Below are 56,334 nucleotides of genomic sequence, written 5' to 3' on the forward strand. Positions count from 1 at the left end.
AGCGATCGAGACCTGCAAGAAAGAGGTTCCGATTTTACGGGAATTCGCCAATCATCACCGTGTCGCTTGTCATCTCGTTTAAATAATGGATTTGAAAAGCAGAAAGGAGCAATGACAATGCTGGATATGATCATAAGAAATGGACAGGTGTACGACGGGACAGGTAATCCGTGGACCCGTTCGGATATCGGAATCAAGGATGGCAAGATTGTGAAGCTGGGCAAGCTGTATGAGCAGGAAGTGATGGTAGAGATTGACGCAAAAGGACTGGCTGTATCTCCCGGTTTTATCGACACGCATGTTCACTCGGACTTATTGTGCACCAGGCCGGACATTCACAAAATAAAAGTACTCCAAGGCGTGACAATGGAGCTGCTCGGTCAAGACGGTATTTCCGTCGCGCCAGTCAATGACCAGACGAAGCCGTTATGGCAAAAGCAGCTCCGCGGATTGAATGGTGACATCGGAGATTGGCCGTGGAATTCGATTGATGAATATCTCGATTTTTTAAGCGAATCGTCTCTAGCAGGCAACGTTACGTATCTGGTTCCGCATGGTGCTGTCCGTACGCTGATGATGGGGTTTGAAGGGCGCAGGGCTACAAAAGAGGAAATGCAAAAGATGCGTGAGCTCGTAGAAGAAGGGATGCGCCAGGGGGCAGTCGGACTATCGTCAGGACTCATTTATCCTCCGAATCTATACTCGTGCAAAGAAGAGCTGATCGAAATATGTAAAGGAGCTGCCAAATACGATGGCTGCTTCGTTGTCCATATGCGCAATGAAAGCAACCATATCCTCGAAGCGATTGACGAGATGCTTGATGTTGCCCGCGGTTCAGGTGTTCGTCTCCACATTTCTCACTTCAAGGTAATTGGGCGAAGAAACCGCGCCAGCTTTCAAAAGGCATTGGATAAAATGGAACAGGCCCGGGCGGAGGGGATCGAGATCACATTTGACCAATATCCGTACACCGCTGGCTCGACGGTGCTGCACGCATTGCTGCCCCCTTGGATGCACGATGGGGGGACGGAAGAACTCCTTGCCAAATTAAAAGACGAGGATATCCGCAATCAGATCAAAGCTGATTTTGATCACAACCATGATTTTGAAAACTGGGTGGAGAGCTGTGGCTGGGGAAATATTGTCATCGCCTCCGTGACAACAGAGAAAAATCGCGCAGCAGAAGGAAAAAATCTGCTGGAGATAGCTGCTATGCGGGAAACATCGCCTGCTGATGCGGTCTTTGACCTGCTTTTGGAAGAAAACGCGGGGGTCACAATGGTCATTTCCTGGGGTGAAGAAGTGGATATCACCAATGCTCTGGGACATCCGTTGCAAATCGTCGGGTCAGACGGAATATTTGGAGGAAAACCGCATCCCAGATTATACGGAACCTTCCCGCGAATACTTGGACGCTTTGTCCGCGAACAACAGATTCTCACGATGTCTGAGGCGATTCGCCATATGACGGGAGCCCCTGCTCAATTGCTCCGCTTAAAGGACAGAGGGTACATCGCAGAAGGGTACTGGGCAGATATCGTGATTTTTGATCCAAACACAGTGGCAGACCTTGCAACATACGAAGAGCCGCTTCTTGAGCCGACAGGTATCCACTATGTGCTTGTAAATGGAGAAATAGCCGTAAACAACTCGCTTTTTACCGGCAGGACCGCAGGAAAAGTGATTCGTAGGGAAGAGATCAGCTTGAAAATTACCTGAATATTCAACGAACAAAAGGGGGATTTTCCATGGTCAGAAAGCCGGTCGGAATTCTTTTGACATTAGTACTGAGTGTTACACTCTCGCTCTGGGGTTGTTCTTCTTCACCAACGGCTAACAGCTCTAGCCAAACAAACGGGCAAGCTGAGGTAGTGCCCAAGGAAAAGAACGAGCTGCGTGTAGCCTTGTCCGTATCTCCACCTTCGATTGATTTGGTGAAAACATCGACAACCGTTGCCCTACAGGTAGGCTGGCATATTTTTGAGCCACTGGTTACGCTTGATAAAGATTATAAACCTACGCCAATGCTGGCGAAGTCTTTTGAAGTAAGTGAAGACGGGAAGGAAGTGACGTTTACGCTCAGGGAGGGCCTCACCTTTCATAATGGAAAAGCGTTAGGTGTCGAGGATGTGATTGCGTCTCTCAATCGGTGGAAGGAGCTTTCTCCCAACGGAAAAACAGCGCTTGTGGGTGCGACGATCTCGTCAAAGGAAAATGACAAGGTAGTCATCACGCTAGAAAAACCGTCCGGCACGTTGTTGACGTCCCTGGCCTTTCCCCAGCAGGGGGCGGTCATCATGCCAAAGGAAGTCATCGATGCAGCTACAGAAGAGGGTGTAAAAGAATACATCGGCACAGGACCGTTCAAATTTGTGGAATGGAAGCAAGATCAGTACATTCTTCTGGAGAAGTTTGCCGATTATAAAGCTTTGTCTGAGCCTGCCAATGGACTTGGTGGGAAAAAGGAAGCAAAGGTGGACCGCATTTACTTCCACACAGTTCCAGACGCGGCTACACGTGTTGCCGGCCTGCAATCAGGCGAATACGATTTTGCGGATGAGCTTCCTTTTGACAATTACGAGCAGCTGAAAGCCGACCCGAATTTGGTGACAGTCGTCGCGAAGCCGCAAAAGTATGTCGGTCTGATTTTCAACAAGAAGCAAGGCTTGTTTTCCAATGTAGTGGCACGGCAAGCGGTGAATGCAGCACTAGACCAGGAAGTCATCATGATCGGAATAACCGGAAACCCGGATTTCTTCCGTCTGGATCATAGTCTGATGTTTGCGGAGCAGCCGTGGCATTCGGATGCTGGAAAGGAAAAATACAATCAAAAGAACCCCGAATTGGCTAAGAAACTGTTAAATGATGCCGGCTACAAAGGAGAGCCAGTCACCATTATCACAACAAAGGATTACGACTATATTTATAAAAGCTCCCTGATGGTCAAAGACCAGCTGGAAAAAATCGGTGTCAAAGTCAACTTTGAAATATACGATTGGCCTACCATGGTCAGCAAACGTTCTGATGAAACGAAATGGAACATATTCTTTACCGGATTTCCTACGTACACCAACCCGGTCCAAACCTTGTACCTAGATTCTCGTAACAAATGGCCCGGCTGGTACAACAATTCCGAGATGGATGCCTTGCTAGATGAGCTTCGTCATACGATCGCCTTTGAAGACCAAAAAGCGATTTTTGACAAGATCCAGACGCTTTACTGGGAAGATCTCCCGAGTGTGAAGCTAGGAGATTTACATGGACTGGCTGCTCATCGGAATTACGTCAAAGGCTATCAATACTTCATGGATTCTCCATTCTGGAATGTGTCTGTCCAATAGATTGTACGAAATGGGTGAAGTGAAAAATGGCAGAAAACACGTTTGATCTCATCATCCGTAACGGGATGGTTTGCGACGGGACAGGAAATCCATGGACACGTCTCGATATTGGGATAAAAAACGGCGTAATTTCTAGCGTAGACCATTTGGTAACGGCGAGAGGAGATACGGAAATAGATGCTACTGGCCTCGTAGTAGCGCCTGGATTTATAGATGCGCATGTTCATTCCGATTTGTGGTGCACAAGGCCTGATATTCACAAAATCAGGGTATTGCAAGGAATTACTACGGAGCTGGCGGGGCAGGATGGAGTCTCTGTTGCCCCCGTTACGCCGGAAACGAAGCCTTTATGGAGAAAGCAATTGAATAGAGTCAACGGCGACATCGGAGAGTGGCCTTGGAGTAGTATTGATGAATATTTGCGTTTCCTGGAACATACCAAAATGACTGGAAATATCGCCTATCTCGTCCCACATGGAAATATCCGCTCCATGGTGATGGGCTTCGAGGGCAGAGAGGCTACCCCGAAAGAAATTGCCTCCATGCAGGAGCTGGTGGAACTGGGGATGCAGCAAGGAGCATTCGGAGTGTCATCGGGTATTCAATACCCACCCTGTGTCTACTCAAATAAAGAAGAACTGGTCGGAATCTGCAGGGGTGCCGCCAAATACGATGGCTGCTTCGTCGTGCATATCCGCAATGAAAGCAATTATTCCGTGGAGGCTTTGGATGAGGTTATCGACGCAGCTCGCATCTCGGGTGTTCGGCTGCATGTGTCTCATTTCAAAGTGTGCGGCGAAAGAAACCGGGAAAAGCTGGACATCGCCCTGGAGAAAATGGAGCGGGGACGTGCTGAGGGAATCGAGATCACGTTTGATCAATACCCGTACGCCGCTGCATCTACTTTTTTACATGCGATTTTGCCGCCGTGGATGCATGACGGTGGTGTCCCCAAAATGCTTGAGCGGTTGCGTGATGGTAGGATGCGGGAGCAGGCGAAGGAAGAGATTTTACACAGCGGAGAGTATGACAATCCGGTAAGAAACAATGGCTGGGGCAATCTCGTCATTGCGTCAGTCTCTTCTGAAGAGAACCGGGAGCTGGAAGGATTGAGCTTGCTTGAAGTGGCTGAGCGAAAAGGGACTGAGCCAGCGTATGCAGCATTTGACTTACTGCTCGAAGAAGAGGGCGAGGTCATGATCATTATTCACTGGGGGAATGAGGAGGATGTCGAGAGGGTCATGAGGCATCCACTGCAAATGGTCGGTTCCGATGGCGTGTTCGGTGGAAAGCCGCATCCACGTCTCTACGGATCATTCGCGCGTGTGCTGGGACATTATTCTCGAGAGAAAAAGGCCTTTCCGATCTGGGAAGCTGTCCGAAAAATGACGGGTGCACCTGCGCAGCTATTGCGTTTGCGAGATCGAGGTTTTCTGCGTGAGGGATACCGGGCGGATCTTGTTGTCTTTGACCCAGCCGCCGTGGCGGATCAGGCGACGTATGAGCATCCACTACAGCAGTCAATCGGAATACCGTACGTGCTCGTGAATGGGCAGATGGCTGTATCGAATGGGCAGTTTACCGGTGTGACTGGTGGAACAGTTATCCGTCAGGCGTAATGCCAAGGAAATAGGGGGAACGCAAAAGGCCGCTCGGGGTACATCTCCGAACGGCCTTTTCTTTGGAAGAAGGCGTGAAAGATCAAAAATCAATTTTGAAATGGAGGAAGCCAGCCTTGCGCAGCGCCTCGTAAATAATGACCAGAGCGGGACCAAGAATCAGGCCAAAGAATCCCATGATCTGAAAACCGAGAAACATACTGATCAATGCAGCAAGCGCGCTGATCCCCAAATGAGAGGCGAGAATTTTGGGCTCGATGATCCGCCGAACAACCGTAATCACGAGGAAAAGAATAATCAAGCCGATAGCCAAGTGAGAGCGGCCCGTAAAGAAATTGTAGATGGCCCAAGGAACTAAAAATGAGCCTGTTCCGAGAATTGGAAGGATATCTACGAGAACGATCAATAAGGCGATTACAGCAGCATATTTGACCTGCAAAATCAGCAGCCCGATAAATGACATCCCAAACGTCATGAAGCTGAGGATGATTTGGGCGCGTAAAAAGCCGACTGTCGCACGGTTCAGCTGAGACAGGACGACATCCACTTTTTCTCGTGCCGAGGTGGTAAACATGCGCATGAAGCCGGCACGAAGACGCGGCAGGTCAAGACTCATGAGAAATACTGCTACCAAGTAAATAATCGTTGAGATTAAAAAGCCAGGGACTACAGCAGCCACACCTAAAATGCCTTTGGCGAGACTGGATGCTCCATTGATCGCCCATGTTTTCAAGCCGGCAAAAACCGATTGCATTTGAACGATGGCTTCAGCTGGCAGTGAGGCGTAATACGTTTCCCAACTTATCAGATTCGATTCTACGAGCTCGAATAAATGCTGAGAAAGTGCCGGTAAGCGCTGCGCCAATTCAATGCCTTGAATCACGATTTGCGTACCGATCCAGTATAAGCCAAGGCCAAACGTGACCAGGAATATCAGGAAGCAAAGGATGACCGACGCCATTCTGTTCATTTTTAGCGCACGAATGAGGAGCAAGACGAGTGGCTCGAGCAAAATCGCGGTCAAGAGAGCGAGTAAAAATGGAATTGAGTAGGGCAGTAAATAGAGAGCGATTGCAAGTATAAATCCCAACAATAGAATTTTACGAATCGTCATCAAAAGGCTCCATTCTCTTAGCGGTCGTTCAATGAAATAATGATTCACTTATTTTAGCATCTTTTCCAGCTATAAAACAATCTGGCCGCATCAGACGGGACTTTTCACTAAAAGTCAAAAAAATGTGAGTAGGAGCAAAAATAGAAAAAAGGGAGTTATAAAAAATTTATGCTATGATTTTGATCTATATCATCAACAAACATTTAGTGATGATGAATATAGCGTTGCAAAACGACAATCTAATACTTATAGCGAGGTGTCAGAATGAAGCGGTTTGGATTAGCGATTCAGATTGTCATCGGTCTCATTCTGGGTATCCTGGTGGGTGCCATCTTCTTTGGAAACCCTGCCGTGGCAACCTATTTGCAGCCAATTGGTGATGTTTTTCTTCGGTTGATTAAAATGATTGTCGTGCCGATTGTCATTGCCACTCTCATTGTCGGGGTAGCAGGGGTAGGGGACGTCAAGAAGCTAGGAAAGATCGGTGGAAAGACGATTCTCTATTTTGAAATCGTTACCACAGTTGCCATTGCTGTTGGTTTATTGGCAGCCAACATGTTTCAACCGGGTGTGGGTGTCGATATGTCCCATCTGGCTAAAACCGATATTCATACGTATGTAGAGACTGCTGAAACGACGCAAAGTCACAGCATGATCGATACATTTGTGAATATTGTTCCCAAAAACATTTTTGATGCCATTGTCCGTGGAGACATGTTGGCCATTATCTTTTTCTCTGTTTTGTTTGGCTTGGGTGTGGCTGCTGCAGGTGAAAAAGGAAAGCCTGTTCTCGCCTTCTTCCAAGGTGTGGCAGACGCGATGTTCTGGGTAGTAAATGCAATCATGCGTTTTGCTCCGTTCGGGGTTTTTGCCTTGATCGGTGTTACCGTTTCCAAATTTGGACTATCTTCACTCGTTCCGTTGGCGAAATTAGTGATTCTGGTTCATTTTGCAATGCTGTTCTTTATTCTCGTCGTTCTGGGTGTAATTGCACGGATCAGCGGTATCAAAATCACGATGATCCTGCGCGTGCTCAAGGACGAGCTGCTCTTGGCGTACTCCACGTCCAGCTCTGAGACAGTACTGCCGAAGATCATGGAAAAGATGGAGAAGATGGGCTGTCCGAAGGCGATTACCTCTTTTGTTATTCCGACGGGGTATTCGTTTAACCTAGATGGTTCCACTTTGTATCAGGCGATTGCCGCTTTGTTCATTGCCCAAATGTACGGAATTCATATGCCGATCAGTGCACAAATTACGCTCATGCTCGTGCTTATGGTTACCTCCAAAGGAATTGCGGGCGTACCGGGCGTATCGTTTGTCGTATTGCTTGCAACCCTGGGCTCTGTAGGGATTCCGCTTGAGGGTCTCGCCTTTATTGCAGGGGTTGACCGTTTGCTCGATATGGCTCGTACAGTCGTAAACGTAGTTGGAAATGCGCTGGCTGCAGTTGTGATTTCTCGTTGGGAAGGTCAGTTTGATAAAAAGAAAGCTGGCGAATACCTTCATGAAGTGAAGACAAACTCAAATACAACTGCTGCTTAAAGTAGTCATATAACAAGAAGCCTATTGTCAGGAATCGCCTGGCAGTAGGCTTCTTTTTGTATATAGCGAATGGCCCGTAAGTTGCCACGAGTGTAGAGAATTGTTAGACTAAAGAATGACAGGAATATACTGGTAAATCAAACAGGGGAGAAGGTTATCCATCAATGAAAAGCTTTTCAGCTCTGATCATAGGTGTATCCATCCTTGCAGCAGTCATCGTCGCGTGCGGCGTTTTTTGGAACGTAAACACTAGCGCACTAAAGCCACAGCAACAAGCAAACGAAAACCGTTACGAATTCATCAGAGTAAACGATAACAACGTCGTCTTATTCGATAAGCAAACAGGCGAAATCTGGAGAAAGTTTATCCCGAGCAACGAAGGACCAACCAACTGGGAGAAAGAAGATTTGCCAGTAGAAATGAACAAGAGATAATCGCTTTTTAAATCTATATTTTAACACTTTTTAAAGAACTCCAATCTTTCATGATTGAAGTTCTTTTTTTATGCGCGTGAGAAACCAATTGCTGGTGAGAGGAAAACGGAGAAGAAACGAAGCTCTTTGGGACACCAACCGAGGCGCAATGGAAAAAGCGAAACATGCTCTTAAGCGTCCACCTTTGGGATGACCTCATGAACTCGCCACTTTGGACGCGGTTTCGCTTTTTCCATGGAGCCGTACAGTGAATCCTCCAAGCTAGTGTCCCAAGAAGCTGGAGTGTTTTCTCCGTTTTCCTCTCCTTCACTGTAGCTCGAACGAGTAAGGTGTTGACACCATTTGCTGGAAGCAGTAATATGATACCAATAACTTGATAATAACATTTTGATAATAACATAATAACAATAAGTTTTTGCGAGAGAGGTGCCACGTTCCATGAAACAATCATCGCCAGTAAACAAACAGGGTCAGACAGAGCAGCAATTTCTGCAAGCCTACGATGCCAGCCAATTCGACCGACCATCCGTTACTGTCGATATGCTCGTTTTTACCGTTTCCGATGAGGAGGAGAAAAACTACCGAAAGCTTTCACCGAAATCATTGAACATCTTGCTGGTCAAACGTGGCGATCACCCTTTTTTGGGACAGTGGGCACTGCCAGGAGGCTTTGTTTCACCAAGCGAAAGTCTGGAGGAGGCAGCCAGACGCGAGCTGCGCACAGAAACGAACATCGACAACATTTATTTGGAGCAGCTCTACACATGGGGAGAGGTGGACAGAGATCCTCGTACCCGTGTCATCAGCACCTCGTATATGGCGTTAGTGAATAGCGAAGTTCTGGAGGTGATCGCAGGGGATGACGCAGATGAAGCAGAGTGGTTCCAGCTGGAAGACAAATGGCTGCGTGAGACGAAAACAGCAACTCCTGACGGCTCGATCACAGAAAAATGGATAGAGCTGCGCCTCAGACATGAAGCTGAGGAGTTGTCAGCGACAATCAAAGTAACCAAAACCGTCACAGGCCGAAGCATCCGGGAAACCCGAGAAATTGTAGACGTGAATCAAATCGCTTTTGATCATGCCCAGATCATTCAATACGCACTTGAGCGTCTGCGCAACAAGATCGAATATACGGATATCGCTTTTGCCCTTATGCCGGAGCTGTTTACTTTGACAGAGCTTCAACAGGTGTACGAAGTCATTCTGGGCAAGGAGCTGCTGGCTGCCGCCTTTCGCAGGAAGGTCGCCGACAAAGTAATCGAAACGAATCAATATCGAAAAAACGCTGGGCATAGGCCGTCCAAATACTTTCGGTTTAATCCGGAGTGGATGGATCAGGCATAGTTCTTTTCACTAGGGGGAAACAATCATGAAGCAGGGACATAATCGCAGTCAACGAGTAAAAATCGCGGAAGAAACGCTGCGGATATTGGAGCAGGGATTTTACAAAAATGCACAAGGAACAAAGATCAGTCTGTCACAGGAGCTAGCGGATGCGATAGAGCATTCCTTTTTGTATCGACCTGATGATCTGGGGCAACAGGTAATAACGAAACAAGACAATGGAGCCAGACCAGTGATCGAGGTCACCTCTGAATCGAGCCTGGAAGCAGCGCAAAGGCTCGTCGTCACAGAAAAACGGTCAGACACGGTCTGTCTCAACTTTGCTTCGGCAAAAAATCCGGGCGGCGGCTTCCTCGGAGGAAGTCAGGCACAGGAAGAGAGCTTGGCGAGATCATCTGGGCTGTATCCGTGCATTGTCCAGATGCAGGAAATGTACAGCCATAATCGCCAGCTGAAAACATGCTTTTACTCCGACTACATGATCTATTCGCCGCGTGTGCCTGTCATCCGCGATCATGCTGATCAATTGCTGGACTCTCCTTATCTCCTTTCCTTTATTACCGCGCCAGCAGTGAATGCGGGAGTGGTTCGGGAGCGGGAACCGGAAAATGCAGCGATGATTCGTGATGTCATGAAAGAGAGAATACGCAAAATTTTAAGAGCCGCAGTCATTCACGAGAATCGCACGATCATTTTGGGAGCGTATGGATGCGGAGTATTTCGGAATCGCTCTGAAGATGTAGCTGGCTACTTTGCAGAAGTGCTGCTGGAAGAAAAGCTCGCGAACCATTTTGAGCGAATCGTATTTGCCATCTATGACCACTCTGCTCGTCAGGAAAATTTGCGGGCATTTAAGGAGAGATTCGCATGAGTGCCAAACGGTTGGGCTTATTCGCTGATTGGAGCTGGTTTGAGCGTCTGTGGCTGCTCTCATTTACACTGATTACGGTCTATCTGTTTTTTGCCCTGGATGATACCGTGATCGGCTTGTGTGCATCGCTTACGGGCATGCTCTGCGTGGTTCTCGTCGCCAAAGGCAAAACGATTAACTACTACCCGGGCATCGTCAACGTCGTGCTCTACGCGTTTATCGCTTATGGGCAAAAATATTACGGAGAAGTGATGCTGAATCTTCTTTACTTTTTGCCGATGCAGTTTATTGGACTGATCATGTGGCGCAAAAATCGGGTGTCCGAAACGCAACAAAACGATGTAAAAGTAGCGGTATTAACCAATCGTGCCCGTCTCGGCTGGAGTGCGCTCAGCATCGCAGCTACTGTCATCTACGGATTGGTGCTGAAGCAGATGGGTGGGGCTTTGCCCTTCGTCGACTCGTTGACCGCGATCCTCTCGATTCTCGCCATGATTTTTATGGTGAAGCGATTGGTTGAGCAGTGGGTCGTTTGGGTCATCATCGACATTTTTACGATCTATATGTGGCTGGTTGCATTCATGGCTGATGGCAACGATATTTCGATTCTCGTCATGTGGTGCGCCTATCTGGTGAATGCCGTCTACGGTTTGTGGAACTGGATCAAGAAATACCGGCTGCAAAAGGAGGGAGCGGTATGGGTACGGTAGGCTTTATTGGAGGCAAGTTTTTACCGCTGCATCAAGGGCATGTATACGCGATTACTCAGGCCGCATGTCGATGTGATGAGTTGTATGTTGTGCTATCCCATAGTCCTCTTCGGGATAAAAAGCTGTGCCAGGAGGCCGGAATCAAGGAGATGCCTTATGAGGTCAGGCTCAGATGGCTCTCGACGCTGGTCAAGGATATGGAGAACGTCCATGTCATCGAAATAGAAGATCAGGCAGAAAGCGATGAGGTGTATGACTGGGAGGCAGGGGCAGCAGATATAAAACGCAAGATTGCCAAGAAAATTGATTTCGTATTCAGCTCGGAAGACTCATACGAACCGATCTTTCGCCGCTTGTATCCAGAGGCCGAGCACATCATTTTGGACGCTGCTCGCTCTCATGTACCGATTTCCGCAACACAAATTAGAACAGAGGGTGTTTTTCGCCACTGGGAGCACATACCAGCTTGCGTGCGCCCCGATTTCGTCAAAAAGGTCGTGATTATTGGAACCGAAAGCTGCGGGAAGTCGACCTTGACGCGCTATCTCGCAAAAATCTATAACACTACCTTTGTAGAGGAATACGGACGGACGATGTGTGAAGAGATCGGCGGCTGTGAAACGATTATGACCAGAGAATACTTTCCGCACATTGCTTACGCTCATAAGGTGAAGGAATATGAGGCACAGAGGCAAGCAAACAAGCTGCTGTTTGTGGATACCGAGGCGATTGTTACCCAGTTTTACTCACAGCTGTATACCGGTCATTCTTTTGCAGTCTTGGATCAAATAGCGAGCGAGCAGGAGTACGATTTGTGGCTTTTTTTGGAGCCAGATGTGACTTGGATAGAGGATGGGCTGCGCGTCCACGGCGAAGAACAAGTACGCTGGGCGAATCATGAAAGGCTAAAGCAGATGGTCGAGAATCGAAGCATCCCCTATGTCATGATCTCTGGCAGCTATCAGGAACGTTTGACCAAAGCAATCCATGAAGTGGACAGATTGCAACGGACGGCTTCACAGCGAGCCTGAGAATTTGCTAGACTGAAGTCATCAAATGATTCTGACATAGGAAGGGAGCTGATCTTCATGCAGAAGACCGTACAGCCGGCATCGCCTTTGAGCCTGAAGGAATGGGCTGTTGCCGTCAAAGCCCTCGGAGAAGGAGTGCAGATCATCACGATCCGCAAGGGTGGGTTATACGAAGAAACACGAGAATTCCGCTTGGAAAATAACCAATTTTATTTGTACCCGACGTACGAGCATCAAAAGCGGGACATGGTCAAAGCAGAGTATCATCCCTTGCTAGACGCTACCTATGAGGGCTGGACGAGTGAACAGAAGACGGTAACGATCGAATACTTTGCCGAAGTAACGGACGATGCTGAGCTGATGGACGAAGACAAGCTGCGTGCGCTCTCACCGTATCACATCTGGACAGATAATTTCGCGGACGTTCGCCTGCACTGGAAGAAAAAGCAGCCCCTTCATATTTTGTTCGTACGCATGTACCGCCTGCAGCAGCCCGTACAAATCCCGATCGAAGCCGCTTATCAAGGCTGCAAATCGTGGCATGATCTGCTCGTGGAGATTCCGCGCCATGATTTTGTACCTGTATTGTCAGACGATGAATTTGCACAAAAGAAAGCTGCTATCTTGGAGATTTTGCAAAAGTAAAATGAGAATTCTATCTCGATTTGGAGGGGTCTGGCGATGAAAGCGATCTTGGTTACGGAGCTCGGCGGTCCTGAAACAATGAAATACGCAGAGGTCGAAATGCCCATTATGGGTCCGACACAGGTTCTTATTCGTGTAGAGATGACGAGTGTCAATTTTGCCGACATTAAGGCCAGATACGGAAATAAAGGAGCGGCAAAGCTGCCATTTATCCCAGGGCTGGATGCAACGGGAGTGGTTGAGCAGGTTGGATCACAGGTTCAGCATCTTGCAGTAGGCCAGCGGGTCATTGCTTTTCCGGCAAATGGATCGTATGCGGAATACATCGTTGCTGATGAAGCGCTAACCTTTGTTGTACCAGATCAATTAAGCACGGAAAAGGCAGCAGCCTGCCCAGTCGTTTCGTTTACATCTTATCAGCTGCTAGCCAAGGTCGCACGTATTGAAAAAGGGGAGACCGTGCTGATCCATGCAGCGGCTGGAGGGATCGGGACAACAGCGATTCAATTAGCCAAGCTGTTGGGTGCAGGGCAGGTCATCGGTACAGTCGGAAGCAAAGCTAAAGCCGAGCTGGCCTATTCTGCCGGTGCCGACCACGTCATTTGCAATGACAGTGAGGACTTTGTAGAAAAGGTACGCGAGCTGACAGACGGAGCGGGAGCAGATATCATTCTCGATTCCATTTCCGGGACCGTGAGTGAGCGAAGCCTGGAGTGTCTTGCCTGGTATGGTCGCCTCGTTCATTTTGGCAATGCCAGCGGTCAAATCGGTCAAATCAAGACCATCGATCTCCACGCCAGCTGCCGCTCAGTGCTCGGCTTCAGCTTTGGAACGACAAGAAAGCTGCGCCCGCATCTTCTCCAGAATACGGCAAAGACTGTACTGGCGTATTTGGCTGCGGGAAGCCTGGATATTAAAATCGGGAAACATTTTGCGCTGGAAGACGCCGCAAGTGCACACGAATGGGTAGAGAGCAGAGCCAGCACAGGCAAAGTACTGCTCGATGCGCGTTCCTAACAGACCCAGACCAACGACAACCTGCACGCGATCGGCTTTTACCAAAGACGCGGCTACCAATTCAGCGAGCTGTACGTAAACGCAGTGGACAAGGCCCGCAGGATCAAGCCGGAGATTCCACAGGTAGCGGATAATGGAATCCCCATCCGCGATGAAATATTGTTGGTGAAAAATCTGTAAGGAAGCTATGAATTAAAAGCGCTTCTCAATAAGGAAGAAGTGCCTTTTTGTTTGTTCTTTTGAACTCCAAGAAATTCATCATTTGAATACGCCCTAACAAATGCAAGCATCACAAAAAATGAAAAGCTGGCCGAGGAAAAAGGAGAAAAAGCGAAGCTCTTTGGAACCCTACCCAGGGGTAAGGGAAAAAGTGAAACACGCCTTTAAGCGTCCACCCCTGATTAGCAACCTGAATCAACCACTTTGGACGCGGTTTCGCTTTTTCCCTGAAGCCGCACAGTCACCCCCCTTAGCTGGGTTCCAAGAAGCTGGAGCTTTTTCTCCTTTTTCCTCCCCACCACGCCAGCTCCTCATATCCGACCGCCCCCAACACTTTCGTTTATTGACATTCCAAACTGTACGTTTTAAGATTACAGTATCGTTCCCGAAAGGACGTCTGTGACGTGAATAGTGAATTTACTATAGCTGTCCACAGCCTAGCCCTATTGGCGCACATCCCGGACCATATGGCTAGCAGTGAGCTAATCGCAAAAAATGTACGTACCAATCCAGCGAGAATTCGCAAGATCATGAGTATTTTGCGCAACCATGGCTTTGTGAGGACAAAAGAAGGAATTGGTGGCGGATATATACTCGCTTGTGATCCAGAAGAAGTGACGCTTGCACAGATTTATCGCTCTGTTTCCAATGGAACCCTAAAACCCCATTGGTGCTCTGGAGATCCGGAAGAATCTTGCATGGTTTCTTCTAATATGCATAGTGTTATGGACCAAATTTTTTGTGAAGCCGAAATTTATTTCACCAACTATCTGGACCGAATCACGATTGCATCTGTACTGGAGAAAATCAAGCAGGGTCCGTGTGCGCTTTAGAAGGAAAAGTAGCAGCCTGGTCTATTATTTAAACTGTAACTTTTTTAACAACAATTAAGGTGGTGCGACAGTATGAATCATGAAGAGCTTGTAGAAGTTGGCGACTGGGTCAAGGGAAAAACCAAAAATGGAGAATTGATACACGGCTTTGTAGAAAGCACGGATTCATTACGAGGTACCGTCCGAGTATATGTGGTGAACAGTGATAACGAGGTTGCCGTGGGTAAAAGTGTTGTGACCGTAAAGCAATGGATTGACATCCTGCCTGTATCTAGCTTTGATGACCAAGAACAGCTGAGTGACTTGATCGATTTAGCTCTTGTAACCAAGGATAAAGAGTGGTTTACTGAACTATCTGCAAAAAACGCAACGAAAAAGCAATCGAAACGTATTACTGAGGAAGACCGTGCCAGAAAATCGGGTATTCGAAATCGGTTAGGCAGATCAGCTATTTGGGAGCAATAACACATTTACAATAAAGGCAGGGGAATGTAAGATGGCTACGGTCGATCAAAGCGCGTGGTTTGAAAAAGGAATGACATTTGCACAGTATTTGGAGAGCATGAAGGTAAATCGCGATGAGCTGACACGCGTTTATGAACAGCTTGAATTTACCGAAGAGGATCGCGCGTTTTGGCAAGAGCTCGCTGCGAAAAGCAGCAAAGGGATTGTTCTTACAGCAGATTGGTGTGGAGATGCTGCTCTGAATGTACCTGTCTTGCAGCGCATTGCAGAAGAAGCGAATATCGAATGGCGCTATCTCATTCGTGACGAGAATTTGGAGCTGATGGATCAGTACTTGACCAACGGGACCTCCAGAGCGATTCCGATTTTTATTTTCCTCGATGAGAAAGGACACCAGACAGCAGTTTGGGGACCTCGGGCTCCGGAAGTCCAGGAAATGATTACTTCTTTGAGAACGACACTGCCAGCAGCAGATGCGCCTGATTTTGAAGAGAAGCAAAAGCAGCTGTATCGTTCGTTCAAGGAAACCATCACTTCCGATCCGACCATCTGGCGGGCTGTCATTGAAAGTGTGAAAGCAAAGCTAAAAGGATAAAGACAAAAGAAAAATCTATAAATGGATAGGAATGGATAAAATAATGAGTTCTTCAGGGAATAGTCAACGACCGATTCTCTTCTTGATGATTAACATGTTTATTGCAATGCTGGGAATCGGCCTCATTATTCCGATTCTGCCCGAGTTTTTAAAAGAGTTCGGCGCGGGCGGAAAAACAGCCGGATACCTGGTTGCCGCGTTTGGGTTAACCCAGTTTCTGTTTTCACCTATCGCAGGTGAATGGTCCGATAAATACGGTCGTAAAATCATGATCGTATCTGGTCTCGTGCTTTTTACGATTTCCAATTTGATTTTTGCATTGGCTGAGCATACATGGGTGCTCTACCTCTCGCGTCTGATCGGTGGGATTGGCGCAGCGGCGATGATTCCATCCATGCTTGCGTATGTAGCTGACATTACGTCCGAAGCAAACCGTGGAAAAGGTTTGGGACTTCTCGGTGCAGCCATGTCCCTCGGATTCGTCATTGGACCTGGGATCGGCGGTTTTCTCGCGGAGCTGGGATTACGGATGCCGTTTTACATTTCAGCAGCAGTTGGTGCTGTAGCAGCGATTGGTTCCATGTTATTCTTATCTGAGTCGCTTGCCAAAGAAAAACAACTGGCGGCACGAAACGATAAGTCAAAGAAAGAAAACATCTTCATTCAGCTCGGTACTTCCTTCCGCTCATCGTATTTCATCATGCTCGTGCTGATTTTCACCATGACCTTCGGATTAGCCAATTTCGAAGTCATCTTCCCGCTGTTTGTAGATGCCAAGTTTGGCTACACACCGCGTGATATTTCCATCATCATCACTGTCGGAGCACTTGCCGGAACGATTGTTCAGGCTGCGCTGATCGGCAAGCTCATTACTCGTTTTGGCGAGAAAAAGCTGATCAATTGGACTTTCTTCTTTTCCGCTGTATCCATGGTATTGATGCTGTTGTCAGGAAACTTCTGGTACATGCTCGTACTCACTGTTCTTTTCTTCACATTGACATCTATTATGCGCCCGGCGATCAATACGTTGATTTCGAAGCGTGCAGGGGATGAGCAAGGCTTTGTGGCAGGGATGAATAACGCGTATATGAGCTTGGGAAATATTTTTGGCCCAGCCGTTGCAGGTACTCTGTACGGTTTCCATTTGAACGCGCCTTATTTGTTCGGAGCGATCATTCTGGTGCTCAGCTTGTTCCTGTCCAGAATCGAAGGACGTCGCAAATTGAAGCAAGTCGCTGCATAACCATAACTAACTAGTATGGAACGAAAGAGTAGTACAAAGTGGATTTACAGCTTTGTGCTGCTCTTTTTTGTAACGACTGCTTCGAGCGCGAGATTATTTGAAAGAAAGATTCAAACGTAAAGGCGAGATTATGTATACAGATGAGGCGACGATAGATCGGAAGCAGCAAATATGGCAGTATGCCGTAGATGTTGGCAACGGGCTGTGGAGAGAGTCTGGCATAACGGAAACGAGCAGTGGCGTGAAATCATTAAGGATAGAGACAAGGGGCACCCCCCTGATGTCGCTATCCTTCTTTATTTGTCGGTCAGCTAGCTTTGATTTGTAGTCGAGCCATGATTATCTGGAACGAGACGAGGACCTGACAGTTGGTCATTAGACGAGGCATCGTCTTCTACCAGTCGCTTCAATGCATGCAGCTTATTTTCCCAGAAGCGCTCATAGTAGGATAACCAGCTTTGCAGCTCCCGAAGAGGCTCTGGTTGCATGCGGTATCTCGTTTCACGACCGATTTTTTGCTCCTTGACCAGTCCCGCTTCAGACAGGATGCGCAGATGCTTGGAAACGGCAGTCCGACTGATGGGAAAATGAGAACTAATTGCCGTTACAGCCATTTCCTGCTCGCTAAGAAGTTCCAGCAGCTTTCGGCGAGTCGGATCTGCAATCGCCTGAAAGACGTCATGCTTCGCAGGAGACGCGCTCATTTACGCTTCCACATACGCTTTCAGCTTAGGCAGAACACTTGAATCCCAGCCCTGGTTCATTCTGTCGCGCACCACTGTATGAGTTTCGCCAAACTCGGTAACTGTATCCAGGGACCATCCGGAATGAATCAGCGTAAACTCTGTTTGACCATCTAAGTCCTTCAAGCGAAAGGTAATTGTCCAATCCTTACCCCAACCAAAAACGAGGCGGTTCGGAGGATCAATCTCTTTGACCACGCACGGCGAATCACCATAAGGAGAACGGATCGTGAAGGCTTGTCCTGCGATCGGTTGAAAATCATTAGGCATGAACCAAGCGGAAATGCCATCAGCTGTAGCGACAGCATCCCATACTTTTTGCAAAGGAGCCTGAAATACAAGTGTTTGTACAATATCCGGGATGGAATTGTTAGCAGAGTTAGTCATGAATAAGCCTCCAAATGTAAGTAGTTTTCAATCAACATTTGCATTCGAAATAGGAAACCAAAAAGTTTCGCTTTTTTGAGTATATGAAACCAAATGGTTGCACGTCAAGAGTCAAATCGGTTTGAATCCACTTGCTCTAAAAACGAGAGGATGACCTGACGCATCGCTTCGTAATGCTCGAATACCATGATGTGCTCTGTATCGGGAATGATTACGGACCTGCTTGGAAATGGAAGGTCGCTTATTATCCTTTGAATAAACTGATTTTTCCATTCATAGAATTGATGCTTGGCAGCAGGCATAAACAAGACGGGGCATTGAATCTTGGCATAGAGCCGCTCTAGCTGAGCAGGTCCGTGGCAAATGCTTCGATTTCATAGCCAAAATCAGGTTGATCCGATTCTCCATGACCGCGCATATCGATCGCGTAAACTTCGTAGCGGGTTGTGAATGCCGGGACAACGCCATTCCAGACCCACGCATTGCCTGAGATAAAGTGTAGAAAAAGAATCGGCTCTCCTGTGGTGCTGTATTGATGAACCATGAGTTCGATGCCGTTTGTCTTTACTTTCCATTTTTTCATAGACGATCACGCCATCCTATAGAAAACTTTGTTCGGCCTAGCATGATTGACTAGGAGACGCCACTTGAATTATATAAAAAATAACCCGAGCGCAGTTACTCGGGTTTTGCTTTTCACTTCCAGAATACTATCTTTACTTGTCAGAATCGACATAGATCCCAAGCCCGTTCCACGCATCCTCCAAATCATGCAGCAAGCCCGTTGCCTTATCCGACTCCAGATGAGACATGGAGCGCAGAATTGCCGTAAGCAGAGAAAGAGGAGCGACGAAGGACTCCATATGCGAGGCGATCCCGGTAGGTGTATACAAGATTTCGTCCGCATAGCGGCATAACGGCGACGATGGATAATCCGTGATGACGACGATGCGGGCACCGCGTTTTTTGCCGACTTCCAGGCAATCGACACTAAAGCGCGTATATCTGGCAAAACCGATCCCCACGAGCACATCATCTGCACCAAGCCGATGGATACGATCAACCGTCCGCGGCTCGCCGCTAAATAATAACGTATCCTTGCTGAGCAAATTGAGATAGAAGTCAAAGAACATACCAAGTGACAGGGTGCTCCGAGAGCTGACGATACCGATGCGTTTGGCAGATAACAAAAGCTGTACGGTTCGCTCAAATGCATGCAAATCGATGCGCTCCATCATCAGATTCAGGTTATGGACATCTTCCTCAAAATGCTGCAAGACTGCTTGCTGTCCGACCGTCGTGGCATTGCGGGACAACTGGAACCGTTCGCCTGTTGTGAGGCGTGACCGCACCATTTCCTGCAGCTCGCGTGACATGCCTGGAAAGCCGGAATAGCCGATAAAAGTGGCAAAGCGAGTAACCGTCGATTCGCTCACATTCGCCTCTCGTGCCATTTTCGCTACGTTATAAAAGGCAGACGACTCGGGATCATGCAGGATGACGTCTGCGATCGCTTGCTGAGAAGGACTCATTTGCTGATACATATGAGAAATCTTTTGTAAAACGGTAGGAGTTGGATTCAAGCATGATCACCTATCTTTGTCCAGCATAAATTCTGGATTAAGTATACGATAGGTTTTCTTGGGTGACAATCGGTGCGCCATCAGATCAAGGGATCTTGTTTCAGCGCTGCAAAGCTCTTTTCAAAGGCATCCAATGTGGCAGTAATCTCCGTTTTGGTATGGGCTGCCGACAGCGAAAAGCGGTTTAACGGTTTGGAATACACGCCATTTTCCATCAACAAAAAGTCGAGTGCCAAGCGAAGCTGGTTTTGATTGGCACCGAGGTCGCGATAGTGGCGTACCTGTTGCTCTGTCGCAAGCACATTAAAGATCGTTCCTTCTCCTAACGTGGTAAATGGCAGCTCATATTGCTTCGCAAGGGCTTCAATACCTGCTCGCAAGTCGTTTGTGCTCTGTACGATCTGAGCAAAGGCTCCCGGCTGCTTCAAATAGCGAATGGTTGCCAAGCCAGCAGCGATGGACAACGGATTGCCATTGAACGTACCACTGTGGAATACGACTTCTGAGCGCTTGTCAGAACGCAGCGGTGAGGCCAGCTCCATGAAACGACGCTTCCCACCAACAATTCCGATCGGGAACCCGCCACCTACTACTTTCCCCAAAGCGGTCAAATCAGGCTCGATGCCGTAAAAAGCTTGCGCGCCACCCAGCTCGATTCGGAAGCCGGTTTTGACTTCATCAAAAATAAGGATGATCCCTAATTGGGTAGTCAGCTCCCGTAGATTTTTTATAAACGAATGGTCTGCCGCAATATAACCAGAGAGCATCGGCTCCATGATGACAGCAGAAATGACTTCTGCCTTTTCGGTCAGGATACGCTCGCAGGCATCCCAATCGTTGAACGGAAGGATAACACTGTGCTGGCGATAATAGTCTGGCGCACCAAATGAATCCGGTACGGCTTGCGGGGAAAAAGACTCCCCAGCTTGATCGGCAGCAGGATTTACACTTTGCAAAACATGGTCATGTGCGCCATGATAATGCCCTTCAAATTTGGCTACATGAGTTTTTCCGGTATAGGCTGCTGCCAGCCGCAGAGCAAACAAGGTTGCTTCCAAGCCGGAATTCGTAAAGCGGACCTGATCAAAAGCAGGATAGAGCGAAAGCAGCTCATCTGTCATGTCCAGCTCAAGGGGATGGGTAGCACCAAAGCTGCTCGTGCCTTGCTCTGACCAGGTTTTTTGCGCAGCAGCCAGGATTTCTGGATGGGCGTGACCCAGCATCAGAGCACCATAAGAAAGAAGATAGTCCACATATCGATGTCCATCCCTATCAATTAAGCTTGCGGAATCTGCTTTTTCAAAAATGATCGGGAACGGAGCGAAATAACGCAAATTTCCGTTCACGCCGCCAGAAATCGTATGCTTCGCGCGTTCAAAGAAAGCGGCAGAATTAGGTCTGTTTGCTTGGAATGTATGCTGTAGTGATGAAATTTTCATTTCATGACCCCTTTGTTTTTGAAAATATTATTGCATGATCGTTTTTAATTTGCAATAATATTTTCATGCCATAACTTTTTGAACAGGGGGAATTGTATGAAAACTAGATTTGCCTTTTATATTTTGGGCGCCACTGTACTGGGTGCAGCATTCGGTCACTTCTTTCCGGAAATCGGGAAAGATATCAAAATCTTGGGCGACGCTTTCATCCGATTGCTTAAAATGATTGTCATTCCCGTAATCGTAACGACCTTATTGGTAGGGATAGCCGGGATTGGCGACATCAAACGAATGGGCAGAATCGGAGTAAAAACCGTAATCTGGTTTGAATTGATCACGACACTCATCCTGTTCATCGGACTTGCGATCGCCAATATTGTAAAGCCTGGCAAGGGTGTAGACCTGACAAATCTTCCACAGGCAGACTTGTCCACAATCGCGTCCAATACATCGAAAGTGCTAGATGGCAAGACGCTTCTCCTCAACATTATTCCGACGAACATCATTGATGTAATGGCGAAAAACGATTTGCTGGCTGTGATCTTTTTCTGTATCATGTTCGGAATTGCCCTGGTGAAGCTCGGGAATGAGGCGAAGCCATTTGTTTCGTTGGTGGAGATCGCGTCCAAAGCTTCCTTCAAGTTGGTTAACATGGTAATGATGTGCGCGCCTGTTGGAGTTTTTGCCTTGATGGCTGCAACCATCGGTACGTATGGGATCGCATTGATTGTGCCACTGTTAAAACTAATTGGAACCGCTTACTTGGGATTGGCAGTAGTCGTCTTTGGACTTTTTTCACTCATTGCGCTTATGCTGCGTGTTCCTATAAAAGAAATTTATCGCATGGTTTGGGATTTGATGATCGTGGGTGCCTCTACAGGAAGTACAGAAACAGTAGTGCCCCAGCTGATGCAGCGTTTGGAGAAATACGGAGTTCCCAAATATATCACTTCGTTTGTCATTCCAGCTGGCATGCCACTCAACTCCGATGGTACGACGCTGTACTTGACGATTGCGGGACCGTTCATTGCACAGGCGTTTGGGATCGACATGAGCTGGCAGCAGCAATTGATGATGGTTCTATTCTTTATTGTCACGAGCAAAGGAGTAGCCGCTGTTCCTTCGTCTTCTATGGTTATTTTGCTGGCAACCGTTACAGCTGTAGGCTTGCCGCCTGAAGGTGTCGCACTCATCATCGGGATCGACCGCATCATCGATATGGCACGTACAGCGGTTAACGTTTTTGGACATGTCTTCTCCTGTATCGCTGTCGCCAAGTGGGAAGGCGTGTTCCGCAAAGAAACCGAGACCGCAGAGCCAAGCTCGGCTTCGGCATGATCGGGGTGTGCGTGTGAGTCCCTCAGGGGGCTCTTTTTTGTTATGAGGTTGTAGATATACGTGTAGAGCTTTGTAATTTACGCTGATGAGTCAATGGAAATGATATGATAAACTGGAAACTAACGATAGAGGAAAGGCTGATTGTGCATGAACCCAAAAACGACAAGAGGCGGACTTGTTACAGAAGTGATTCAGTACATCGCGGGAGCAATTATTTTGCTATTTGGATTTATTATGATCGTTGGGGCGATAGCTTCCGAAGAGACAAAATTGACCGTAACAAAAGATTTGGTACTCGTTCTTCTGCTCGGGGTTCTTCCAGTACTGTTAGGTGGTTGGCTATTGTTCAAGGCAAGAAAAAATTCCCGGCTTCGAAGATTAGACGCATTGGAAAATTTGGTACTTCAAATTGCTTCACGTTACGGTGGCAATTTGACAGCTACCGAGCTTGCGATGAATTCCAAGTTGTCGATCATGCAGGCGAATGAAGTCTTGGAGCGTTTTGCGAAGCAGAACGTAGCCTACCTTAAGATTTCGAACAATGGCACGTACGTGTATCAATTTGAGGGAATCGTCAGTCAACAGGACAAGGATCAGGCAGAATCGTTGAACTCCTTGATTTATAAAGAATAGCTACACGTGCAAATTCCGCTTAAACCTCAAGCTTTGGATGGCATAAAGAGAGCTGTGGTAGGGGAGAAACCGGTTTCCGATCTGCGCTCCGGTCTTCACCCTGCGAGGAAGAGGGACTGTCCGCTGCGCAGCAATTTACGGGGAAACGTCAAAGTGGTAGCCGCTTCGTAGCGTAGGCAGAGGTGACGTTTCTATTGCCCGTAAATCACTGCTCAGTTGAGTAGGGTTATGCGAGTCGCTGCGCCTGGAAACCTGTTTCTCCGGCAAGAGGTAGCGCTTTCTAGGTGCTTGTTTATAGCGCATCAGGGAAGAAGAGCGTTAAACTGGCACCTAATTATAGAGGTGGGGGAGAAACAGGTTTCCGATCTGCGCTCCGGTCTTCACCCTGCATGGAAGAGGGACTGTCCGCTGCGCAGCAATTTACGGGGAAACGTCAAAGTGGTAGCCGCTTCGTAGCGTAGGCAGAGGTGACGTTTCTATTGCCCGTAAATCACTGCTCCGCTGAGTAGGGTTACGAGAGTCGCTGCGCCTGGAAACCTGTTTCTCCGGCGAGCGTTAATGCTTTCTAGGTGCTTTATTTAATAGAGAAATCAAGGGAGTATGTGTCAAAGGACTATGCCTATCAAATGAAGCTACAGAGGTAAATCTGAGCCACACTCCAGAGCAATTGTAGAGATCCTCTTGATTTACTTCTAAAAAAAGCCAATAAGAGCACCAAAGCTGGCCGAGGAAAACGGAGAAAAAGCGAAGATCTTTGGAACACAGACCGAGGCGGAATGAAAAAAGAGAAACACGGTTTTAAGCGTCCACCTCTGAGAAGCATCCTGAATCGACCACTTTGGACGCGGTTTCGCTTTTTTCATGTAGCCGTTCAGTGAATCCCCCGAGCTAGTGTTCCAAGAATCTGGAGCATTTTCTCCGTTTTCCTCTCCTGCACTACAGCTCGACGCGGTTTCACTTTTTTCATGTAGCCGTCCAGTGAATCCTCCAAGCTAGTGTTCCAAGAGTCTGGAGCGTTTTCTCCGTTTTCCTCCCCTCCACTACAGCTCGCCCTCTTCTTTTTTTCTACAAATCGTTTATTCACAAGGAATATTCTGATAAACGGAGAAGTGGGTATGTGTACATATTGACGTCAGGTTAAATACTTCCAGGAAAAAGCGAGGGAACAAAATGAGCAAGAACAAACAGAACGTAGGTGTGATCGGCGCAGGCGTCATGGGAGAGCGTATGATGAATGCGATTCGCACGCATGAAAAATTTCGGGTAGCAGCAGTGAGCGATGTTTCTGCTGATCGTGCGCAGGAAGCAGCCAAGCTGTCCGGCGATGTGCCGTGGTACACCGATTATAAAGAACTGCTGGAAAAGGAAGAGCTGGACGTCATTTATTTAGCCGTTCCTCCAAAATTCCACCATTCCATTGCACTTGATGTCCTCGCACACAAAAAGCATTTGCTGTGCGAAAAGCCTTTAGCCAACTCGCTAGCAGAAGCAGAAGAAATGCTGGCAGCAGCTAAAGAAGCGGGAGTCGTTCATGCGATGAATTTCCCGCTCTACTACCAGTCTATCTTTCCGGAGCTGCGCAGACGTTTGGAAAAGCTGGGAACGATCCGTCGTATCGATATCCTGACACATTTCCATCAATGGCCGCGTCCATGGCAGCAAACACCTTGGTTGTCCGGTCGTGAGCAGGGCGGATTCATCCGCGAGGTTTTACCTCACTTCACTCATTTGACGTATGCGTTGTTCGGCGATTTGCAGGTCGTTCGCTCGGAGGTAGAGTATCCAGAGGACCCTACACTTTGCGAAACAGGGGTATCTGCTTATTTGCGTCTGGCGGACGGTACCCCGATTACGGTCAATGGTTTGGCAGGTATTGGGCATCAGGAGCATTTAGATTACCGCATTTATGGAACAGAAGGCACACTGAGTGTAGTAAACTGGGGAAGCCTGTTTGTTGGCGGAAATGGAGAAGCACCGACAGCCGTTGAGATTCAACCATTGGATCGTCTGTCGCTCTTGCTAGATGAGCTGGCGATTGCCTTGGCTGGTGGTGAAGGCCGCCTCGTAACGTTTGAGACGGGGGTATCGGTACAGCGAGTGCTAGAAGGGCTGCTGGGTCAGGACTAAGACGATTCAAGGTTGTCGAGAGTTTTCTCGGCAACCTTTTTTTGTTCAAGTGGTGTGGGAGTCTTTTAAATTTGTCGATTATTAGTAAAAAGCCGTGAGGGAAAGGGAAACGAATCGAATTGTCGAATAGCAAACGAATACGACGTAAATAAGTGAAGGGCAGAAATGGATGAATATCTCGTTGATAATCAAGAAATGGAAGAGGCCTCTACTCATCGTTCTGATGATCAGCCTGATACAGGTCACTGTTTTTTTGGTGTTCTACCTGCAACAAAACAAACACCTTCCCGAACAGTTCTTTCAGCTAGCACGTTCCCTAGCCACAGCATTTTCGCAGACCGATGTGACGGATCAGGAAAAAGTTATGAGCAAAAAATTTACCATGTTCCAAGGGGATCATGCTGCTTTAGATTTTAACGATCTGAAGGAAGCGATTCTGGCTGCTAAAAAATCACCACAGTCAACGAGCATCAGGCTGACGAAAGAGGATCGAACGATATGGTCCAATGACGACACGAAAAAGGAATCGGCAGCACATCCTATGGTGGATGCGCCTTATCTTAGTCAATTACCAGAATTGCCGCGTGGGTGTGAAGTGACGACCTTGGCTATGCTGCTTCAATATAACGGCTTTACTGTGGATAAGATGACGCTTGCCCATGAAATCGTGAAGGACCCTACACCTCTTACCTACGACAGAGACAATAACATGCGATGGGGCAACCCATATAAAGGCTTTGTTGGAGACATGTATGATGCGAAAAATCCGGGCTTTGGTGTGTTTCATAAGCCGATCGAGGAATTAGCACGAAAATATGCTGGTCAGCAGGTCATGAACCTGTCGGGCCTCGATTTTTCCGATATGACGAGCATCGTAGGGCAAGGGATTCCTGTCTGGGTAATCGTGACCTCAACGTTCACACAGGATACAAGCCGTTCGGTGAAATGGCAAACCGCAGATGGACCGATTCAGACGACACGTAATGAGCATTCCGTTTTGCTCACAGGGTATGATGGCACCTACGTTTATTTTCATGATCCTCTGAGACGTGCAGAAAAAAGTAGCCGAAGAGCCGTATCAACCTTTGAACAAGGCTGGAATCAAATGGGCAAGCAGGCGATTACCATCATTTTGCAAAATGAGAAAATTGTCGATAATTAATATTTTTGTTATGATGTTATCCAAGCATGAATCAATTGACAAGTATTGCTAAATAAAGAAAGGAATATTTTTTGCATGCTTAAAAAATTGAAGTGGATAACGATGTCGATTCTCTTGTTGTGCTTTGGGATTGTTGGTTACTACACGTATTCCTTCGCGCAGTTTGCCATGACGATTAGCAAACCAAAAGTAGATGTCACGAGCAATGCATCTCAGGAGCCTGTCGTACAAAAGCAAAAGCCTCCTGTATACGAATTGCCGGAGTGGGAAGGGACAGAGAGGGTTAATATTTTGCTGCTAGGCGGGGATGGCAGGGAAGTGGAAGACGCAGGGCGATCAGACTCCATGCTGCTCGTCTCCATTGAACCGGTGACAAAACAGGTTCATTTATTCTCCATCCTGCGGGATACGTACGTAAGCATTCCTGGCCATGGGAAAAACAAAATCAACGCAGCGCTCGCTTTCGGTGGTCCTGAACTATCGATGAAGGCGGTCAGTGATCTGGTCGGACTCCCGGTCCACTATTACTATTACATCGATCTCGACAGCTTTATCAAGCTGGTAGATGCGGTAGGCGGTGTAGATCTGGAAGTGGAAAAAGATATGAAATATTTGGACCCAACCGATAAGCCAGAATATCAGATCAACTTGAAAAAAGGAATGCAGCATCTGGACGGCCAAAAGGCGTTGCAGTACGTACGATTCCGCAAAGATGCCATGTCGGATTTCACTCGAACGGAACGCCAACGCAAATTCTTGGGTGCTGTAGCCGAGAAGCTGCAATCAACCTCTACGCTGATAACGCTGCCGAGCATGTTGAAGGAAATGGCACCGTACATCCAAACAAACATGAGTCCAGAGAAAATGCTGCAGCTGGCTGTTAGCTTGCATAAAGGCACGGGCTCCATCCAAACCGCGCAGCTTCCTCCGATGGAGCTTTTGCGGGAAGAAAAAATACATGGAGCATCGGTTCTCACTGTAAATACGTCACAGCTGCAACAATATGTGACAGGGCAATTACAGGAGAACGACACGAATCAAGAGGAACAAAAATCAGAGCAACAGTAGCTAACGGCTTGTCCCTTGGGCAAAAAGTGGGTTGTCGAGATAATCTCGGCAGCCTTTTTTGTTATCCAGTATAAGTGTAGCCACCGCACTGCGAAAAGGAATGGCAAGCCAGTTTTCTATTCACAAAAAATCCAAAACTTTCCTTTTTGTACTTGTGTTAACATGAAGGGGATAAGTCCAAATTCTCTGAATAGAGGGTGAAGATCATGGGACAAACAGGGTTTCTATCGGTAAACGATACGGATATTTATTATGAGATTGCAGGAGTAGGAGAACCGATCGTACTGGTGCACGGCGCCCCATTGGATAGCCGGATGTGGGAGCCGCAAATGGAAGTGCTATCGAAAAAATTTCAAGTCATTCGTTATGATATGCGAGGACTCGGAAAGTCGATTGACCCGGGCCAGCCCTTTACCTTGTATGAAGACCTCTATTCTTTGCTAAATGAACTGGGCATCAAAAAAGCGACGTTTGTTGGGGCATCCTTTGGCAGCTATGTGAGCGTAGAATTCTCGCTTGCCTATCCGGAAATGGTAGAGCGCTTGATCCTCGTATGCCCGGGTGGCTTCGAGGTACCTTCGGAGGACCGGCAGCAATGGTTCAAAAAGATAATGGAAGCAATGAGTCTCGGACAAGTAGATGAAGCTCTCGACCTAAACCTGCACCTCGTTTTAGATGGACCAGCAGAAGAAAAAGGGCGCGTGCAGCAAAGACGAGCATGGCTGCATGACATTTATCGCGATATCTTTAACCAACCGCCAAGAGAGTTTAATAAGCCAAATGCGCTTCAGCCTGATCCGCGAGGACGGCTTGGCGAAGTGAGTGTACCGACATGTGTAGTGCTCGGGCAATTAGACCATCCCGACTTTATCGAAACAGCCGAGAGACTTGCGAGTGAAATTCCAAATGCCAGGCTGGTGCCATTTGAAAGCGCCGCTCATTTGCCTAACGTCGATAGCCCGGAGAAATTAAACGAATTGATTGTAGAAATGTGTTCAAGCAAGCTCGCAAAATAATTAAGGAACAGCAAAAAACCAAGGCAAAAAGCTCGTAACCAGTTGGCTACGGGCTTTTTTTATCAGTTCGTGACTTTACTTTGCATCAAAAAGTCAACAAATGTGCGCATGATCCCGTGAAACGGAGTATCCTTTAAATAGATCAACTCAAAGTTCCGGTTAATTTGCGGCAGGTTGAGGACGGCAACCTCTTGCAGCTGACCCTCGTCCACGTCGTTGGAGATGGCAAAACGGGGTAAAAAGGCAATCCCCAGCTTTTGCTTGACCATCCGTTTGACGACCTCGATATTGTCTGCCTCCATCACGACGTTGTTTTGAAGCTGATAATGGCTGAAGGCGTTATTAATCAGCTTCCAGTCGAGAGAGCCGCGGTTAAACAAAATCAGCGGCTCGCGGGCAACCTCTTCGATCGAGACCTGGTGCCGGAAAGCAAATGGATGCTCTGGAAATATCGCCAGCACCATATCATCCGACATCAGTTGAATCCGATTGATTTGCGGATGGGTGACGGCTCTGGCAATTCCAAAGGAAACCTCATGATTGAGCACCATGTCGAGAACCTGATGGGAATGACCCGTAAGAATCGTCAGCTTGATTTTGGGATAGAGCATCTGAAATTGCTCAATCAGGGTTGGTAAAATGTAAAAGGCAGAGACGAATACCGCAGAGATCGTGAGCTCGCCTTCAACGTCGCCATGTGATCGCTGAATTGCTTGTTGACCTTCCTGCAGCATATGCAGGATACTTTTGGCATAAGGGAGGAACAAGTCTCCTTCTTTGGTCAGGGAGATTGTATGTCCCGTGCGCTGAAACAATTTACAGTCCAGCGAGGTTTCTAATGCTTTGATTCGCATGCTGACAGTAGGCTGGGAGAGGTATAGCAAATCAGCTGTTTTACTGAAGCTCCCAGTCAGGGCGACGAAAATAAACGCCTCAATTTGCTCCATGTTCATAGATTAGGCTCCATTATGCAAATTTTTGAAGATGCCTATTGCAATATTTTATTGGAATCGCTCTCCAAAATACCTTACCGTAAAATCAGGAGAATAGGTAGTATACTTTGCAGAAAAAAATGAGGGACGGCGATGGCTATGTCAAGCATGAATATTATTGATTTTCACTGCGATGCGTTATTGAAAATCTGGGAAAAACAAGGGAATCTGGCCTTTGCTGATGCGAAGGAGCTGGATATCAACAAACAGCGCCTGCTGCAAGGTGGGGTAAAGGTGCAATGCTTTGCCATTTTTACGTCTCCAGACATGCCATCCGACCAAAGGTTTCAGGCGGCATTGGATCAAATCCACTATTTTTATGTAGAAGTACTGGGCAAACATCCTGAGATGAAGCAGATTCGCGAATGGCACGAGCTGGACCTTTTGCAGGAGGGAGAAATCGGAGCGATCCTGACGCTGGAAGGGGTCGAGCCGATTGGGAATGATCTGAAGAAGCTGAACATTCTTTATCAATTGGGTGTGCGTTCGGTGGGACTGACATGGAACCCTGCGAATCTGGCGGCAGATGGTGTCTTGGAGCCGAGGAACGCGGGTTTGACTACATTTGGCAAGGAAATCATTCACTTTCATAACGAACATAAAATCTTGACCGATGTTTCCCACCTGTCTGAGACGAGCTTTTGGGATACAATGGAAATAGCAAAATACCCGATTGCAAGTCATTCTAACGCAAAAGCGATCTGTAACAACCCGCGGAACTTGACGGACGAGCAGGCAAAAGCGATGTTCGCCAAAAGAGCAAACGTGCATGTTGTCTATTGCCCGATGTTTATCAAGGAGTCAGGAGTGACCACGATTGACGATTTGATCAGACATATCGAGCATTTTTGCTCACTGGGCGGAGTACGGAACATCGGATTGGGCTCCGATTTTGATGGCATCACGGCAAAGGTAGTAGGGCTGGAGCATGCGGGTGTCAGCCAAAACCTGATCAATGAGCTATTAAAGCGTTACACCGAGGAGGAAGTACGCGGCTTTGCCTCCGAAAACTTTTTGCGCAATCGCCCTCTGTAGGCGGTCCTTTACATAGGTGACGGGAGAAAGGGTTGGATAGAAGGATGACACAAAAGAAAAAGCAAAAAATTCGGGAATATGGCGTGACGATTGGACAGCTTCCCACAGGGGAAAAAAATGATATTACGGACGTAGCAGGTGTGCGCGTAGGTCATGTGACCATTAAGCAGGAGCTTGCGGGAGCGGACGAAGACTATGCTTGCACTGGCGTGACCGCAATTTTGCCTCATGGAGACAGTCTGTTTCGGGAAAAAGTGACTGCTGCCAGCTATGTGATCAACGGCTTCGGCAAAACAACCGGGCTCGTCCAGGTTAACGAGCTGGGTGTGATCGAGTCGCCGATCATGCTGACCAACACTTTTTCCGTGCCTGCTGTGACACAGGGAACGCTGCAATACATGCTCGATACGAATGAGGAAATCGGAGATACGACAGGGACGATCAACATCGTGGTGGGCGAATGCAACGATGGTCATCTCAATTCGATTCGTCGCTGTATCGTTACGCCAGAGGATGCCCGGGAAGCCATCCTGCGGGCATCAGAAGCTCCTGTAGAGGAAGGGGCAGTAGGTGCGGGGACAGGCATGGTCGCCTTTGGCTACAAGGGAGGCATAGGCTCTTCTTCACGAGTGATTGCAGGAGATGAGCAGTCATTTACAGTAGGGGCGCTTGTGCTCAGTAATTTTGGTAACAAGACAGAATTTTTAGGAGACAAGTTGTTTGCTGATCAATTAAAAGAAGCACCTTCCGTAGAAAAAGCAGAGGACGGCTCGATTATTATGGTGCTGGCAACAGATGCGCCGCTAAGTGATCGACAGCTGCTCCGTGTCGCAAAGCGCGCGGGGATCGGGCTGGGACGTACAGGCAGTCATTTTGGACATGGCAGCGGGGATATTGTGATCGCCTTTTCTACTGCGCAGCGCATTATGCACAAGGCAGAGGGCTATCAGGAGTCGCGGGTGCAGCTGCGAGAGGAACATCCCCTCATGAATCAGCTGTTTGCGGCGGCTGCTGAAGCGACAGAAGAAGCGATTTACAATTCACTTACGCAAGCGCAAGCGACGAAAGGGAGAAAAGGGCGCATCGTCCATGCATGGGGGGAGATGTAATGAAGCTCGCAGGTGAATCGAGTTTGAATGCCTATGTCGAAAAATTCATGGAAGAGCATCGCGTTCCGGGAATTTCTCTTGCTATCTCACGTCATGGGCATGTGATTTATCAAAAAGGCTTTGGTGTCCGTGAATTGGATACAAAGGAGCCAGTAACACCAGCGACTGTATTTGGAATCGCCTCTGTCACCAAGTCGTTTACGGCAGTGGCAATCATGCAGCTGGCCGCAGCGGGAAAGCTTTCACTTGACGATCCCGTTTGCAAATACATTCCGTCCTTTCGTCCAGGTGGACAAGCAGATCCAGAAAAGATCAAAATCCGTCATCTGTTATCCCACACCTCAGGGGTGCCACCACTGCTTCGCCGGGAAGAATTGACGAAATTAAATGATCATTTGGAGTACGTAGGCTCCCTCACTTACGAGCCGCTTGGAGAGCCCGGTGAGTATATTAGCTACTGTAATGACATGTTTTTGCTGCTGGGAGCCATTATTGAGCGTGTAACTGGACGACTCTACCGCAGATATATGACGGATCATTTGCTGGAACCACTGGAGATGCATCGAAGCACATTTAGTCTCGAAGAGGTAGCGCGCTTGGATGATGTATCCGTTCCTTATGTGCAAAGAGGCGAGGGCAAACCAATCGAGAAGGCGACATGGCCAACACTCGGGAATTATGAGGTGGGCGGTGGGATTCGTTCAAACGTACTGGACTTGATGAAGTACGGTCAGCTGTTTGTAAACGACGGCTGCTATGAGAAAAAAGAAATAGCCAGTGCAGCGCTGCTTCGTACGATGTGGCAGCCGGTCCACAGATTGGCGAGAAATACGTGGTACGGCTACGCCCTCAAAATGACTCCTGATTATCACGGAGCTACACTTGTGGAGCATGGAGGGGGACAGCCTGGCGTATCATCCAACTTTGGCTTTGTCCCAGAACAAGGACTGGTAGTAGCAGTGTTATCCAATCTCGACAATGTGCCGATCCGCAATGTATGGCTAGCAGCTGTGAATGCAGCGCTGGAGCTGCCGGTGGAGGAAAAAGAACCGATAGAGCCAGTCTACGAGGCGAGCAAAGACGAGCTGGAGAGACTGGTCGGTACATATCAATCAGCAGAAGGTGGAGATCTACGCATTTTTCTGCGTGAAGGAATCCCTGTAGCCGATGTAGCGGGAGACGAATTTGAGCTGCGTGCAAGCGCTGGCGACACTCTCGTCTTTGTGGAAAATGAAATGCCCCTCCGCTTCTTCTTCAAGGCAGAACGTCAGGCGTGGGCTGCTTTGCTAGGACTTCGGATGCTGGTTCGGGCGAGTGCCTAGAGCGTATTCTCTGCTAGATAAAAAATCCCGTTTCACACTCAATGTGGAACGGGATTTTTGCAGTCTATCTTTTTACGGGTTTACAGAGAGGCTTTGTAAATGCTTTGAACGGACGAAGCGAGTGTCGCGTTGAATTCCTCGTCAGACTGTCCAGCAGTGAGGTCCTGCGACAAGGCGCGGGAGAAGCTGGCGATCAATCCGTCGTTTCGGGACAGCTTTTCGTTTGCTTCTGCTTGCGAGTAGCCGCCTGACAAAGCAACGATTCGAACGACATGTGGATCGTCCATCAGATCGCGGTAGAAGTTGTCTTCTGTCGGGATGGAGAGCTTGAGCATGATTTTCACGTCTTTGCCCAGAGCAGCTAATTGAGCGGAGATCTCATCCTTCAACAGCTTTTCCGATGCTACCTTATCCGAGCTGTGAATATCCACTTCCGGTTCAATAATCGGAACCAGTCCCATCTGAGCGATTTGGTTGCCGATTTCAAACTGTTGCTCCACGACTTTTTTGATCCCGACAGGATTGGCTTCCTTGATCACCGAGCGCATTTTCGTTCCGAAGATATTGCGTGACCGTGCCCGCTGTAACAGGTCGTTCAGGCCGGAGATAGGCTTCATGAGCTGAACGCCGTCTTCCAGCTCGGCGAGCCCTTTATCGACTTTCAGAAAAGGCACGATGCCTTTTTGCTCCCAAAGATAATCGGCGGTCAATTGCCCGTCAATGAAACGCTCCATCGTGTTCTCAAAAAGAATGGCACCCAAAATATGCTCGGAATGAAACGCAGGACTTTTGATAATACGCGTTCTCATCTCATGCACCAGGGCATACATCTCTTCTTCTGAGGAATAGCTGTCCTCTGGAATGCCGTATTGCAACAGCGCCTTTGGCGTGCTTCCGCCGCTTTGGTCCAACGCAGCGATAAACCCTTTTCCCGTGTGAATGCGATCCAATTGCTTTGTATTCATGGGTGAGTCTCCTTCCTATTTCAGAACGTAAATGGCATCTTGAACGTTTTCATTATAGCACCTTTCCGTTGCAGGTTTACTCTTGAACGTGTTTGTCTAGTTTTTGCAATCGTGATAGGATATCCAGTAAATCAGGCAGTCGCAGAAGTGCTGCTTTCAAAAAACGTAGTGAGGTTGTTACATGGCAAAGACGATATTGATTGTGGAAGATGAACCTATTTTACGGGAAGTCATCAAGGATTATTTGCTCGAAGAAGGTTTTGAAGTGCTGGAGGCGGGAGATGGGAAACAGGGGCTGGCGTTATTCCAGGAGCATGACGTGCATTTGATCATTTTGGACATCATGCTGCCTGAACTGGACGGATGGTCAGTGTGCCAGCGCATTCGCAAGGTGTCGAACGTACCGATCATCATACTGACAGCGCGTTCGGACGAGGATGATGCGTTGCTTGGCTTCGAGCTGGGTGCGGACGACTATGTCACGAAGCCGTACAGTCCTGCCATACTACTGGCACGGGCAAAACGGCTGCTGCAAAGACGGCATCAACCGGAATCAGAGGACGATACCCTGTCCATTTGCGGCATTACCGTTCATTTCCCATCCCGTACCGTTTCGGTCGACGGGGCGAGCTGTAGCTTGACGCATACGGAATTTGAAATTTTGGCGCATCTCATGAAAAATAAAGGGATCATTATCACGAGGGAACAATTAATCACGAAAATTTGGGGATATGATTTCGTGGGGGATGATCGTACGGTCAACAGTCATATTCGCAATCTGCGTTCCAAGCTGGGCGAGCATGCCAAATTCATTGTCACCGTCGTTCGATCAGGCTATAAATTCGAGGATCAGCCATGAAAAAGGGAATTGTGCTCAAGCTGTTTCTGGTAACGACCGGGTTATGTCTGTTCATTTTGGCGATCATTTATGTGGGACAAACCGTATTCTTCAAACAATTTTATGAGCATCAAAAGGTGGAGGATGTACAGACAGCCCTCCAGTCTTATCAACAGGACTACCTGAAAAATGACGGCGACGCAGAGGACGCGGCCAAACTCGAACAGGAATTTTATCAAAAACACAACACTTGGATTACGATCGTGGATGCCATGGGCAATCTGGAACAGACCGACGATTTTTTCATGGAGGTCAGACTGGAACGCTCCGAAGACTTCCCCGAGCTTTCGGGTAAAACGATAACCATTCCGTTGTACACGGTCATGCAGGTGGAGGACTTTAGCAGAGGCGCTTCGTTTCTTGATCCATGGATCAAAGAAGGGGGAGGGATCGCCATTGAAGGCTTAATCATGAATAATCATTTGGTGCCGCAGCGGATGGGAAGGAGTCACCGCAATTTGAGAGAGGAAGATCAACTGGCAAACCAGCAGATGGTGAATAAAGAGTATGAAGTCGTTCCCCGATTTAAGAATCCGACTGCTTATCATGAGAAATATCCTTCTGTGCTTGTCAGCGGAACCATTGAGAAAGTTCGAATTCCGGATGGGTCCGGAATCTCGCGCTATACCAACCATTTGTTTCTGGATCGGATCAAAGTCTTTCAAGCGGATCTTCTATACGGAGACTATGACAGCAGCGCAAACGAAAGTCAGATGATCAGCTTTGAAGAAAACCATGTGAATTACAAAATATTCGTGGATCGCATCGAAGATCGAAACGGGAAGCCTGCTTACATGTTTGCGATGACTTCGCTGCAGCCCGTTAGTGAAGCTGCGGGAGTGATGCAGCGATACTATATTTATATCATCGTTGCCACATTGCTGCTCGTACTCTTGGCATCGTTCTATTTTTCCCGCTGGCTTGCCCGTCCTCTGCTGCGGATTAACCAGACGACGCAAAAAATGGCCGGCCTGGACTTTTCTGAGAAAATTCCGGTAACGACCAAGGATGAGATTGGCGAGCTTTCAAGGAATATCAACGAGCTTTCCGAACGTCTGCATTCCCATATCCATCGGCTGGAGCAAGACATTGAGAAGGAGAAGCAGCTGGAGAATACGCGAAAAGAATTTATTTCCGGGGTGTCGCATGAATTGAAGACCCCATTAAGCGTCATTCAAAGCTGCCTCTCCATCCTTCGAGACGGGGTTGCGAGCCATAAGCGGGAGTATTATTTTGCGGCGATGGAAGATGAAGTGAAAAGAATGGATTTGCTGATCGTAGATATGCTGGAGCTAGCGAAGTATGAATCGGGCACCTATAAGCTGAAGCTGGACTCGTTTTATATCGATACGGTGATTGAACACATCTGCCGAAATTTGCAGTTGCAGATAGAGAACAAACAATTGCGCATGCATACCCAGCTTTCATCGGTCGAAGTTATGGCCAATCAAAACCGGATTGAGCAAGTGATCGTTAATTTTCTCACAAACGCGATTCGCTACACGCCAGAACAAGAGTCCATTATGGTGTCGGCTATTGAAGAGAAAAATACCGTGAAAGTAACGATCGAAAATAAGGGGGCCCATATTCCAGATGAGCAATTGGAGAAGATATGGGATCGTTTCTATCGCGGCGAGCCGTCCCGCCAGCGTTCAAGTGGAGGAACAGGACTTGGACTCGCTATCGCCAAGAAGATACTGGAGCTGCATAACGTGCCGTATGGAGCAAGGAATACATCCGAAGGTGTGATGTTCTATTTTTATTTGAATAAAAAAGAGTAGACAGGCAGTTCCAGACACAAGGAGCTTTCCCAAAGGGTTTACCGACCTATGTGGGAAGCTTCTTTTTTTGTTGCTTCCCGGGCTCGCTGCAGCCACGTTTCTATAAATTAATTTGATAGAATCTGCATCTGATCTTCATCTCTGACTAGTAAACTCACTGTGGAAGTGACAAGAAAGGGGAATGCTCAATACCGGACACCACGAGAGAAGAGATGAATTTCAAATAAGGAGAGAACAATGGACATGGTAAAAAAAGTAATTTCAACGCTATTCATGGGAAGTATCGCTTTGGCCTTGTCAGCATGCGGCAATGAGCAAGCTGACCAAAACCAACAAAGCCCGACATCCCACATTCAAGTCAATTCGGCGGAGGCAGCAACTGCAGCTTCCTATAAAACAATCTTTCAAAACAGCGTGTTTCTGGGTGATTCCATTACAGAGGGGTTGTCCTACCATGACGTTTTGAATGAGGAGAATGTCATAGGAGACGCGGGAAAGACAACCGAGCTGGCGTTAGAAAACATGGATGATTTGACCAAGCGCAACCCGAAATTCGTATTCATCATGCTGGGATCGGATGATCTCTTGCTGCCTCCCCAAATAACCGATAACCCCATGCAATATTCGCTGAACTATTACGAGAAATTGATAGAGGGCATCAAGAGGAAGCTTCCCGATGCCGCCATAACGGTTTTATCGGTTACTCCGGTTAAGCCGGAAATGGAGAAGGAATTCCCCGGATACAAAAATATAAGCGATTATAATCAGGGCTTGAAAGAACTGGCCGCTAAAGAAAAGGTCGAGTTTATGGATTTATCCCCCCTATTTGCGGACAACAAAAATCTGCACACTTCGGACGGCGTTCATTTTAAACCAGAGTTTTATACGAGCATGTTGGAATTGCTGAAAGATCAAGTGAAATAGCAAGCGAAGCGGTCAACAACAGGAGGTGACAGGGATTGGTCTTCAGCAGCCTATTATTTCTATTCCTTTTCCTGCCGGTCACTATTCTGATCTACTATGCATCGCCTAATACGCTCAGAAATGCCATCCTGCTCGTCGCTAGCCTGATCTTTTATGCATGGGGCGAGCCGGTCTACATTTTCCTCATGATCTTCTCGACCGTATTTGACTATGTGAATGGGATTCTGATCGAAAAATACAGGCAGCGCAAGGCGATAGCACGTGGAGTTCTGCTCCTATCCTTGATGGGAAGCTTGGGAATTCTGGGCTTCTTCAAATATGCTAGCTTCGTCATCGACAATGTGAATTTGTTGTTTGCCATGAACTTGCAGGCAGACGCACTTCCACTCCCGGTAGGGATATCCTTCTACACATTCCAAACAATGTCTTATGTTGTCGATGTGTACCGGGGGAAGGTGCCTGTTCAGAGGAATCTGATCTCCTTTGGCGCCTACGTGACGATGTTCCCGCAGCTTGTGGCAGGACCGATTGTCAAATACGGAGAGATTGCCGAGCAATTGACCACCCGCAAGGTCACACTGGACCGGTTCGGGGAAGGTGCGGAATTAGTGATTACGGGACTTGCGAAAAAGGTGCTTCTCGCCAACAATATCGGACTATTGTGGACGAGTGTGAAAGCGACGCCTGCGGGTGAGCTGTCGGTTCTTTCAGCCTGGCTTGGCATTATCGCTTTCACTTTTCAAATTTATTTCGATTTTAGCGGGTATTCCGATATGGCGCGCGGTTTAGGGAAAATATTCGGCTTCGAATTCATGGAGAATTTTCGATATCCCTATATTTCCAAGAGTATTACGGAATTTTGGCGGAGGTGGCATATTTCTCTGGGGACCTGGTTCCGTGAATATATCTATATTCCGCTCGGCGGCAATCGGGTTGGTATGCAAAAGCAATTCAGAAACCTGTTTGTGGTGTGGTTTGTCACTGGATTGTGGCATGGAGCGAGCTGGAATTTTATCATATGGGGTCTGTATTTTGGCTTTTTTGTCACGGTCGAAAAGCTGTTTCTTTTGAAATGGCTACAGCGCTTCCCAGCCTTTATCAGCCATGTCTACACGCTGTTCATCGTGATCATCGGCTGGGTATTTTTCGAATTTGAGCATCTGTCCGCAGCCATGTTCTTTATCGGAACGATGTTTGGTGTGGGGGCACATGGATTCATGGACGACCAGTCGCTTTACGATCTGTCGACGAACGCCCTGCTTTTGCTCATCCTCGGACTCTGCGCTACCCCGCTGCCTCGCAAAGCACTATTAACTATCAGAAGCAAGTTCGCGCGATTCGGATCGGTTGCCGCTCTCGGCCTTTCTTTCATCCTGCTCGTGGCGTCAACAGCCTATCTGGTTCATGTAACGTACAATCCATTCCTATACTTTCGTTTTTAAGGAGGGGATTTATTTTGAAGGGATGCGCCCAAGCCTACTATCGTGCAATCGCCATTTTGCTGCTGCTTTTTACCGGATCGATATTGGCTGTCAACCTCTTGACCCCAAGTGAAGACTTTTCCGAATCGGAGAACCGGATGCTGCAGCAGCTCCCGAAATTTTCGCTTTCCAAGCTGATGTCAGGCAAGTTTGCTTCGGAATTTGAAGCGTACTTATCCGATCAGTTTATGCTAAGGAACCTGTGGATTGGACTCAAAGCCAATGTTGATCGGGGGATGGGAAAGAAAGAGAGCAACGGAGTTTACCTCGGCAAGGACGGGTATTTGCTTCAAAAGTTTACCCGTCCTGAAAAGGGTGATGTACAAGACAAGATAAAAGCGATTCAAGCTTTTGATGAGGCTTCGCCCAAGCTACGCAAATATGTGATGCTGGTTCCTACGGCTGTTACCGTGCTTGCGGACAAATTGCCGCGCTATGCCCCTGGCAGTGATGAACGGACCTACTCTGACGAGGTCAGGCGAGCTCTTCCGGGCAACATTCGATGGATCGATGTATATCCGGCGCTGGAGGCAAACAAAGAGCAGCCGATTTATTACAAGACAGACCATCACTGGACGACCAAGGGTGCTTATATCGCCTATCGAGAGCTGGGGAGGTCGATGGGATTTACACCAAAGAATGAAGAGGATTTCAGCATTCGCCAGGTTACCAGCGGGTTCTATGGTTCTCTGTATTCGAAAATCGGGTTCAGGCACGTACAGCCTGACTCTATTGAGCTTTACGAGCCGAGGGAGCAAGAGAGCTTGACTGTGGAAAATATCGATGAGCAGAAAAGCTCAATTTCGATGTACGACATGGGAAATCTCGCCAAGAAGGATAAATACACCGTGTTTTTCAATGGGAATCACGGCTTGATCCGAATCAAAACAAGCAGTCAGGAGAAAAGAAGACTGCTCGTCGTGAAAGATTCGTATGCCAACAGCTTTCTCCCTTTTTTGACGCCGCATTTCAGCGAAATTGACGTAGTGGACCTCAGATATTACGACGGGGATGTATGGAAGCTTGCGAGAGAGCGGCACATGGATGAAATGCTGATTTTGTATAACATCACTACATTTTTTGAAGATCCATCCATAAAAAAAGTAGGAGATTCCGTGGAATGAAAAAACAAGGGAGGGCAAGAACGATGCTGAACAGAAGAAATCGGAATGGTCTGTTTTTCCTGTCTGTCGTTTTGATCTTATGCGGCAATTTGGTAGGTTGTTCCGGCATGAACGAAGATAGCAAGGACGTTTCCGCTAGTGAAGTTGAAGAGCGCATCAAGCAAGCTGTTTCTTTGGAAGAGATGCAAAAAGGGGATATGAACAGACTCAAGAAGCTGTACCAAATCGATGAAAAGGAAGTCCAGGACTTTGTACTGTACACTGCGACCTCCAACGTGAAGGCGAATGAACTGGCTGTGATCAAAGTGAAACAGGCGGATCAAGTGGAAAGCGTTCAGGAAAAAATCAGGGAGAGGATTGAAGCTCAGAAGCGTAAGCTGAAGGACTACCGTCCGAAGGAATTTTACCTCGTCGAACGGCATGTATTAAAAGCGAATCAATCCTATATTTTGTTTGTGGTTTCTGAGGATATCGAGGCAATCGAAGCCGTTTTTGACGAGGCTCTTTCCTAACAGCGAAAACGAGTAAAGATAATGCAAACATTGGTAAAGATATCAAAACTAATTATTCAGAATATTTATTATAATACGAACTGTCCTACAAATATAAACAAGGGGGTTCGTGTATGGGAATTCGTTCCTGGATTTCTATGGCACTCCAAGTGAGTGTCGCGACAGCAATGCTGGTAGGATGTAGCCAGCCTTCCGCTACTCCAGAGGCTAAGTCACCGGCGCCTGGGCCAGGTAGTGAGCAGAGCGGACAAACCGTCAAACTGAAGATGGTTGAGAGCATTACCAGTCCACAACGGACCGAGATGTTGAAGGGAATGCTCGCAAAGTTTGAAGAAAAAAATCCGGGTATCAAAGTCGATTTAATTTCCCCTCCGTTTGAGGGAGCAGACCAAAAAATTACCCAGATGCTCATGGCAAAGGAAGAGCTGGATGTACTGGAAGTGCGAGAATTCAATGCCAAGCAGTTTTCGATGAACGGGTTTATTGAGAATTTGAAGCCGTACACGGACAAATGGCAAAATTACGATCAGCTCACAGATGTAGCCAAGCGCCGCGCGACATGGGTTGATAATACCCCGTACTACATTCCGAATGGGCTGTATCAGCGGGTCCTGTATTACCGGACAGACTGGTTTAAGGAAGCGGGCATAGAGGTGCCGAAAACGTGGGACGAGCTTTTGGCAGCAGGGAAAAAGCTGACGGACCCTGCGAAAAATCGCTTCGGCTACAGCTTCCGTGGAGGCTCGACCGGCTGGGATTACGCGCTGATCACGATGTGGGCGTACAACGGCACACAAGTAGATCCGGCTTCGGCATTTTTCTTAAAGGATGGACGCACGCTCTTTTCTACGCCGGAGTCTCTCGAAGCGATGCGTTACTACAAACAGCTGTACAAGGAAGCGTCACCAGCCGATTCCGTGAGCTGGGGCTTTCAGGAAATGGTGCAGGGCTTTGTAGCAGGCTCTACCGCTATGCTGATCCAGGACCCTGACGTCATCGACGGAGCCAAAGAAAAGATGCAGGAGGGCACATGGGCTACGGCTCCAATACCAGTCGGACCATCTGGCGTGGCTCAGCAGGTCGTAGGCGGCCCGGGCTGGGGGATGACTGCCTATTCCAAGCATAAGGAGGAGGCGTGGAAGCTGATTGAATTCCTATCCGATCCAGAGCAAGCCACGCATTTTGCCAAAAAGACCTCCGTCATCCCTGTAGTGAAGAGTGCAGCCGAAGATGAATTTTATAAGTCGGGCTACTTCAAGCCGTTTATCGAAATGAATCAGCAGCCCGCTACCTTCCTCGATGTTTCCAGACCAGTTGATTACAAGGGCTGGGGAGCGTGGCAAAGCACGGCAGACAAAGATATTCAGAGCTATTTGCTAGACCAGCTGTCTGCAGAGGATCTCTTGAAGAAGTGGGATCAGTATTGGACGAAAGAAAAGGCAGAACGGAAATAGGCGAGGGGGAAGACGGTCGTGCAAACACAAAAACCCATCGTCATAAAGACGAAGCCGCTCGTACCGGAACGGAAAAAGACATTTCGTGTCACGAGGGAAGGAGCATTCATCCTCCTGTGCCTTTTGCCTGCTATATTGTTTGTTTCGGTATTTACGTACTACCCGCTTTTGCGCGGCGTGATCATGTCCTTTCAAAACTACACCTTGTTTGATCTAATGAATATCGAGTTTATCGGATTGGACAATTTTGTAAATGTAGTGACGAGTCCTGAATTCCCGCGGGTTGCGATGAACAGCTTTTACTGGGTAGTTATCTCCTTGTTTTTTCAGCTGTTGTTTGGCTTCGCACTTGCGCTGATGATGCGTCGTCGTTTTCGGGGGAGAGGAATTTATCAGGCGTTTGTCTTCTTTCCGTGGGCGATGTCAGGTTTTCTGATCGGGCTGATCTGGCGCTGGATGTTTAATGCGCAATTCGGCGTGATCAACGATCTTTTGCTGAGGTCAGGCTTGATAGATGCTCCCATTCCTTTTTTAGCAGACGGAAAATGGGCGATGGCTGCGGTCATAATCGCAAACATTTGGTACGGAGTCGCTTTCTTTGCAATCATGATTCTAGCGGCGCTCCAATCGATTCCCGAGGAGCTGTACGAAGCGGCAGCGATGGATGGGGCTGGACGAATTCAACAGTTTTGGAGTGTGACACTGCCGTACATTATGCCTACCATGCTCGTGACAATTTTGCTCAGGGTAATCTGGATACTGAACTTCCCCGATATCATTTATTCGATGACAAATGGAGGTCCAGCAGGCTCTACGCATATTTTTGCGACGTACATGATCGACAAAGTGATTTTCGGTCAGGATTACGGTCAGGCATCGGCGATTGGAGTCATCATCGTGCTAATCCTGCTGCTGTTTACCGTTTTCTACGTGAAAGCGACCAAGGTGGAGAAGGGAGGGGACTTTTAGATGGATCGAGACCATCTATGGTGGAAGACAGGAAGAGTGGTCGTGCTGGGAAGCTTTTTGGCTTTCGCGATTTTTCCCCTGTACTGGATTGTGATTACATCGCTCAAAGGGCAAAAGGAAATCTTTTCACTGCCGATCAGCTATTGGCCTGAACAGGTTACTTTTCTGAATTACATCGAAATCTTTCGGATATCCCACTTTCAGATGTACATTTGGAACAGCTTTCTCGTCTCGCTTGTCGCCTCGTCCATCGTGGTCGTCATCGCGATGCTTGGCGGCTATGTGCTGGCACGCTTTTCCTTTCGGGGCAAGCGCCAGGTTATGTTTGGCTTTTTGATCACGCAGATGATCCCGATGTTCATCGGCATGGCACCGCTGTATGTCATGATGTCCAAGATGCACATCTTAAACAGCCTGGCATCTCTCATGCTGATCTACACGGTCATGCTCATTCCGTTTTGTACGATCATCATGTCTGGCTTCTTTCAGCGTATTCCTACGGCGCTTGAAGAAGCGGCGATGATGGACGGCTGCTCCCGGATAAGCGCATTGTTTCGTGTCATCGTCCCAATCATGCTCCCGGGAATTGCCGCCACATTCATCTTTGCCTTTGTTCAGTGCTGGAATGAGCTGATTATGGCAGTCTTGTTCATTGACGAGGAGTCGGTCAAAACGATTCCGGTAGCCATGAATGCTTTTATCAAAAAGTACGACATTGAGTGGGGAGCGATGTCAGCAGCTACTGTACTTTCAGTCATCCCCACCATGCTGTTATTTGCGTTTTGCCAGAAATACCTTGTCGAAGGGCTGACGCAGGGCGCAGTCAAAGGCTGACGAGTCGCTTATGAATGAAAAAAGAGCACTTTCCTCTTGGGGAGAGTGCTCTTTTGCTAGGCCAACATATTATATTTGCTACGAGGCAGGGGGCGCCAGTTCAAAGCGCACAAGCGTCTCACCAGAGTCTGCACGCTTTTCAAGCTCAACAATCCGCCAGTTTTTCGAAATCGCTTGTCTCAGCCAAGCAAGGGCATCTTCTTTGAGAGGCACCTGATCCAGCGTGTCGCCGGCGACCTGATAGTCTCGCTCTGCCTGAATATCATATCGTTTGTTCAAAAGGAATTTGATTCCGTTAAATGTCGTGAATTTGATTTGATAGCCCTCGCGGATCGCGGTCTCCAGCGTCTGCGGATCGTTTTTGAAAAGCTCAAAAAGATGCGTGAAATCGTATTTGCCGCCCTCTATATCCAAAAAAGGCTCGGTATTTCCTGAGCGCAGCTTGTGAATGATTTCTTCATCAACAAATCCATGGGCACGAGCTGCCTCCAGCAACATCGTTTCCCATTGGGATAGCTTTACAGTAGACATGGATCGCTCCTCCTCGCTTTACTGCTAGTATACTCCAGAGGATTTGTAAATCACAACCATAATTCCGACCTTTTTTGTATGAAAAGGAATTGGCTAACGATCAGGTATCGTCACTACGAGGAGAAAGGCTTGAGCTGACCTTGTTGCTGCTGCTTAGGCTCTTTCGAGGTAGTGGTCAAGGTCACGCCACCAATGATTAGCACGGCGCCAAATAATTGAACAGCTGTGACGGGCTTCGCCAGGAGGAAAAATCCAAAGACCATGGCGATAAACGGCTCCAGGTTGGAAAACATCGCTGCTTTGGCAGCTCCGACCTTTTGCAGCTGACTATTCCAGATCAGGGTCACGATGCCGTGCATGATCACGGCAGTGACAAACAAGAGCAGCCAGGAAGAAAGGCTCGGGCTTATGGTTGCCGCAGGCAGGCTGACGAGCACAAATGGAAGCATGGAGCCAAATCCGATCAAATTGGAAAAAAGCGTCGTGACGAGCGGAGGAAGCCGATGCCCCAATACGCGGACGAGAATAATGGATGCCGCAAAGGTGAGCATCGTCAGAAAAATCCAGAGAATGCCCGCGTCAAAATGCAACTCGGCCCCCGTATAGATGACGAACAGCACACCCGCGGTACCGATTACTGAACCGATGGCCATGCGACCGGTCAAGGATTCCTTTAGAAACAGCGCTGCCAAAAGTGCAGTCGTAATTGGTGTCAAAGCCAAGATGAGTGCCGAGGTCGTTGGATCAGCCGTCACAAGTCCCTTATAAAACGACCATTGATTAATAAAGACACCGACGATCCCAAGTGCTGCCAGCAGCAGCCAGTCTGTTCGGGAGAGGGCAGGGATTTTCAAGCGCCCCTTTGCCCAGATCAGCAAAAAGAGAGAAATAAACAATAAGCGCATCGCCGACAAGAGGAGGGGGGAAAACTCAGCGACCAGCATTTTTCCGAATACAAAATTACTGCCCCAGGCGGTGACACAAAAGATGAGCAGTAAGTAGGAGCGTAGCATGACATTCGTTCCTTCCTGTTCAATCAAAGCGGTTTTATTGCGAATCAGGTCGTTCTGGTGTTCGGAAATAGTGCTTCCAGAGCCAGGTGACGCACAAGTACGCAAGCAAGGTCAGGGCTGTGCTGGAGGAAGCGATCCAGATCGCTTTCATGTTGTCCACAAATACCCTGCTGCCGTAGCCGGCGGCTAAACCAATTACCGCACTGATCAAAATAAAATTATGTGCCTTACCCTGCGTCAGAACGATAACGACAACAGGCAAAAAGAGGGATGCGTAAATGATCCCAAAGAAAAACAGCAGGTCAAGCAGTGTTGGTTGAAAGTAAAGGGTGAGACAAAATGATAGCGCGCCAATCGCGATTGCCAGAATATAGCTCAAGCGAATCTTTTGCCGCTCAGTTGCATGCGGGCGAAACAATTGATAGACGTTGTTTACCATAAGGCTGATCATCGAGTGAAGACCCGCACCAAAGGCAGACATGATGGCACCAAATGAGCATAGTACAAACAAAATAAGCAAAAACATCGTATCGATCTTCCGTACCAGATCAAAGAGCAGCGAGTAAATATCATCGAAGCCGCCAGTGAAGATGACGATAATGATGAGCGAGGAAAACGATAAGGGGACCGTCGCAAAAATCAAGCCTGACAATAAAAAGGTCGGTACGACTTTCTTTTCCTCCATCATATACAGCCTCTGCCAGGAAGCCTGATCGACGAAGACTTGTCCAAAGCCGATTAAAAGCCCCGTGATGATAAAAAAGAATCCTTCGTAATTGTTTACTACCAGTAAATACGGATGGTATAACCGCAAGCCGTTGTAGACGTGCTCTACGCCCTTTCCCACAAAAAAGTAGACGGGAATCAGGATCGCCGCCGCAAAGGTAATGACTATTTGAACGATGGCAAATCGGTGGATGGAACGAATCCCGCCAATTCCGGCAAACAGGACGCAAAAAATAAAAAAGCAGAGCAGACCGAGTGGAATGGGCAGACCAAACAGGATGTTCAGAAGTACTCCGCCAGCCATGCCTTGAACGAACATGCCTTCGACAGTCGTGATGAGCAAAATGATAATCATCAGCCAGTAGCCAAAAGGATGGAGCTTGCCCCGCATGTAATCCCCGATCGTCATCCCTTCAGACAATTCACGCCGCACTCTGCGCCCCAAAAAACCGAAGGCACTGAGCGCAAAAGCTCCCATCAGGGCAAAGCCAATTCCGCCAAAGATCCCGTATTTGACCAATGCCTCAGGCGAGCCAAAGATGGTGTTGCCCGTCACCCAGCGGGCGAGAATGGAGACGACTCCGAGACCAATGCCGATCTTGGCAGCCCCCATCACGTACTCGCGAAATGATAAGTAGGTCAAGTTACATTCCCCTTGTCCCGATATTCTTTTGGTGTTTTTCCGACCACTTTTCGAAAAATGGTACTGAAGTAATGCTGGCTGTTAAACCCTGTTCGCTCCGCTACCGTTGAAATGCTCCAGTCAGGGTGGCCAATCAAAAATTTCTTGGACATTTGGATTCGGTATTGCATGAGATATTCGGAAAAGGAAACGCCTACCTCTTCATGGAACCGCCGACTCAAATAAGTAGGATTGATATGAACCTCGGACGCCAAATCAGCGAGGTTAAGTTTTTCAGCAAATTTTTGATGGATGATGTTCATCGCATCGGATATGATTCGCGTGTATGCCGAGAGCGCCGGGCTTTTTTGATATTTTTTTAAAATCTCTACGAGCTCATTTTCAATAACAGGCTTCGTAATATAATCTACAACACCGAGACGGATCGATTGCTTGGCATAATGAAAATCTTGATAGGCAGTGACGATGATCAGCTCAATTTCTTTATGCTGAGCTCGCAGCTCCTCGCCAAGCGCCAACCCCGATTTTCCCGGTAGATTAATATCCAGAAAGGCGAGATGAAGAGGCACCTTCTGACTGATAGCCATAGCTTGACTGCCATCTGCCGCCTTGTACAGGTTCCACAAGGGAAACATCGGCTGGATCAAATATTCCAGTTGTTCCAGCTCTAACGGTTCGTCATCTACTAGCAGAACGTTCATGCTCTCACCTCACGTCGATTTGTTCATAAATAAAGGGCCATTGCACGGTCACATGGGTTCCGCCTTCTGCCACCGGTGTCAGCTCCAGGCTTGCATGATCACCAAAACAAAGGTGGAGCCGCCTGCGGATGTTGTCCAATCCGTGACCGCTCTTCTCATGGTGTTGATCCACTGCCGCTTCGCTATCCTCCTGAAAAGCTGTGAGACCAGAGGAGCCGTTATCGATGACCTCGAGCAGCACATCTTCCTCCTTTGGGCTAATCCGAATTTCCAGCAGGGCTTCTCCCATCTTTCGCTCCAATCCATGCTTAAAGGCATTTTCCACGAGGGTTTGGAGGACGAAGGGAGGGATAGAGGCCATCAGAAGATCATCAGGACAATCAAGGTGGATGGAGAGGCGACTGCCGAAGCGCAGCTTTTGAATCTCCAAATACTGCTCCGTGTACTGAATTTCTCTGGACAGGGAAATCAGTGGCTCGGTTGACTTGTATTTGAACTTGAGAAACTGGGAGAGGACCTCTAGGGCTCTCACCAGCTCCTTCGTTCGATTGAGCCTGGCTAGACTCAAAATAACATTCAGCGTATTGAACAGAAAATGGGGCTGGATTTGTTGATTCAGTTGATTGTACAGAGCCTTTTGCAGCTCTTTTTCCAGCTCGATTTTTACATTGCGGTTCTCCAAAAGATCAATCCGCTTTTCAAAAATAAACAAAAACAATAAAGCAATAGCTCCTATGATAGGAGCCAAAATAAACAACAGAATGAGCAACGTGAAACCTTCGAAGCTTATCATGAGATCCCTTCTGTACGGAAGCTGTAGTGATTTTTCGCAGTTACATCATATCATGTTGCCTGGATATCTATTTTCTTTTTAGAAAAATTTAATCTCTATTGAACGAGATGGCAAGCTACCTGGTGGGTATCGTGCAGACTCGTGAGTTCCGGAGTCTCTGTTTTGCAGCGCTCCACTGCATGTGGGCAGCGAGTGTGAAAGCGGCATCCCGTAGGTGGATTGATTGGGGAAGGCACGTCCCCGCGCAGAATGATGCGCTCCTGTTTTTTGGTTGCGTCTGGTACCGGAATAGCAGACAAGAGTGCCTGTGTATAAGGATGCTGCGGGTTGTCGAACAGCGATTTTTTATCAGCGATCTCGACTACTTTCCCCAAATACATGACCATAACCCGATCAGAAATGTGGCGAACGACGCCCAAATCGTGGGAAATGAACAGATAGGTTAGTTTAAACTGACGCTGTAGCGATTTTAGCAGATTCAGCACTTGCGCTTGAATCGATACGTCGAGCGCGGATACTGCCTCGTCACAAATGATCAGCTTAGGCTGCATGGCGAGGGCACGGGCAATCCCGATCCGTTGACGCTGTCCGCCACTGAATTCGTGCGGGAAGCGGTCAATCTGGTCTGGACGCAATCCTACATAGCCGAGCAGCTCGATGATTCGCTCGCGACGCTTGCCCGCAGGAACGATGTTTTGAATCGCCAGCGCCTCACCGAGAATTTGGGACACAGATTGACGTGGATTGAGTGAAGCAAACGGGTCCTGAAAAATAACCTGGAGATGCTTTCGCATGTCGCGCATTTGCGATTTGGACATCGCTAGCAGATCTTGTCCTTCAAACAGGACGGAGCCGCTCGTTGGTTCGTCCAGACGGAGAATCGCACGACCGGTGGTGGATTTCCCGCAACCGGACTCGCCTACAATACTGAGCGTTTCTCCTTCGTAGATCGTGAAGCTGATATCGTCAACGGCTTTTACGTGGTTGACAGTCCGACCAAAGATTCCGCCTTTGATCGGGAAGTGCTGCTTGAGGTTGTTTACTTCTAGCAACGGTTTTTTCTTGGACTCTGCTTGTGTGATCATGTTTGTCATACCCCCGTTCCCGTAACAGTCTGGTTGGCGCCGTCCCACTCAGGAGTATACATCCAACAGCGGACCTTGCTCTCGTCCTCTTGCAGAAGCAGCTCTGGCAGCTTATCGTGGCACAACTGCGTCGCGTGAGGGCAACGAGGGGCGAAGCGGCAGCCTTGTGGCATATCGAATGGGCTAGGAACGTTACCCTTGATCGCTTGCAACTCTTCCACATCCTCATCGAGGCGGGGGAGAGAGGTCATCAGACCTACCGTGTAAGGGTGCTTCGGACTTGCAAATAAGTTTTTCGCAGTCGTATATTCTACCACTTTTCCTGCGTACATAACCGCAACACGGTCACATGTTTCAGCGACAACTCCCAGGTCATGGGTAATCATGATTGTGCTCATGCCCATTTCGACCTGAAGCTTTTTCATCAGCTCCAAAATTTGAGCCTGAATCGTCACGTCCAGAGCCGTCGTCGGTTCGTCCGCGATCAAAATCTCAGGACGGCAAGCCAGTGCCATCGCAATCATCACACGTTGGCGCATCCCGCCAGACAGCTCATGTGGTTCTTGTGTTGCACGTTTTTCAGGAGAGGGGATACCTACGAGTCTCAGCATATCCACCGCTTTTTCCCAGGCTTCCTTGCGCCCCATGTGTTGGTGCAAGCGAAGTACCTCGGCAATTTGTTCACCCACCGTATAAACCGGGTTGAGTGAGGTCATAGGCTCTTGAAAAATCATCGAAATTTCGTTGCCGCGAATGGCGCGCATCTCGGCTTCGGATTTTGTCACGAGGTTTTGCCCTTTAAAGAGGATTTCTCCTCCTACAATTTTTCCCGGAGGACTGGCGATCAAACGCAGTATCGAGAGGGAAGTGATACTTTTTCCACAGCCCGATTCACCAACCAGACCCAGCGTCTCTCCTTTGTTCAGAGAGAAATCAACGCCATCCACTGCTTTGCTGACGCCATCTTCCGTGAAAAAATGCGTTTGCAGGTTGCGAACTTCCAGGATTACATCTTGTTGCTTTGGCATGATTACTCCCTCCTTAGCTCAGATCAATTCGTTTATTGAAGTAGCGATACAACACATCGACTAAAAGGTTAACGAACACGAAGATGACGGACGCGATCAATACACCGCCCTGCACGACTGGCAGATCACGCATACGAATCGCATCTACAATCAAGCGGCCTAGGCCATTGATAGCAAAAACGGATTCGACGAGTACGGTACCGCCAAGCAGGAAACCGAATTGCAAGCCTACGACAGTGATGATCGGGATCAACGCGTTTTTGAGTGCATGTTTGTAAATGATGACCTGCTCTCTCAAGCCTTTTGCTTTGGCAGTGCGAATGTAGTCCTGACGTACAACGTCGAGCATGCTGGAGCGTGTCATCCTGGCTACAATCGCCGCTCCACCTGTACCTAGAGTGATCGCTGGCAAAATCATGTGCTGCCATGTGCCCCAGCCGGCAACAGGGAATAGATGAAGCTTCACGGAGAAGTAGTAGATCAAGCTGAGACCAAGCCAAAAGCTAGGCAAGGATACACCGAGCAAAGCGATGATCATAATCGTAATATCTGCCCAGGAGTATTGCTTGGTAGCAGAGATGATACCTGCGATCATACCGAGCACGATCGTAACAAAAATACTTGCAAGAGCCAGCTCAATCGTAGCAGGCAGACGAGCCATAATTTCATCAAAAACCGGCAAGTTGGAACGAAGTGACGTACCTAAATCACCAGTAGCAACGTCTGTAACGTAGTGAAAGTACTGGACCATGATCGGCTGATCGAGGCCGAGCTGCGTCCGGATTTTGGCGATTGTCTCTGCGGAAGCGCCTTCACCTGCAAGCAGAACAGCTGGGTCGCCGGGAACCATTTGCATGATCAAAAATACGACCAGAATGACACCGAGCAGGACGGGAATCATCTGCAGCAAGCGACGAATAATGTAGACAAACATTGAGCATTCCCTCCTAATGTTTCATTCTTGGGTCGAGAGCGTCCCGGAGGCCGTCTCCGAAAATATTGAAGCCGAGAACCAGTGTCGCAATGGCAAGACCAGGGAACATGGCTAGGTACGGAGCCGTAAACAAAAAGTCGCGTCCGTTACTGAGCATCGCACCCCATTCAGGCAGTGGAGGCTGTGCACCAAGACCGAGGAACGACAGACCAGCTGCTGAAAGAATCGCAGTCGCCAGACGCATTGTCGCTTGAACAATGATAGGAGACAGAATGTTTGGAAAAATGTGTTTGAAAATGATAGTGAAGTCATTAGCACCCAGAGAGCGAATCGCATCGATGTACTCCAGCTTTTTCACCGTCAAGGTAGAACCGCGAACAATCCGTGCAAACACAGGAATCGAAAATACACCGACGGCGACCATTACGTTGAACAAACTCGGACCGAGTGCACTCACGATGGCCAGGGAGAGCAGGATACCCGGGAATGCAAGCAGAACATCAATAACGCGGGAGATAATCGTATCTACCCATTTTCCGTAGTAGCCGGAAAGCAGACCAAGAATAATTCCGAAGAAAGCACCAATAAAAACAGAGACAAAACCGACAGACATCGAGAGGCGTGTTCCGTATAAGAGACGGCTAAGCACATCTCTTCCCTTGTCATCGGTTCCCATCCAGTGCTCGGCGGATGGCGGCTTCAGCTTGTTCACCAAATCGATTGCGTACGGATCACTAGGAGCGATGAGTGGTGCCAAGAGGGCGATTGCAATGTAAAAAACGACAATACAGCCGCCTGCCATGGCCAGTTTGTTTTTGCGCAGCTTTCTGTAAAAAGTCCGCCATCTGCCTGGACGTGCAGTCGTTGCCTTTGGCGGAAGAGCTTGATTGGTTGGTGCGTACTCAACCTTCATGATGCAACCCTCCTTTTGCTTATGTCTCAAGTTATCAGAAAAATGTATGAAGTAAAGGCAATTTGAACAAGTCGTAAAAATAGTGAAAATAGACGTAAAGATTGTGCAAATCAAGTATTCGTGGTTCCTAGATAATGGGTAGGGAAGGCATGGATAGACAATAAGAGAGGATGGATGGTGAATGGGTGTTACCTATTGGTTGACCAATGTTCGTTTGGAGACGGGCTACCGTGTGGAAAACGGTATCGTGGCTGGAACAGAGGCATCCTTGTTTCACATCTTGATAAAAGACGGAAAATTTGCACGGATCACTCCGGCGACTGAAACGCTCGAAGACGGGATTGCCCAAAAGGATGCCAAAGGTCTGCTGGCGCTTCCATCGTTTGTAGAAAAGCACGTGCATCTGGACAAGACACTCATGGGGGAACCGTGGCGTGCAGTCATTCCGGTGTCGGGCATCATTGAGCGTTGTGAGATTGAAAAGCGCACGCTCCCGACTCTGCCAACGACTACGCAGGAGCGCGCCAAAAATCTGCTCGCTATCCTGCAATCGTACGGAGCTACACATGTGCGCACACATGTAGACATTTATCCGGAAGCTGGCATCACCAATCTCGAAACGGTAAAAGAGGCGTTGGCCGACTATTCCACGCGACTGTCGCATGAGATCGTGGCATTCCCGCAGCACGGCTTGCTGCGTACCGAGGCAAAAGGACTGCTCCGTGCTGCTCTGCGCCAAGGCGCGACTCATGTCGGTGGCGTAGACCCTGCCAATGTGGATGGCGACATCGAGGAATCGCTGAGCCAAATGATGGAGCTGGCTGTTGAAGCAAACGCAGGCGTAGACCTTCATCTGCATGATCCCGGACATCTGGGAACGTTTACGATGAAGCGCTTGGCGCAGATGACGGTAGATGCTGGCTGGCAAGGACGAGTGGCTATCAGTCATGCCTTTGCGCTTGGAGATATTCCCGTAGCAGAAGCGGAAGAGATGGCAGCCATATTACGCGAAGCTGGAATTACGATCATCACGAGTGTTCCGTACAGCCGCATCATTCCACCAGTACAGCTGCTGCACCAAAATGGTGTCGATGTAGCGGTAGGCTGCGACAATATTTTTGACACCTGGCAGCCGTATGGAAATGGTGATGTGCTCGAGCGTCTGTGGAGACTGGCAGAGCGCAACCGTTATTTAGATGAGCGGGCGCTGTCTCAATCACTGCGTTTTATTACGGGCGGCAAAACAACGCTGGACGCACAGGGCACACAGCAGTGGCCGAAAGCAGGCGATGAGGCGAGTCTCGTTCTGGTCGAGGCTACCTGCTCGGCAGAGGCGATTGCACGTCGTGCGAACCGTCACGCTGTATTCTTTAAAGGGACTCTGGCTGCAGGTCAAGTGGAAGAAGTGACCGCAGTAAAGGAGTGAGGAAGCATGAAAGCATCCCCGTATTGGATCATTAATGCACGCTTGGAGAGCGGGTATGAGTGGGACCAAGGAGTCATCAGGGAAACGCGGACAGAGCTTTGCGATTTGCTGATTGAAAACGGGAAGATCACCCGGATCGAGCCATCCAGTGAAATATTGGAGGACGGGATTCCCAAGAAGGATGCAAAAGGCTTGCTCATTTTGCCTTCTATGGCAGAGAAGCACATTCATCTGGAAAAAACGTACTACGGCGGACCTTGGAAAGCGACGACGCCTGTGAAAAACTTGTTTGAACGCCATACCGAGGACAGAAGTCTTTTACCAATGTATTTGGGGCAAGCACAGAACGGCGCAGAAAACATCCTGTCATTACTCGTCCAAACCGGTGTCACGCATGTTCGGACTCACTGCCACGTTGATCCGCAGGTAGGACTCGGATTTTTGGAGGGCATACTCCAAGCTTTCAATACCTTTGCAGATCGCTTGTCCTATGAAATCGTGGCGTTTCCCCATTATGGAATGCTCCGTACGGATGCCAAAAGCTACGTGCGTGAGGCGCTGCAAAACGGGGCGACCCATGTGGGCGGTGTCGATCCAGGCGGGGTAGATGGAGATATCGAGCGTTCACTTGCCACCATGATGGAGCTGGCGGTGGAAGCGGATGCTGACATTGATTTGCATCTGCATGATCCCGGTCATCTTGGTGTGTTTACGATCAAACGTCTTGCTGCGATGACCGAAGAAGCTGGCTGGCAAGGACGCGTGACAGTAAGCCATGCACTCGGACTTGGCGATGTAACGCCCCAGGAAGCAGAAGAAGTGGCAGCACGTCTCGCATCCTTGGGCATTTCCATTGCCTCAACCGTTCCGATCAATCGCCCGACGATCCCGATTCCACTTCTGCATGAGGCAGGGGTAGCCGTGATGCTGGGGAACGACAGTCTGACAGATAACTGGACGCCGTTTGGCAGTGGAGATCTACTTGAAAAGGCCGGCCGACTCGCAGAGCGTTTTCGACTGACCGATGAGCGCAGGCTGGGTGTTGCTCTTGGTTTTGTCACAGAGGGGCGGATTCCGCTCGATGATGCAGGAAACCGAATTTGGCCGTTGATCGGAGATGAGGCGAGCCTGATGGCTGTCGAAGCCTCTTGCAGCGCCGAAGCCGTAGCCAGACGTGCCAAACGCCGCGTCGTTCTCTATCAGGGAACACGGGTAGCTGGTGAGTGGTAAGCTCTTTTTCGTTCCAACCTTCAAATGGAAAGGATGTCATGAATAGATGTCTACAGCTTATTGGATAACCAATGTTCGCTTGGAGAGCGGATACCGCAAAGAAAATGACAAGGTCGTCGCTACGGATACAGAGGTCGCTCATCTGTTGGTAGAGGATGGACGAATCGCGCAGATCGTCTTCGGTGCCGATGTACCGCAGACAAAGCTGCCTACTGAGGATGCACGCGGACTTTTAGGGCTGCCGTCTTTTCGCGATATGCACATCCACATTGACAAGACGTACTACGGAGGCCCTTGGAAAGCGGTCACTCCGGTTAAAAATATTTTGGGACGATTGGAAGAAGAAAGTGAGCTAATGCCAAAGCTCTTACCTACTGCGCAGGAGCGTGCGGAAAAAATGCTGGGATTGCTGTTGTCGGCAGGATCTACCCAAATTCGTTCCCACTGCAACATCGATCCGTACATCGGTCTGAAAAACCTGGAAGCGACACTGGCTGCCATGGAAACCTTCAGCGGCAAGCTGCAATGTGAGGTAGTCGCCTTCCCGCAGCAAGGGCTTTTGCGCAGCAATCAGGTGGAGAACATCCGCCAGGCGCTGAAAATGGGTGCGACCTACGTCGGCGGTGTCGATCCGGCAACGGTTGACCAAAATATCGAAAAGTCACTCGCTACTGTTTTCGAGCTCGCGGTAGAAGCGAATGCGCCAATCGATGTTCATTTGCATGATCCTGATCACCTGGGCATTTTCACCTTCAAGCGACTGGCGAAAATGACCGAGGAAGCAGGCTGGCAGGGCCGAGTTACGATCAGTCATGCGAACTCCTTGGCCGATATCAGCCTGGAGGAAGCGGCAGATGTAGCTGAAATGCTGGCTGGGCTTGGCATTTCCATCACATCTACTGTTCCGGTCATCAAACCGACCATACCGATTCCGCTTTTGCATGAAAAGGGCGTGTCCGTTTCACTAGGGGACGACAGTATTACCGATCACTGGTCCCCGTTTGGTCAGGGGGACAGCCTGGAAAAAGCAGGCCGCTTGGCTGAGCGTTTCCGTTTGCAGGATGAGCGCTCCCTGTCTCAGGCTTTGGGCTTTATTACGGGCGGCAAAACTCCGCTGGATAAAGAGGGAAAACGTATGTGGCCAAATGTTGGTGATGAAGCGGACATCGTATTTGTCTATGCAGCTTCTGCTGCAGAGGCTGTTGCCCGCCGCTCGAAGCGTCAGGCCGTCATGTTCCGTGGAAATGTGGTCTCGGGCTCTTTGTAAGAGAGTGAGAAGAAAACTTCAAAAAAGAGGCAGAACCTTAGGTAAAATGTACCCTATAGAGTAGACACGTTAAAAAAGTCTACCTATAGGGTACTTTTTTGTATACTTGAGAAAAACAG

Annotated in this window: 54 protein-coding genes and 1 pseudogene (2 of these 55 only partly in view); 38 read left to right on the forward strand and 17 right to left on the reverse strand. The window is 48.4% G+C overall.

What is annotated here, in order from left to right; translation table 11 throughout:
• Window positions 1-82 carry the final stretch of an ABC transporter ATP-binding protein gene (locus SB752_RS07580; RefSeq protein WP_410715076.1) on the forward strand. 938 nt of this gene lie to the left of the window's left edge, so the window shows 82 of its 1,020 coding nt (coding positions 939-1,020); its start codon lies beyond the left edge, outside the window; its stop codon occupies window positions 80-82.
• Window positions 1-1,719, forward strand: partial view of an N-acyl-D-amino-acid deacylase family protein gene (locus SB752_RS07585; RefSeq protein WP_410715077.1) — the 3' portion only. 9 nt of this gene lie to the left of the window's left edge; 1,719 of the gene's 1,728 nt are visible here — the last part of the coding sequence; the start codon falls outside the window, past its left edge; the stop codon is at window positions 1,717-1,719. The genes SB752_RS07580 and SB752_RS07585 overlap by 91 nt, the downstream gene beginning before the upstream one ends.
• 29 nt (window positions 1,720-1,748) lie before the next feature.
• Window positions 1,749-3,341: an ABC transporter substrate-binding protein gene (locus SB752_RS07590; RefSeq protein ID WP_410715078.1), complete on the forward strand. Its 1,593-nt coding sequence runs from the start codon at window positions 1,749-1,751 to the stop codon at window positions 3,339-3,341.
• 26 nt (window positions 3,342-3,367) lie between these two features.
• Window positions 3,368-4,960 (forward strand): N-acyl-D-amino-acid deacylase family protein, encoded by a 1,593-nt coding sequence (locus tag SB752_RS07595; RefSeq protein ID WP_410715079.1) that lies wholly within the window; start codon window positions 3,368-3,370, stop codon window positions 4,958-4,960.
• 82 nt (window positions 4,961-5,042) lie between these two features.
• On the opposite strand, the gene ytvI is transcribed toward SB752_RS07595, so the two are convergent.
• Entirely contained in the window at window positions 5,043-6,074 is a 1,032-nt protein-coding gene (ytvI, locus tag SB752_RS07600) for a sporulation integral membrane protein YtvI (protein WP_410715080.1), read from the reverse strand.
• 264 nt (window positions 6,075-6,338) lie between these two features.
• On the opposite strand from ytvI, the gene SB752_RS07605 reads away from it, so the two are divergent.
• The 13 genes and pseudogenes from SB752_RS07605 to SB752_RS07665 all read left to right on the forward strand — a co-directional run bounded on the left by SB752_RS07605 (window position 6,339) and on the right by SB752_RS07665 (window position 17,029).
• Window positions 6,339-7,619, forward strand: coding sequence for a cation:dicarboxylate symporter family transporter (locus tag SB752_RS07605; protein WP_410715081.1), 1,281 nt, complete (start codon window positions 6,339-6,341; stop codon window positions 7,617-7,619).
• 164 nt (window positions 7,620-7,783) lie between these two features.
• Window positions 7,784-8,053, forward strand: coding sequence for a hypothetical protein (locus tag SB752_RS07610; protein ID WP_410715082.1), 270 nt, complete (start codon window positions 7,784-7,786; stop codon window positions 8,051-8,053).
• 438 nt (window positions 8,054-8,491) lie between these two features.
• Window positions 8,492-9,400 carry an NUDIX hydrolase gene (locus SB752_RS07615; RefSeq protein ID WP_410715083.1) on the forward strand — a complete coding sequence of 303 codons (909 nt, stop codon included), beginning with the start codon at window positions 8,492-8,494 and terminating at the stop codon, window positions 9,398-9,400.
• A 25-nt stretch (window positions 9,401-9,425) separates the two neighbouring features.
• Window positions 9,426-10,271, forward strand: a complete 846-nt coding sequence (locus SB752_RS07620) for a TIGR02452 family protein (protein ID WP_410715084.1) — start codon at window positions 9,426-9,428, stop codon at window positions 10,269-10,271.
• The gene (gene pnuC, locus SB752_RS07625) at window positions 10,268-10,981 is read left to right on the forward strand and encodes a nicotinamide riboside transporter PnuC (RefSeq protein ID WP_410715085.1); all 714 of its coding nucleotides are present in this window, start codon (window positions 10,268-10,270) and stop codon (window positions 10,979-10,981) included. The genes SB752_RS07620 and pnuC overlap by 4 nt, the downstream gene beginning before the upstream one ends.
• On the forward strand, window positions 10,969-12,012 hold the full coding sequence (nadR, locus tag SB752_RS07630; protein WP_410715086.1) for a multifunctional transcriptional regulator/nicotinamide-nucleotide adenylyltransferase/ribosylnicotinamide kinase NadR: 1,044 nt from the start codon (window positions 10,969-10,971) through the stop codon (window positions 12,010-12,012). The genes pnuC and nadR overlap by 13 nt, the downstream gene beginning before the upstream one ends.
• Window positions 12,013-12,069: 57 nt before the next feature.
• On the forward strand, window positions 12,070-12,657 hold the full coding sequence (locus SB752_RS07635) for a DUF1802 family protein (RefSeq protein WP_410715087.1): 588 nt from the start codon (window positions 12,070-12,072) through the stop codon (window positions 12,655-12,657).
• A gap of 36 nt (window positions 12,658-12,693) precedes the next feature.
• Window positions 12,694-13,674 (forward strand): quinone oxidoreductase family protein, encoded by a 981-nt coding sequence (locus SB752_RS07640; protein ID WP_410715088.1) that lies wholly within the window; start codon window positions 12,694-12,696, stop codon window positions 13,672-13,674.
• A 9-nt stretch (window positions 13,675-13,683) separates the two neighbouring features.
• Window positions 13,684-13,854, forward strand: a pseudogene (locus SB752_RS07645) (GNAT family N-acetyltransferase); the annotation flags it as partial.
• A 443-nt stretch (window positions 13,855-14,297) separates the two neighbouring features.
• The gene (locus tag SB752_RS07650) at window positions 14,298-14,726 is read left to right on the forward strand and encodes an Rrf2 family transcriptional regulator (RefSeq protein ID WP_410715089.1); all 429 of its coding nucleotides are present in this window, start codon (window positions 14,298-14,300) and stop codon (window positions 14,724-14,726) included.
• Window positions 14,727-14,798: 72 nt separating this feature from the next.
• A complete protein-coding gene (locus SB752_RS07655; RefSeq protein WP_410715090.1) occupies window positions 14,799-15,191 on the forward strand; it encodes an IDEAL domain-containing protein in 393 nt (130 codons plus the stop codon).
• A 31-nt stretch (window positions 15,192-15,222) separates the two neighbouring features.
• Window positions 15,223-15,786, forward strand: coding sequence for a thioredoxin family protein (locus tag SB752_RS07660; protein WP_410715091.1), 564 nt, complete (start codon window positions 15,223-15,225; stop codon window positions 15,784-15,786).
• A 43-nt stretch (window positions 15,787-15,829) separates the two neighbouring features.
• Window positions 15,830-17,029, forward strand: a complete 1,200-nt coding sequence (locus SB752_RS07665) for an MFS transporter (RefSeq protein ID WP_410715092.1) — start codon at window positions 15,830-15,832, stop codon at window positions 17,027-17,029.
• A gap of 311 nt (window positions 17,030-17,340) precedes the next feature.
• On the opposite strand, the gene SB752_RS07670 is transcribed toward SB752_RS07665, so the two are convergent.
• The 5 genes from SB752_RS07670 to SB752_RS07690 form a co-directional block, all read right to left on the reverse strand.
• The gene (locus SB752_RS07670; RefSeq protein ID WP_410715093.1) at window positions 17,341-17,733 is read right to left on the reverse strand and encodes an ArsR/SmtB family transcription factor; all 393 of its coding nucleotides are present in this window, start codon (window positions 17,731-17,733) and stop codon (window positions 17,341-17,343) included.
• The gene (locus SB752_RS07675) at window positions 17,734-18,159 is read right to left on the reverse strand and encodes an SRPBCC family protein (protein WP_410715094.1); all 426 of its coding nucleotides are present in this window, start codon (window positions 18,157-18,159) and stop codon (window positions 17,734-17,736) included.
• Between the two features lie 340 nt (window positions 18,160-18,499).
• Window positions 18,500-18,742: an alpha/beta fold hydrolase gene (locus SB752_RS07680; RefSeq protein WP_410715095.1), complete on the reverse strand. Its 243-nt coding sequence runs from the start codon at window positions 18,740-18,742 to the stop codon at window positions 18,500-18,502.
• Window positions 18,743-18,875: 133 nt separating this feature from the next.
• Window positions 18,876-19,742 carry a MurR/RpiR family transcriptional regulator gene (locus tag SB752_RS07685; RefSeq protein WP_410715096.1) on the reverse strand — a complete coding sequence of 289 codons (867 nt, stop codon included), beginning with the start codon at window positions 19,740-19,742 and terminating at the stop codon, window positions 18,876-18,878.
• An 80-nt stretch (window positions 19,743-19,822) separates the two neighbouring features.
• Window positions 19,823-21,181, reverse strand: coding sequence for an aspartate aminotransferase family protein (locus SB752_RS07690; RefSeq protein ID WP_410715097.1), 1,359 nt, complete (start codon window positions 21,179-21,181; stop codon window positions 19,823-19,825).
• Window positions 21,182-21,277: 96 nt separating this feature from the next.
• Between SB752_RS07690 and SB752_RS07695 the strand changes: the two genes are divergently transcribed.
• From SB752_RS07695 to SB752_RS07720, 6 genes are all read left to right on the forward strand, one after another.
• Window positions 21,278-22,519 carry a dicarboxylate/amino acid:cation symporter gene (locus SB752_RS07695; RefSeq protein WP_410715098.1) on the forward strand — a complete coding sequence of 414 codons (1,242 nt, stop codon included), beginning with the start codon at window positions 21,278-21,280 and terminating at the stop codon, window positions 22,517-22,519.
• Between the two features lie 147 nt (window positions 22,520-22,666).
• Window positions 22,667-23,152 carry a hypothetical protein gene (locus SB752_RS07700; protein ID WP_410715099.1) on the forward strand — a complete coding sequence of 162 codons (486 nt, stop codon included), beginning with the start codon at window positions 22,667-22,669 and terminating at the stop codon, window positions 23,150-23,152.
• A gap of 1,170 nt (window positions 23,153-24,322) precedes the next feature.
• Window positions 24,323-25,279, forward strand: a complete 957-nt coding sequence (locus SB752_RS07705) for a Gfo/Idh/MocA family protein (protein WP_410715100.1) — start codon at window positions 24,323-24,325, stop codon at window positions 25,277-25,279.
• A 364-nt stretch (window positions 25,280-25,643) separates the two neighbouring features.
• On the forward strand, window positions 25,644-26,441 hold the full coding sequence (locus tag SB752_RS07710; RefSeq protein WP_410715101.1) for a C39 family peptidase: 798 nt from the start codon (window positions 25,644-25,646) through the stop codon (window positions 26,439-26,441).
• A 75-nt stretch (window positions 26,442-26,516) separates the two neighbouring features.
• Complete coding sequence (locus tag SB752_RS07715) at window positions 26,517-27,509, forward strand: LCP family protein (RefSeq protein WP_410715102.1); 993 nt, start codon at window positions 26,517-26,519, stop codon at window positions 27,507-27,509.
• 206 nt (window positions 27,510-27,715) lie between these two features.
• The gene (locus tag SB752_RS07720; RefSeq protein WP_410715103.1) at window positions 27,716-28,525 is read left to right on the forward strand and encodes an alpha/beta fold hydrolase; all 810 of its coding nucleotides are present in this window, start codon (window positions 27,716-27,718) and stop codon (window positions 28,523-28,525) included.
• A 62-nt stretch (window positions 28,526-28,587) separates the two neighbouring features.
• Here SB752_RS07720 and SB752_RS07725 read toward each other — a convergent pair whose 3' ends face one another.
• A complete protein-coding gene (locus SB752_RS07725) occupies window positions 28,588-29,478 on the reverse strand; it encodes a LysR substrate-binding domain-containing protein (protein ID WP_410715104.1) in 891 nt (296 codons plus the stop codon).
• A 138-nt stretch (window positions 29,479-29,616) separates the two neighbouring features.
• Here SB752_RS07725 and SB752_RS07730 point away from each other — a divergent pair, with 138 nt between their 5' ends.
• The 3 genes from SB752_RS07730 to SB752_RS07740 are packed head-to-tail and all read left to right on the forward strand — an operon-like array spanning window position 29,617 to window position 32,983.
• A complete protein-coding gene (locus SB752_RS07730) occupies window positions 29,617-30,552 on the forward strand; it encodes a dipeptidase (RefSeq protein WP_410715140.1) in 936 nt (311 codons plus the stop codon).
• Between the two features lie 44 nt (window positions 30,553-30,596).
• Window positions 30,597-31,661: a P1 family peptidase gene (locus SB752_RS07735; protein ID WP_410715105.1), complete on the forward strand. Its 1,065-nt coding sequence runs from the start codon at window positions 30,597-30,599 to the stop codon at window positions 31,659-31,661.
• Complete coding sequence (locus tag SB752_RS07740; protein WP_410715106.1) at window positions 31,661-32,983, forward strand: serine hydrolase domain-containing protein; 1,323 nt, start codon at window positions 31,661-31,663, stop codon at window positions 32,981-32,983. Before SB752_RS07735 ends, SB752_RS07740 begins: the two co-directional genes overlap by 1 nt.
• A gap of 80 nt (window positions 32,984-33,063) precedes the next feature.
• Here SB752_RS07740 and SB752_RS07745 read toward each other — a convergent pair whose 3' ends face one another.
• A complete protein-coding gene (locus SB752_RS07745) occupies window positions 33,064-33,948 on the reverse strand; it encodes a fructose bisphosphate aldolase (RefSeq protein WP_410715107.1) in 885 nt (294 codons plus the stop codon).
• A 181-nt stretch (window positions 33,949-34,129) separates the two neighbouring features.
• Here SB752_RS07745 and SB752_RS07750 point away from each other — a divergent pair, with 181 nt between their 5' ends.
• The 9 genes from SB752_RS07750 (at window position 34,130) to SB752_RS07790 (ending at window position 43,925) form a co-directional block, all read left to right on the forward strand.
• Window positions 34,130-34,807: a response regulator transcription factor gene (locus SB752_RS07750; protein ID WP_410715108.1), complete on the forward strand. Its 678-nt coding sequence runs from the start codon at window positions 34,130-34,132 to the stop codon at window positions 34,805-34,807.
• Window positions 34,804-36,627, forward strand: a complete 1,824-nt coding sequence (locus SB752_RS07755) for a sensor histidine kinase (RefSeq protein ID WP_410715109.1) — start codon at window positions 34,804-34,806, stop codon at window positions 36,625-36,627. Before SB752_RS07750 ends, SB752_RS07755 begins: the two co-directional genes overlap by 4 nt.
• Before the next feature lie 237 nt (window positions 36,628-36,864).
• The gene (locus SB752_RS07760) at window positions 36,865-37,551 is read left to right on the forward strand and encodes a GDSL-type esterase/lipase family protein (RefSeq protein WP_410715110.1); all 687 of its coding nucleotides are present in this window, start codon (window positions 36,865-36,867) and stop codon (window positions 37,549-37,551) included.
• Between the two features lie 35 nt (window positions 37,552-37,586).
• A complete protein-coding gene (locus SB752_RS07765) occupies window positions 37,587-38,993 on the forward strand; it encodes an MBOAT family O-acyltransferase (protein ID WP_410715111.1) in 1,407 nt (468 codons plus the stop codon).
• A gap of 14 nt (window positions 38,994-39,007) precedes the next feature.
• Window positions 39,008-40,156 carry a DHHW family protein gene (locus SB752_RS07770; RefSeq protein ID WP_410715112.1) on the forward strand — a complete coding sequence of 383 codons (1,149 nt, stop codon included), beginning with the start codon at window positions 39,008-39,010 and terminating at the stop codon, window positions 40,154-40,156.
• Window positions 40,157-40,179: 23 nt separating this feature from the next.
• Window positions 40,180-40,668: a DUF4358 domain-containing protein gene (locus SB752_RS07775; RefSeq protein ID WP_410715113.1), complete on the forward strand. Its 489-nt coding sequence runs from the start codon at window positions 40,180-40,182 to the stop codon at window positions 40,666-40,668.
• 113 nt (window positions 40,669-40,781) lie between these two features.
• Window positions 40,782-42,122: an ABC transporter substrate-binding protein gene (locus tag SB752_RS07780; protein WP_410715114.1), complete on the forward strand. Its 1,341-nt coding sequence runs from the start codon at window positions 40,782-40,784 to the stop codon at window positions 42,120-42,122.
• Window positions 42,123-42,140: 18 nt separating this feature from the next.
• Window positions 42,141-43,091, forward strand: a complete 951-nt coding sequence (locus SB752_RS07785) for a carbohydrate ABC transporter permease (RefSeq protein ID WP_410715115.1) — start codon at window positions 42,141-42,143, stop codon at window positions 43,089-43,091.
• The gene (locus SB752_RS07790; protein WP_410715116.1) at window positions 43,092-43,925 is read left to right on the forward strand and encodes a carbohydrate ABC transporter permease; all 834 of its coding nucleotides are present in this window, start codon (window positions 43,092-43,094) and stop codon (window positions 43,923-43,925) included. It begins immediately after the preceding gene.
• A 78-nt stretch (window positions 43,926-44,003) separates the two neighbouring features.
• Here SB752_RS07790 and SB752_RS07795 read toward each other — a convergent pair whose 3' ends face one another.
• The 9 genes from SB752_RS07795 to SB752_RS07835 form a co-directional block, all read right to left on the reverse strand.
• The gene (locus SB752_RS07795) at window positions 44,004-44,456 is read right to left on the reverse strand and encodes a hypothetical protein (protein ID WP_410715117.1); all 453 of its coding nucleotides are present in this window, start codon (window positions 44,454-44,456) and stop codon (window positions 44,004-44,006) included.
• A gap of 113 nt (window positions 44,457-44,569) precedes the next feature.
• Window positions 44,570-45,469, reverse strand: coding sequence for a DMT family transporter (locus SB752_RS07800; RefSeq protein ID WP_410715118.1), 900 nt, complete (start codon window positions 45,467-45,469; stop codon window positions 44,570-44,572).
• A 34-nt stretch (window positions 45,470-45,503) separates the two neighbouring features.
• Window positions 45,504-46,838 carry a sodium:solute symporter family transporter gene (locus tag SB752_RS07805; protein ID WP_410715119.1) on the reverse strand — a complete coding sequence of 445 codons (1,335 nt, stop codon included), beginning with the start codon at window positions 46,836-46,838 and terminating at the stop codon, window positions 45,504-45,506.
• Entirely contained in the window at window positions 46,835-47,539 is a 705-nt protein-coding gene (locus tag SB752_RS07810; protein WP_103105685.1) for a response regulator transcription factor, read from the reverse strand. The genes SB752_RS07805 and SB752_RS07810 overlap by 4 nt, the downstream gene beginning before the upstream one ends.
• A gap of 4 nt (window positions 47,540-47,543) precedes the next feature.
• On the reverse strand, window positions 47,544-48,332 hold the full coding sequence (locus tag SB752_RS07815) for a sensor histidine kinase (RefSeq protein ID WP_410715120.1): 789 nt from the start codon (window positions 48,330-48,332) through the stop codon (window positions 47,544-47,546).
• 95 nt (window positions 48,333-48,427) lie between these two features.
• The gene (locus SB752_RS07820) at window positions 48,428-49,417 is read right to left on the reverse strand and encodes an ABC transporter ATP-binding protein (RefSeq protein WP_410715121.1); all 990 of its coding nucleotides are present in this window, start codon (window positions 49,415-49,417) and stop codon (window positions 48,428-48,430) included.
• A gap of 5 nt (window positions 49,418-49,422) precedes the next feature.
• A complete protein-coding gene (locus tag SB752_RS07825; RefSeq protein WP_410715122.1) occupies window positions 49,423-50,445 on the reverse strand; it encodes an ABC transporter ATP-binding protein in 1,023 nt (340 codons plus the stop codon).
• Window positions 50,446-50,458: 13 nt separating this feature from the next.
• On the reverse strand, window positions 50,459-51,379 hold the full coding sequence (gene nikB / locus SB752_RS07830; protein ID WP_410715123.1) for a nickel ABC transporter permease: 921 nt from the start codon (window positions 51,377-51,379) through the stop codon (window positions 50,459-50,461).
• Between the two features lie 13 nt (window positions 51,380-51,392).
• Complete coding sequence (locus SB752_RS07835; protein WP_410715124.1) at window positions 51,393-52,292, reverse strand: ABC transporter permease; 900 nt, start codon at window positions 52,290-52,292, stop codon at window positions 51,393-51,395.
• A gap of 181 nt (window positions 52,293-52,473) precedes the next feature.
• Between SB752_RS07835 and SB752_RS07840 the strand changes: the two genes are divergently transcribed.
• The 3 genes from SB752_RS07840 to SB752_RS07850 are packed head-to-tail and all read left to right on the forward strand — an operon-like array spanning window position 52,474 to window position 56,215.
• Window positions 52,474-53,718, forward strand: coding sequence for an amidohydrolase (locus tag SB752_RS07840; RefSeq protein ID WP_410715125.1), 1,245 nt, complete (start codon window positions 52,474-52,476; stop codon window positions 53,716-53,718).
• Window positions 53,719-53,724: 6 nt separating this feature from the next.
• Complete coding sequence (locus SB752_RS07845; RefSeq protein WP_410715126.1) at window positions 53,725-54,948, forward strand: amidohydrolase; 1,224 nt, start codon at window positions 53,725-53,727, stop codon at window positions 54,946-54,948.
• Window positions 54,949-54,994: 46 nt separating this feature from the next.
• On the forward strand, window positions 54,995-56,215 hold the full coding sequence (locus SB752_RS07850) for an amidohydrolase family protein (protein ID WP_410715127.1): 1,221 nt from the start codon (window positions 54,995-54,997) through the stop codon (window positions 56,213-56,215).
• Window positions 56,216-56,334 lie beyond the last annotated feature (119 nt).

The organism is Brevibacillus sp. SIMBA_040 (assembly GCF_046535075.1).
GTDB lineage: Bacteria > Bacillota > Bacilli > Brevibacillales > Brevibacillaceae > Brevibacillus.

Bases quoted from the DNA above. Each gene is read 5' to 3' on its own strand.
- SB752_RS07590 (WP_410715078.1), top strand. From the start codon at position 1,749: ATGGTCAGAAAGCCGGTCGGAATTCTTTTGACATTAGTACTGAGTGTT.
- SB752_RS07595 (WP_410715079.1), top strand. From the start codon at position 3,368: ATGGCAGAAAACACGTTTGATCTCATCATCCGTAACGGGATGGTTTGC.
- ytvI (WP_410715080.1), bottom strand. From the start codon at position 6,074: ATGACGATTCGTAAAATTCTATTGTTGGGATTTATACTTGCAATCGCT.
- SB752_RS07605 (WP_410715081.1), top strand. From the start codon at position 6,339: ATGAAGCGGTTTGGATTAGCGATTCAGATTGTCATCGGTCTCATTCTG.
- SB752_RS07610 (WP_410715082.1), top strand. From the start codon at position 7,784: ATGAAAAGCTTTTCAGCTCTGATCATAGGTGTATCCATCCTTGCAGCA.
- SB752_RS07615 (WP_410715083.1), top strand. From the start codon at position 8,492: ATGAAACAATCATCGCCAGTAAACAAACAGGGTCAGACAGAGCAGCAA.
- SB752_RS07620 (WP_410715084.1), top strand. From the start codon at position 9,426: ATGAAGCAGGGACATAATCGCAGTCAACGAGTAAAAATCGCGGAAGAA.
- pnuC (WP_410715085.1), top strand. From the start codon at position 10,268: ATGAGTGCCAAACGGTTGGGCTTATTCGCTGATTGGAGCTGGTTTGAG.
- nadR (WP_410715086.1), top strand. From the start codon at position 10,969: ATGGGTACGGTAGGCTTTATTGGAGGCAAGTTTTTACCGCTGCATCAA.
- SB752_RS07635 (WP_410715087.1), top strand. From the start codon at position 12,070: ATGCAGAAGACCGTACAGCCGGCATCGCCTTTGAGCCTGAAGGAATGG.
- SB752_RS07640 (WP_410715088.1), top strand. From the start codon at position 12,694: ATGAAAGCGATCTTGGTTACGGAGCTCGGCGGTCCTGAAACAATGAAA.
- SB752_RS07655 (WP_410715090.1), top strand. From the start codon at position 14,799: ATGAATCATGAAGAGCTTGTAGAAGTTGGCGACTGGGTCAAGGGAAAA.
- SB752_RS07660 (WP_410715091.1), top strand. From the start codon at position 15,223: ATGGCTACGGTCGATCAAAGCGCGTGGTTTGAAAAAGGAATGACATTT.
- SB752_RS07665 (WP_410715092.1), top strand. From the start codon at position 15,830: ATGAGTTCTTCAGGGAATAGTCAACGACCGATTCTCTTCTTGATGATT.
- SB752_RS07670 (WP_410715093.1), bottom strand. From the start codon at position 17,733: ATGAGCGCGTCTCCTGCGAAGCATGACGTCTTTCAGGCGATTGCAGAT.
- SB752_RS07675 (WP_410715094.1), bottom strand. From the start codon at position 18,159: ATGACTAACTCTGCTAACAATTCCATCCCGGATATTGTACAAACACTT.
- SB752_RS07680 (WP_410715095.1), bottom strand. From the start codon at position 18,742: ATGAAAAAATGGAAAGTAAAGACAAACGGCATCGAACTCATGGTTCAT.
- SB752_RS07690 (WP_410715097.1), bottom strand. From the start codon at position 21,181: ATGAAAATTTCATCACTACAGCATACATTCCAAGCAAACAGACCTAAT.
- SB752_RS07695 (WP_410715098.1), top strand. From the start codon at position 21,278: ATGAAAACTAGATTTGCCTTTTATATTTTGGGCGCCACTGTACTGGGT.
- SB752_RS07700 (WP_410715099.1), top strand. From the start codon at position 22,667: ATGAACCCAAAAACGACAAGAGGCGGACTTGTTACAGAAGTGATTCAG.
- SB752_RS07705 (WP_410715100.1), top strand. From the start codon at position 24,323: ATGAGCAAGAACAAACAGAACGTAGGTGTGATCGGCGCAGGCGTCATG.
- SB752_RS07710 (WP_410715101.1), top strand. From the start codon at position 25,644: ATGAGCAAAAAATTTACCATGTTCCAAGGGGATCATGCTGCTTTAGAT.
- SB752_RS07715 (WP_410715102.1), top strand. From the start codon at position 26,517: ATGCTTAAAAAATTGAAGTGGATAACGATGTCGATTCTCTTGTTGTGC.
- SB752_RS07720 (WP_410715103.1), top strand. From the start codon at position 27,716: ATGGGACAAACAGGGTTTCTATCGGTAAACGATACGGATATTTATTAT.
- SB752_RS07725 (WP_410715104.1), bottom strand. From the start codon at position 29,478: ATGAACATGGAGCAAATTGAGGCGTTTATTTTCGTCGCCCTGACTGGG.
- SB752_RS07730 (WP_410715140.1), top strand. From the start codon at position 29,617: ATGTCAAGCATGAATATTATTGATTTTCACTGCGATGCGTTATTGAAA.
- SB752_RS07735 (WP_410715105.1), top strand. From the start codon at position 30,597: ATGACACAAAAGAAAAAGCAAAAAATTCGGGAATATGGCGTGACGATT.
- SB752_RS07740 (WP_410715106.1), top strand. From the start codon at position 31,661: ATGAAGCTCGCAGGTGAATCGAGTTTGAATGCCTATGTCGAAAAATTC.
- SB752_RS07745 (WP_410715107.1), bottom strand. From the start codon at position 33,948: ATGAATACAAAGCAATTGGATCGCATTCACACGGGAAAAGGGTTTATC.
- SB752_RS07750 (WP_410715108.1), top strand. From the start codon at position 34,130: ATGGCAAAGACGATATTGATTGTGGAAGATGAACCTATTTTACGGGAA.
- SB752_RS07755 (WP_410715109.1), top strand. From the start codon at position 34,804: ATGAAAAAGGGAATTGTGCTCAAGCTGTTTCTGGTAACGACCGGGTTA.
- SB752_RS07760 (WP_410715110.1), top strand. From the start codon at position 36,865: ATGGACATGGTAAAAAAAGTAATTTCAACGCTATTCATGGGAAGTATC.
- SB752_RS07775 (WP_410715113.1), top strand. From the start codon at position 40,180: ATGCTGAACAGAAGAAATCGGAATGGTCTGTTTTTCCTGTCTGTCGTT.
- SB752_RS07780 (WP_410715114.1), top strand. From the start codon at position 40,782: ATGGGAATTCGTTCCTGGATTTCTATGGCACTCCAAGTGAGTGTCGCG.
- SB752_RS07790 (WP_410715116.1), top strand. From the start codon at position 43,092: ATGGATCGAGACCATCTATGGTGGAAGACAGGAAGAGTGGTCGTGCTG.
- SB752_RS07795 (WP_410715117.1), bottom strand. From the start codon at position 44,456: ATGTCTACTGTAAAGCTATCCCAATGGGAAACGATGTTGCTGGAGGCA.
- SB752_RS07800 (WP_410715118.1), bottom strand. From the start codon at position 45,469: ATGCTACGCTCCTACTTACTGCTCATCTTTTGTGTCACCGCCTGGGGC.
- SB752_RS07810 (WP_103105685.1), bottom strand. From the start codon at position 47,539: ATGAACGTTCTGCTAGTAGATGACGAACCGTTAGAGCTGGAACAACTG.
- SB752_RS07815 (WP_410715120.1), bottom strand. From the start codon at position 48,332: ATGATAAGCTTCGAAGGTTTCACGTTGCTCATTCTGTTGTTTATTTTG.
- SB752_RS07820 (WP_410715121.1), bottom strand. From the start codon at position 49,417: ATGATCACACAAGCAGAGTCCAAGAAAAAACCGTTGCTAGAAGTAAAC.
- SB752_RS07825 (WP_410715122.1), bottom strand. From the start codon at position 50,445: ATGCCAAAGCAACAAGATGTAATCCTGGAAGTTCGCAACCTGCAAACG.
- nikB (WP_410715123.1), bottom strand. From the start codon at position 51,379: ATGTTTGTCTACATTATTCGTCGCTTGCTGCAGATGATTCCCGTCCTG.
- SB752_RS07835 (WP_410715124.1), bottom strand. From the start codon at position 52,292: ATGAAGGTTGAGTACGCACCAACCAATCAAGCTCTTCCGCCAAAGGCA.
- SB752_RS07840 (WP_410715125.1), top strand. From the start codon at position 52,474: ATGGGTGTTACCTATTGGTTGACCAATGTTCGTTTGGAGACGGGCTAC.
- SB752_RS07845 (WP_410715126.1), top strand. From the start codon at position 53,725: ATGAAAGCATCCCCGTATTGGATCATTAATGCACGCTTGGAGAGCGGG.
- SB752_RS07850 (WP_410715127.1), top strand. From the start codon at position 54,995: ATGTCTACAGCTTATTGGATAACCAATGTTCGCTTGGAGAGCGGATAC.